The 42,973-nt window shown below is 33.8% G+C and carries 41 protein-coding genes and 1 tRNA gene (1 of these 42 only partly in view); 20 read left to right on the forward strand and 22 right to left on the reverse strand.

Annotation, left to right across the window (positions count from 1 at the left end; all coding sequences use genetic code 11):
• The 6 genes from rsmA to DNG35_RS05425 form a co-directional block, all read right to left on the reverse strand.
• A protein-coding gene (rsmA, locus tag DNG35_RS05400; protein WP_111126741.1) for a 16S rRNA (adenine(1518)-N(6)/adenine(1519)-N(6))-dimethyltransferase RsmA crosses the window boundary here: on the reverse strand, positions 1-235 show its start. It extends 608 nt beyond the left edge of the window; only the first 235 of its 843 coding nucleotides appear in the window; the start codon lies at positions 233-235; its stop codon lies beyond the left edge, outside the window.
• Entirely contained in the window at positions 232-543 is a 312-nt protein-coding gene (locus DNG35_RS05405) for a DUF4286 family protein (RefSeq protein ID WP_111126742.1), read from the reverse strand. Before DNG35_RS05405 ends, rsmA begins: the two co-directional genes overlap by 4 nt.
• Before the next feature lie 4 nt (positions 544-547).
• A complete protein-coding gene (locus DNG35_RS05410; RefSeq protein WP_111126743.1) occupies positions 548-2,332 on the reverse strand; it encodes a tetratricopeptide repeat protein in 1,785 nt (594 codons plus the stop codon).
• Between the two features lie 46 nt (positions 2,333-2,378).
• The gene (serS, locus tag DNG35_RS05415) at positions 2,379-3,650 is read right to left on the reverse strand and encodes a serine--tRNA ligase (protein WP_111126744.1); all 1,272 of its coding nucleotides are present in this window, start codon (positions 3,648-3,650) and stop codon (positions 2,379-2,381) included.
• A 72-nt stretch (positions 3,651-3,722) separates the two neighbouring features.
• Entirely contained in the window at positions 3,723-5,054 is a 1,332-nt protein-coding gene (locus tag DNG35_RS05420) for an HTTM domain-containing protein (protein ID WP_111126745.1), read from the reverse strand.
• Positions 5,047-5,961 (reverse strand): bifunctional riboflavin kinase/FAD synthetase, encoded by a 915-nt coding sequence (locus tag DNG35_RS05425; RefSeq protein WP_111126746.1) that lies wholly within the window; start codon positions 5,959-5,961, stop codon positions 5,047-5,049. The genes DNG35_RS05420 and DNG35_RS05425 overlap by 8 nt, the downstream gene beginning before the upstream one ends.
• 94 nt (positions 5,962-6,055) lie before the next feature.
• Between DNG35_RS05425 and DNG35_RS05430 the strand changes: the two genes are divergently transcribed.
• Entirely contained in the window at positions 6,056-9,331 is a 3,276-nt protein-coding gene (locus tag DNG35_RS05430) for a reprolysin-like metallopeptidase (RefSeq protein WP_111126747.1), read from the forward strand.
• Positions 9,332-9,376: 45 nt separating this feature from the next.
• Here DNG35_RS05430 and pth read toward each other — a convergent pair whose 3' ends face one another.
• The 3 genes from pth to DNG35_RS05445 all read right to left on the reverse strand — a co-directional run bounded on the left by pth (position 9,377) and on the right by DNG35_RS05445 (position 11,709).
• Entirely contained in the window at positions 9,377-10,009 is a 633-nt protein-coding gene (gene pth / locus DNG35_RS05435) for an aminoacyl-tRNA hydrolase (protein WP_111126748.1), read from the reverse strand.
• 76 nt (positions 10,010-10,085) lie between these two features.
• The gene (locus DNG35_RS05440; RefSeq protein WP_111126749.1) at positions 10,086-10,739 is read right to left on the reverse strand and encodes a 50S ribosomal protein L25/general stress protein Ctc; all 654 of its coding nucleotides are present in this window, start codon (positions 10,737-10,739) and stop codon (positions 10,086-10,088) included.
• 31 nt (positions 10,740-10,770) lie between these two features.
• Complete coding sequence (locus DNG35_RS05445; RefSeq protein WP_111126750.1) at positions 10,771-11,709, reverse strand: ribose-phosphate pyrophosphokinase; 939 nt, start codon at positions 11,707-11,709, stop codon at positions 10,771-10,773.
• A gap of 296 nt (positions 11,710-12,005) precedes the next feature.
• On the opposite strand from DNG35_RS05445, the gene DNG35_RS05450 reads away from it, so the two are divergent.
• Both DNG35_RS05450 and DNG35_RS05455 read left to right on the forward strand, forming a co-directional pair.
• A complete protein-coding gene (locus DNG35_RS05450) occupies positions 12,006-12,203 on the forward strand; it encodes a GIY-YIG nuclease family protein (protein WP_233494461.1) in 198 nt (65 codons plus the stop codon).
• 3 nt (positions 12,204-12,206) lie between these two features.
• Positions 12,207-12,288, forward strand: a tRNA-Leu gene (locus DNG35_RS05455).
• Between the two features lie 17 nt (positions 12,289-12,305).
• Here DNG35_RS05455 and DNG35_RS05460 read toward each other — a convergent pair.
• On the reverse strand, positions 12,306-13,433 hold the full coding sequence (locus tag DNG35_RS05460) for a PepSY domain-containing protein (protein WP_111126751.1): 1,128 nt from the start codon (positions 13,431-13,433) through the stop codon (positions 12,306-12,308).
• Between the two features lie 132 nt (positions 13,434-13,565).
• Here DNG35_RS05460 and DNG35_RS05465 point away from each other — a divergent pair, with 132 nt between their 5' ends.
• The 3 genes from DNG35_RS05465 to DNG35_RS05480 all read left to right on the forward strand — a co-directional run bounded on the left by DNG35_RS05465 (position 13,566) and on the right by DNG35_RS05480 (position 16,733).
• Positions 13,566-14,147 carry a HupE/UreJ family protein gene (locus tag DNG35_RS05465; protein ID WP_111126752.1) on the forward strand — a complete coding sequence of 194 codons (582 nt, stop codon included), beginning with the start codon at positions 13,566-13,568 and terminating at the stop codon, positions 14,145-14,147.
• Positions 14,148-14,705: 558 nt separating this feature from the next.
• Positions 14,706-15,140 (forward strand): dCMP deaminase family protein, encoded by a 435-nt coding sequence (locus DNG35_RS05475; protein ID WP_111126754.1) that lies wholly within the window; start codon positions 14,706-14,708, stop codon positions 15,138-15,140.
• A gap of 3 nt (positions 15,141-15,143) precedes the next feature.
• Positions 15,144-16,733, forward strand: a complete 1,590-nt coding sequence (locus DNG35_RS05480; protein ID WP_111126755.1) for a S41 family peptidase — start codon at positions 15,144-15,146, stop codon at positions 16,731-16,733.
• On the opposite strand, the gene DNG35_RS05485 is transcribed toward DNG35_RS05480, so the two are convergent.
• Both DNG35_RS05485 and DNG35_RS05490 read right to left on the reverse strand, forming a co-directional pair.
• Positions 16,730-16,933 (reverse strand): hypothetical protein, encoded by a 204-nt coding sequence (locus tag DNG35_RS05485; RefSeq protein ID WP_111126756.1) that lies wholly within the window; start codon positions 16,931-16,933, stop codon positions 16,730-16,732. The genes DNG35_RS05480 and DNG35_RS05485 overlap by 4 nt on opposite strands.
• A gap of 7 nt (positions 16,934-16,940) precedes the next feature.
• Complete coding sequence (locus DNG35_RS05490) at positions 16,941-17,516, reverse strand: MarC family protein (protein WP_111126757.1); 576 nt, start codon at positions 17,514-17,516, stop codon at positions 16,941-16,943.
• Between the two features lie 103 nt (positions 17,517-17,619).
• Here DNG35_RS05490 and DNG35_RS05495 point away from each other — a divergent pair, with 103 nt between their 5' ends.
• The 5 genes from DNG35_RS05495 (at position 17,620) to DNG35_RS05515 (ending at position 25,613) form a co-directional block, all read left to right on the forward strand.
• Entirely contained in the window at positions 17,620-18,201 is a 582-nt protein-coding gene (locus tag DNG35_RS05495) for a DUF3109 family protein (RefSeq protein WP_111126758.1), read from the forward strand.
• Between the two features lie 268 nt (positions 18,202-18,469).
• A complete protein-coding gene (locus DNG35_RS05500) occupies positions 18,470-19,747 on the forward strand; it encodes a ribonucleotide-diphosphate reductase subunit beta (protein WP_111126759.1) in 1,278 nt (425 codons plus the stop codon).
• 3 nt (positions 19,748-19,750) lie between these two features.
• Positions 19,751-21,538 carry a ribonucleoside-diphosphate reductase subunit alpha gene (locus tag DNG35_RS05505; protein WP_111126760.1) on the forward strand — a complete coding sequence of 596 codons (1,788 nt, stop codon included), beginning with the start codon at positions 19,751-19,753 and terminating at the stop codon, positions 21,536-21,538.
• Between the two features lie 65 nt (positions 21,539-21,603).
• Complete coding sequence (locus tag DNG35_RS05510; RefSeq protein WP_111126761.1) at positions 21,604-22,950, forward strand: deoxyguanosinetriphosphate triphosphohydrolase; 1,347 nt, start codon at positions 21,604-21,606, stop codon at positions 22,948-22,950.
• A 41-nt stretch (positions 22,951-22,991) separates the two neighbouring features.
• Positions 22,992-25,613, forward strand: a complete 2,622-nt coding sequence (locus tag DNG35_RS05515; RefSeq protein WP_111126762.1) for a T9SS-dependent M36 family metallopeptidase — start codon at positions 22,992-22,994, stop codon at positions 25,611-25,613.
• A 50-nt stretch (positions 25,614-25,663) separates the two neighbouring features.
• Here DNG35_RS05515 and DNG35_RS05520 read toward each other — a convergent pair whose 3' ends face one another.
• Positions 25,664-27,433, reverse strand: a complete 1,770-nt coding sequence (locus DNG35_RS05520) for a 1-deoxy-D-xylulose-5-phosphate synthase (protein ID WP_111126763.1) — start codon at positions 27,431-27,433, stop codon at positions 25,664-25,666.
• A gap of 40 nt (positions 27,434-27,473) precedes the next feature.
• Between DNG35_RS05520 and DNG35_RS05525 the strand changes: the two genes are divergently transcribed.
• Positions 27,474-27,920: a nucleoside deaminase gene (locus DNG35_RS05525; protein WP_111126764.1), complete on the forward strand. Its 447-nt coding sequence runs from the start codon at positions 27,474-27,476 to the stop codon at positions 27,918-27,920.
• 5 nt (positions 27,921-27,925) lie between these two features.
• Here the strand turns inward: DNG35_RS05525 and DNG35_RS05530 are convergent, their stop codons facing one another.
• The 4 genes from DNG35_RS05530 to DNG35_RS05545 form a co-directional block, all read right to left on the reverse strand.
• Entirely contained in the window at positions 27,926-29,425 is a 1,500-nt protein-coding gene (locus DNG35_RS05530; RefSeq protein WP_111126765.1) for a fused MFS/spermidine synthase, read from the reverse strand.
• Between the two features lie 213 nt (positions 29,426-29,638).
• Positions 29,639-30,103, reverse strand: coding sequence for a hypothetical protein (locus tag DNG35_RS05535; protein WP_111126766.1), 465 nt, complete (start codon positions 30,101-30,103; stop codon positions 29,639-29,641).
• Between the two features lie 78 nt (positions 30,104-30,181).
• Complete coding sequence (locus tag DNG35_RS05540) at positions 30,182-30,553, reverse strand: hypothetical protein (protein ID WP_146228834.1); 372 nt, start codon at positions 30,551-30,553, stop codon at positions 30,182-30,184.
• Between the two features lie 51 nt (positions 30,554-30,604).
• Complete coding sequence (locus DNG35_RS05545) at positions 30,605-31,546, reverse strand: TerC family protein (protein WP_111126768.1); 942 nt, start codon at positions 31,544-31,546, stop codon at positions 30,605-30,607.
• A 357-nt stretch (positions 31,547-31,903) separates the two neighbouring features.
• Here DNG35_RS05545 and DNG35_RS05550 point away from each other — a divergent pair, with 357 nt between their 5' ends.
• The 3 genes from DNG35_RS05550 (at position 31,904) to DNG35_RS05560 (ending at position 35,144) form a co-directional block, all read left to right on the forward strand.
• Positions 31,904-33,115 (forward strand): site-specific integrase, encoded by a 1,212-nt coding sequence (locus DNG35_RS05550; RefSeq protein ID WP_111126769.1) that lies wholly within the window; start codon positions 31,904-31,906, stop codon positions 33,113-33,115.
• Positions 33,116-33,271: 156 nt separating this feature from the next.
• A complete protein-coding gene (locus tag DNG35_RS05555) occupies positions 33,272-34,144 on the forward strand; it encodes an AAA family ATPase (RefSeq protein ID WP_111126770.1) in 873 nt (290 codons plus the stop codon).
• Entirely contained in the window at positions 34,116-35,144 is a 1,029-nt protein-coding gene (locus DNG35_RS05560; protein WP_111126771.1) for a DUF3871 family protein, read from the forward strand. Before DNG35_RS05555 ends, DNG35_RS05560 begins: the two co-directional genes overlap by 29 nt.
• 34 nt (positions 35,145-35,178) lie before the next feature.
• Here the strand turns inward: DNG35_RS05560 and DNG35_RS05565 are convergent, their stop codons facing one another.
• Genes DNG35_RS05565 through DNG35_RS05580 form a run of 4 tightly spaced genes read right to left on the reverse strand, consistent with a single transcriptional unit; the run spans position 35,179 to position 38,477 of the window.
• A complete protein-coding gene (locus tag DNG35_RS05565) occupies positions 35,179-35,508 on the reverse strand; it encodes a YegP family protein (RefSeq protein ID WP_111126772.1) in 330 nt (109 codons plus the stop codon).
• A 5-nt stretch (positions 35,509-35,513) separates the two neighbouring features.
• Positions 35,514-36,386 carry a GTP pyrophosphokinase family protein gene (locus tag DNG35_RS05570; protein WP_111126773.1) on the reverse strand — a complete coding sequence of 291 codons (873 nt, stop codon included), beginning with the start codon at positions 36,384-36,386 and terminating at the stop codon, positions 35,514-35,516.
• Between the two features lie 12 nt (positions 36,387-36,398).
• Positions 36,399-37,535, reverse strand: coding sequence for a hypothetical protein (locus DNG35_RS05575; RefSeq protein WP_111126774.1), 1,137 nt, complete (start codon positions 37,533-37,535; stop codon positions 36,399-36,401).
• A 3-nt stretch (positions 37,536-37,538) separates the two neighbouring features.
• Entirely contained in the window at positions 37,539-38,477 is a 939-nt protein-coding gene (locus tag DNG35_RS05580; protein ID WP_111126775.1) for a hypothetical protein, read from the reverse strand.
• A 484-nt stretch (positions 38,478-38,961) separates the two neighbouring features.
• On the opposite strand from DNG35_RS05580, the gene DNG35_RS05585 reads away from it, so the two are divergent.
• Positions 38,962-39,333: a hypothetical protein gene (locus DNG35_RS05585; protein ID WP_111126776.1), complete on the forward strand. Its 372-nt coding sequence runs from the start codon at positions 38,962-38,964 to the stop codon at positions 39,331-39,333.
• A 232-nt stretch (positions 39,334-39,565) separates the two neighbouring features.
• Positions 39,566-40,000: a RadC family protein gene (locus DNG35_RS05590; protein WP_111126777.1), complete on the forward strand. Its 435-nt coding sequence runs from the start codon at positions 39,566-39,568 to the stop codon at positions 39,998-40,000.
• A gap of 243 nt (positions 40,001-40,243) precedes the next feature.
• On the opposite strand, the gene DNG35_RS05595 is transcribed toward DNG35_RS05590, so the two are convergent.
• Positions 40,244-40,480, reverse strand: a complete 237-nt coding sequence (locus tag DNG35_RS05595; protein WP_111126778.1) for a helix-turn-helix domain-containing protein — start codon at positions 40,478-40,480, stop codon at positions 40,244-40,246.
• A 93-nt stretch (positions 40,481-40,573) separates the two neighbouring features.
• Between DNG35_RS05595 and DNG35_RS05600 the strand changes: the two genes are divergently transcribed.
• The 3 genes from DNG35_RS05600 (at position 40,574) to DNG35_RS05615 (ending at position 42,458) form a co-directional block, all read left to right on the forward strand.
• Entirely contained in the window at positions 40,574-41,104 is a 531-nt protein-coding gene (locus DNG35_RS05600; RefSeq protein WP_111126779.1) for a hypothetical protein, read from the forward strand.
• Between the two features lie 460 nt (positions 41,105-41,564).
• The gene (locus DNG35_RS05610; protein WP_111126781.1) at positions 41,565-42,023 is read left to right on the forward strand and encodes a M48 family metallopeptidase; all 459 of its coding nucleotides are present in this window, start codon (positions 41,565-41,567) and stop codon (positions 42,021-42,023) included.
• A 90-nt stretch (positions 42,024-42,113) separates the two neighbouring features.
• Entirely contained in the window at positions 42,114-42,458 is a 345-nt protein-coding gene (locus DNG35_RS05615) for a hypothetical protein (protein WP_146228835.1), read from the forward strand.
• Positions 42,459-42,973 lie beyond the last annotated feature (515 nt).

The following is a 42,973-nucleotide window of genomic DNA, read 5'->3' on the forward strand; positions in this document are numbered from 1 at the left end:
CAATAGATTCTTTGTCGAGGTCGATTACTTTTACATTTTTATCTTTTTGAAGTAAATATTTAGTTAAAACACCTGTTCCCGGACCAATTTCCAAGACGTTTACGTAGTTTTTCAGCGTAAGCGTATTACTTATTTTTTCGGCGGTATTTTCATCATGCAAAAAATGTTGCCCCAAATGTTTTTTGGCTCTTATCTGAGCTTGTTTGGGTTTTGGTGATGAAAATTTTTTGCTCATAATTCAAAAACTACTTCTAATTCAGTTCTGAATGCCACGAGTTGGTCTCCAAATTTTTTGACGGTTTCGTTTCTTAAAATCGCTGCGTTTTCTTTGTAATAGGTGTCCAAAGTCGCTTTGTCCTTAGCTGTATATTGTACCGAATAAGTCGTTCCGCCCATTTGTTCTTCTACCAATACTTTGGTCATCAGAGCTTTGGTAAATTTGCCTGTTTGCAACATTTTCGGAATATGTTCATTTTTCATCCAATCAAGCCAGCCTTGATGGATTTCATCATTTACATTGATGGTCACGTTATAAATATGCATAAGTTTATTGTATGTTGTCGCCGCGCAAAAGTCGGTATTTTTTCTGAGCTTCGGTGAAGTAAATACTATCTTGATGGTCAAAAATTATTCTTTCGTAGTTTTCTTTGGCCAATTCTGGTTTTTGTAAGTGGTTTTCATAAATTTTTCCGACAAAAAAGTAAACATCGTCTAAATAAATACTATTCTGTGTTACTGTTTTTATCTGTTCATAGGCTTGTATGGCAGCATCATATTTTTGCTGTGTTTCTAAAATTTTAGCTTTTTTAAACCACGCGTCGTCTTCGATTTGGTCACCTTTGTGATGTGTGAGCAAATCGTCTAAAACTGTTAGAGCTTGGTCATAATTTTCCTGGAATTGCAATAAATCTGCTTTCGCGAATTTCTTTAAAGCCGTTTGTAACGAATCTTCTGATGTGTTGGTAGAAATCAACACATTCAAATGCAGCGCATCGTTAGCAATCAGTTTTGAAGTCGCTGTTTTTAAGATTTTCAGTTGCATTTTTGCCCAATCGAAATCACCTGTATAAAAACTGGTTTTGGCAATTTTAAAAGTGGCTTCTTGAGCCAATTCGGTATTTTCTGCTATTTTCTGTACCTGACTATAAGCCAGTAATGCTTGATTGAATTTCTCCTGCTGTAGGTAAATATCGGCAATGGTCATTTTTACAGAAGCTTTAAAAAAAGCATCATTTTGCGTATTTTCGAAAATGTAATTGAGTTTCTCTAAGGCAGTGGTGGTTTCTTTCTTTTTAAAAGCAAGAAATTTGGCATATTCGTAATTCAGGTGATCCTGAAAAAAATTATCGTTAGGAAAATATTCAAATGCTTTTTGAAATGCTGCTTCTACTTCGTTCTCTTTTTTTGAATGTGCGATTGCTAACCTTAATTTTCGTACCAAGGGGTAAATTTTCTTTCCTGGAATTTCAGAAACTTCTATCACATAATCATAAATCTCTTTGGCTTCTTCTGTTTTATTCTCTTCAGCAGCCAAATCACCAATTTCTAACATTGGGTTAGTGTTTTGACTTTGCGACCTTAAATAGATCGCTTTTTCTTGTGTAAAAGCCTTTAAATATTCCTTTTGGTTAAGGTAAAGCCAGCTTAAAAACTCATTGTATAAAACATTTGGTGCTTGCTGGTTTCGGATGAGCAAAGTTTTTCTTAAGACTTCGTTGGCTTCGTTTTCTTTGTCTTCGGTAATGTAATCTGATATGATAAATTTTACATGATAACTCAACTTTGGGTCTTGCTCTAACACGTCTATAAACCGATCGAACATCTGTTGCAACTCGCCTTTCTCTCCATAAATATTGGCCAATTCCAAATTAAAGGTTTTGTTGTCTTGTTTTTCTAATGCCTTGGTGTATGTAGCAATGGCTTCATCAAGAAATCCATTCATTTGGAATTCTCGTCCAATAGAATAAGCGTAAGCGGGATTTTTATCGACAACATTTATTGCTTTATTAAAATAATTGGTCGCTTCCGCGGAATTATTCTGCATTTGGTAATTTAAACCCAAAGCCACCAAAAATTGCGGATGATTTTGAGCATTTTCTACCTGTTTTAACAAAACTTTTTCGGCAGTTGCATAATCTTCTATTGCTTGTAAAGCTTCGACATAAGCTTTTAAAAGCTGGATATTTCGTGGGTTTTTTTCGTAAGCTTTTTCGTAAATCGAAACTGCTTTTTCGAACTCTCCTTGTTCAAAATAGTTTTGTGCCAAAGCAATGTTTTGTGCTTGTAGCGAAAACGTAAGAAAAAATAATAGGGTTACTAATAAAAAACGCATCTTGCTAAGATAACAAAATGCGTTTGATATTATTGTTTTTTGAAAATTAATTGATGATATCAAAACCCGTATAAGGCACTAAAACTTCTGGTACTTTTATACCGTTTTCGGTTTGGTAGTTTTCTAAAATTCCAGCTAAAACTCTTGGTAAAGCCAACGAACTTCCATTTAAAGTGTGCACCAATTCTTTTTTACCTTCATTATTTTTGTAGCGAACTTTGAGTCGGTTACTTTGGAAAGTCTCAAAATTAGAAACCGAAGAAATTTCCAACCAACGGTCTTGAGCGGTTGAGAAAACTTCGAAATCATAAGTCAAAGCCGACGTAAATCCAAGATCGCCACCACAAAGACGTAAAATACGGTAAGGTAATTTCAATTCGTTCAGAATTTCCTTGACGTGCTCTACCATATTATCGAGCATTTGGTAGGATTCTTCAGGTTTTACCACATTTACGATTTCTACTTTATCAAATTGGTGTAAACGATTTAAACCACGTACATGCGCTCCGTAAGAACCTGCTTCACGACGAAAACAAGGGGTAAAAGCCGTACATTGAATCGGCAGTTGGCTCTCGTCTAACATTTCGTCTCTAAACATATTCGTAAGCGGCACTTCAGAAGTCGGAATGAGGTACAAATCGTCGTTTTGTATATGGTACATTTGCCCTTCTTTATCAGGCAGTTGCCCTGTACCAAAACCAGAATCTTCGTTCACGACCAACGGAACTTGATATTCGGTATAACCTGCCGCAATGTTTTTATCGAGAAAATAGGTAATTAAAGCCCGTTGTAATCTTGCTCCTTTTCCTTTATAGACCGGAAAACCAGCTCCTGTAACTTTGTTACCCAATTCAAAATCGATGAGATCGTATTTTTTTGCCAATTCCCAATGCGGTAAAGCATCGCCAGAAAGTTTTGGGATTTCGCCTTTACGGAAAACTTCTTCGTTATCGTCTTCACTTTTCCCTGCAGGAACCAAATCGTTTGGCACGTTAGGAATCGTGTACAATAACTCATTGAGTTCTTGTGAGACTCGGTTTAGCTCTTCTGAAAGGCTTTTTGAATTTTCTTTTAAATCACCCGTTTTGGCTTTAAGTTCGTTGGCTTTTTGTACTTCGCCCGATTTAAAAAGCTGCCCAATTTCTTTGGAAATTTTATTAGATTCTGCCAACACTTGGTCTAATTGTGTTTGCGTGTTTCTACGTTTTTCATCTAGTTCTAGCACTTGTTCAAAAACTTCTTGCGCTGCAAAGTTTCGCTTTGTCAAAGCTTTGATGTAGGCTTCTTTGTTTTCTCTAATGTGAGCAACTTGTAACATGGGAAAAGAAATAAGTATTTTATTTAAAACGCCAAAGTTACGTATTCTGGAAAATTAAAATGAATTGTAAGATTACTTTTTAACCTCTTTTTCTTCTTCAGGTAACAATACCCAATTGTTATGCCAGAAGTAGTTCCATTCCGCGGCAGCGAGATCTACCTTTGGGTCGATGAGTTGCTGATGGGGTTTTTGGTTGACACTTACCCGAGCGTTTACATAAACTTCAATAGCCTTTCCTTGCTCAGCATATTCTTTTTTGAGTCGCTGGGCAAACTGCCACATACAATCGGGCTTGGTACTCACCGTTCTAATTTGCTTATTGGTTAAGTAATCGTTGCGGTTGACGTAAGTTTCTTTACCGGTTTCTTTGTCTACAATTCTAAAAGAAGTGATTCCCGATTTAGAACGCAACATCATTCGCCAACTTAAACGATGGCCTTCTTCTGTCCATAAAACATCGCCTTTGATGAGCCAATGCCTTAACGGAAGCGTTACCTGAATGATAAACCAAGCCACTACAAAAGGTATAAAATAAGGTTTGTAATTGGGAATAATGATTTCATTCTTATCATAAAAAGGTTTACGTCTTAAAAAGTTTTTATGAATGGTTTTTACTGGAAAGAAGAATAAACAGAAAGCCAGTGACAAATAAGGAAAAATACCTATCTGAAATACAATACTATTAAACAGATGAAAAAAGATACCGAAAATAAAAATAGGCTTTCGAGTAGGTTTCCATAACAATAAAGGAACCACCAAAAGATCAAACAAAATCCCAAAATAGGTGATGATCACATGTGCCCAATGCTGTTGCAATAAATCGCCCACCAACCAATAATCTGCTCGCGATTGCATGAGCATTTTTGCTACCGAAAAATCTAGCCAATCGGGATACCATTTTGCTACGGAAGCATAGGTATAAACGATAAAAAGCTGTAAAATAATAAAAATATATATCCAATTTGGACAAGAAATAGCTTTGAGGCTCGGCTGTCTTTTAGCATCTAACGAAAAATAGCGATGTGCTGGAACAATTAACATAAAAATACAAATGAGAATGAGCAAATAATAGTGGTTATTGTAACTCGATTTTTGAAGTAAATACGTAATAGTCCACATTACGGTATACATTGCCATACTGAATTTATAACGATAACCCAACATGACAAATACCCCAAAAAGCCCAAGAACAGCATAAAAAATATACATTTGTGGACCGACAAAAATCTGTAAAAAATCAAACCCTATAAAGTTGAAGGTTTGCTGTGGTTCGACCAATGTTCTTCTAACCCAACCTGAAGCAATCGCACCCCAAGCTTCAAGTGTGATTAGAATTCCAAAAAAAATTCTAAAGACAATAAGCGCGCTATTGTCAACTTGTTTAAAAAACCATTTATCAATCATTATTGAGGTTTTGAATATAATTTTCGGTAAATTTTAAATCTTGCTGCATAGCTTCTACAAGTAATTCTACCGAGTGAAATTTTTTCTCGTCCCGTATTCGCGTAAGCACTTCTATTTGGATGCTTTTATCATATAGATTTCCATCGAAATGTAGGAAATAAACTTCGATGCTTGGTTTTCTATTTTCAAAAGTTGGGTTGTTGCCGATATTCATCATTCCGAAGAAGTTTTTACCTTCTATCTGTGATTGAACCACATAAACTCCCTTTTTAGGAATGATTTTATAGCTTTCAGAAATTTTGATATTTGCCGTTGGAAAGCCTAATTTTTTCCCTACACTTTCCCCTTTTTCTACTTTTCCGTTTATAACAAATGGCTTTCCTAGGTACTTATTTGCAGTATCAAAATCACCTTCTAAAATTGCTTTTCTAATCTTGGTAGAGCTTACTGCAACTTCATCGACATCCTGTTTGGAGATTTCTTCGACCGTAAAACGAAACTCTTTGCCTAGCTGTTTTAAGTCATTAATATCAGCAGCTCGATTTCTTCCAAAACGATGGTCGTAACCAATAATAACTTTTTTTGCCTTGAGCTTTTTCACCAAAATTTCTTCTACATATTCTCTTGCGGTAAGACGTGAAAACTCGTGACTAAATGGGTAAACTAAAATTTCATCCACCCCAAAACTCTTTAAAATGGCAATTCGCTCATCGATGGTATTGATGAGTTTGATCTCGACATCTTTCTGTAAAACCATTCGTGGATGCGGAAAAAAAGTAAGTACCACCGCATCTAAATTTTCTTTTTTTGCGGTTTTTATCAGACGTGACAATATTTTTTGATGCCCAATATGAACTCCATCGAATGTTCCTATGGTTACCACTGATTTATTAACTACTTCTATCAACTTTGAAAATTATTTATAAATTTTCTAAATAATTACTTTATAAACTTATAAAATATAATAAATTTAGCCCCCAATTTAATCATAACAAAATATTATGAAAACAAATTTACGTCATGTTTTAGGTTTAGTATTTATTTTCTGTAGTTTTTCAGCTATTAGTCAAAATAATTACTGGACTAGAACTTCTGAAGAACCCTTAAGTGAGCTTGAAAAAACAAGAAGGTCATCAACCCCAAATAATTATGAGCTTTACCATTTAGATTTAGAATCCCTAAAAGTTGCTTTGAAAAAAGCACCAGAAAGAGAAACTTTTACAGGAAAATCTCCTGTGATAGTTGAATTTCCTATGGGAAATGGAACTTTTGAAAAATTTCGTGTAAGTGCTTCTTCGATTATGGAAGAAGGGTTACAAGTAAAATTTCCAAATATTAGAACCTATAAAGCAATAGGTATTGATGATCCAACAGCAACCATGCGATTTAGTGTTACTCAATTTGGTTTACATACCATGAGTTTGTCCGGTAAAAGAAATGCCGTTTATATAGACCCTTACACAAAAGATACAGAAAATTATATTGTTTACAATAGAAAGGATTTACCTAGAAGTGCTTCCGATTTTATTTGTTCAACGCAAGAAGATATAGAGCTACCTTCGTTAGAAGGAAGAGGTGTGAATATGATGGATGCGGATGACAGCAAACATAGAACCTATAGACTTGCGCAATCTTGTAATGCAGAATATGGGAATTTATTTGCAAACCCAGGAACTGAAGTAGCTGATATTCAAGCACAGATGACCATTACCATTAACCGCGTAAATGAGATTTATGAAAGAGATTTGGCCATTACTTTAATTTTTGTAGCCAATAACGATCAGATTATTTACTACGGATCTACTACTAGTGATCCTTGGAATGGTGAATACAACAACACTACTCAAAATGTAATAGATAACATCATAGGAAATGCTAACTATGATATAGGTCATAATTTTAACACTTCTGGAGGTGGTAGTGCTGGTTGTATTGGTTGTGTTTGTACTACTGGTCAGAAAGGAAGTGGTTATACTGGAAGTTCAAATCCAACAGGTGATGCTTTTGATATAGATTATGTGGCTCACGAAATGGGGCACCAATTTGGCGCTTTTCACACTATGAACACATGTAATAGAAGTGGAAATGGACAAACAGAAGTAGAACCTGCTAGCGGCAGTTCTATCATGGGGTATGCAGGAATTTGTCCTGTTAATGTGCAGTTTAATAGTGATGCTCATTTTAACTATGTAAGTATTAAGAATATCACATCTAATACAAAAACAGGAGTAAGCAGTACTTGCGATGTAGAAACTGTCATTGCTAATCAGCCTCCTGTTGCCAATGCGGGTAATGATTACACTATTCCTAAATCTACTGCATTTGTATTAAGAGGTAGTGCAACAGACACTGATGGAACAAGCACCTTAACTTATAACTGGTCACAAAATGATCCTGAAGTAGCACCAGGAAATGGAACTCCTCAACCTACTTGGACGCAAGGGCCACTCTATAGATCAATTTTGCCTTTAACTACTCCTAACCGATATATGCCAAATCTATCAAGCGTAGTAAACGGAAATTTAACACCAACTTGGGAAGTAACACCATCTGTAGGAAGAACTATGAATTTCTCTTTTATCGTCAGGGATAACGGAAGTGGGTTTGCAAACGGTATAGGTCAAACCGATTCAGATTTGATGACCGTTACTGTAGATGCCTCTTCAGGACCATTTATAGTAACTTCCCAGAACAGTTCGGGTATTACATGGAGTGTCGGAACAACAGAAACTATCACTTGGGATGTAGCTAATACCAATAATGCTCCTGTAAATGCTTCTCATGTAAACATTTTAATGAGTACTGATGGTGGACAAACTTTTAATGTTACAGTAGCTAGTAATGTACCTAATTCTGGCTCTGCGAATATTATTGTTCCCTCTGTAGGAAATATCTCTAATGCAAGGATTATGGTAGAAGCAGCCAACAATATATTTTATGCCGTAAATCAACAGCCTATTACAATTCAAGAAGCTGAATTTATTTTAGCTTTTAATGATACTGATGTTTCTGTTTGTGAACCAAACAATGCTGTTTTCAACTTAACTTACAATACTTTTTTAGGTTTTAATGAAACAACTTCATTTTCTACAAATAATCTTCCTGCTGGTTTAACCGCAACTTTTAATCCAAGTACGGCAACAACAGACGGAACAAGTGTAACTTTAACTATTTCAGGAACAGATTTGGTCACACCAGGAACCTATAATTTTGAAGTCATTGGCACATCACCCTCCATCACAAAAACCTTTGAAGCAAATGTAGGAATTTTTAACACTAATATTCTAGTACCTACCTTAACTAGTCCTGCTAATCAAGCTACAGATATTATTAATCCAATCCTTACTTGGGTTGATTCTAATAATTCTGAAACTTATCAATTACAAATCGCAACAGATGTAAACTTTACAAATATTGTTATCGATACACAAGTGGGTCAAAACTCATACACCTTTTCGTCGGCTTCAGATAATACAACCTATTTCTGGAGAGTAAAAGCAATTAACAATTGTGCAGATTCTAATTTTTCTGCTCCATATGAGTTTAAGACAAAATCTTGTTCTGCATGTCCTTCAGAAGGTAATATGGACTTTCAAACAGGGACTACATTAGTTTTATTCAACACTATTAACAATGCAACCCCATCGGTTAAACCTTCACCTTATAGTGATTTTACTCATATTTCAACCAATGTTAATAAAGGAGACTCCTACGACTTAACCATAAATGTAAATACAGATGGGAACTATGCAGCTGGAACTATGGTTTGGATTGATTGGAACCAAAATTGTAACTTTGATGCTAATGAAGAATATAACTTAGGCTACGCTGTAAATACTCCTGATGGCCCTACAAATGGCTCTCCTCTTTCTATTACAGTTCCTACAAATGCGATGACAGGTACTACTACCATGAGAGTTTCAACTAGGTATAATAATTATCCTACGTCTTGTGGAACAGGTTACGATGGTGAAGTCGAAGACTATTCTATAAATGTGGGAACAGTTTCTACTGAAAATTTAGGCTTAAATGCTTCCGTAAATATCTGGCCAAACCCTAATCAAGGAGAGTTTACTATTCGTCTGAGTGCTAACAATCCGCTTCTTACCAATATCCATATTTATGATATAACGGGTAGATTAATATACCGTAAAGAAGTAGCTGCTCAAGAAAACACACAAGAAACGATCCGTTTGAATAAAGCTCAAACTGGTGTCTATTTTGTGAAACTATCTGACAAAAAAGGCTCAATTACTAAAAAAGTAATTATTGAGTAAAAGTTTTTATCATTATCAATAAAAAGGAAGCATTTTGCTTCCTTTTTATTTTCCATTAAAGGCATTCATCGTGTTATTAACACCAGCTGTACCAAAAGACCTAATAAGTTCAGCTGCTTTTTGTAATCGTTCTGGCAATTGTTTTTCTTCTTCATCTGTCCATTCGCCCAATACATAATCTACCTGTCGTCCTTTTGCAAACTCATCACTTATTCCAAATCTAAACCGAGCATATTGGTTCGTATTTAGCTGTTGCTGAATATCTTTTAAGCCGTTATGACCACCATCACTTCCTTTGGTTTTTAAACGAATGGTTCCGAAAGGTAAATTTAAATCATCGGTAATCACCAACAAATTCTCTATTGGTATTTTCTCTTTTTCTAACCAATACCTTACTGCTTTTCCGCTAAGGTTCATATAGGTGTTTGGTTTTAAAAAAATAAAAGTTCTTCCTTTATATTTATAGGTTGCGAGGTCACCTAACTTTTGAGTTTCAAAAGTTAATTCTTCTTTTCTTGAAATATAATCCAAGACTTTAAAACCTATATTATGCCTAGTATTTTCATATTTTTCACCAATATTTCCTAGACCCGCTATCAAAAATTTTTTCATAACGTCAACATCATTTTTTTGTTGAGGTTGCTTTTTTCCTAAAATTCTTCCAAAAAATGCAAGCATTCTTTTTTATTTGTAAAAATAAAAAAGCATTCCGTAAAAGGAATGCTTTTTAAATATAATAAATAGGTTGAAGCTATTAAGCGTCGTTTGAAGCTGCTGCTGCACCTTCGTCACTAACCTCTGTTGCTGGAACATCTCCTGCTGCAACTTCTGCTCCTTCTTCTTCCTCTTCTTCATCAGCAATAATGTTACGAGAAGTTTTCACTTGGCAGATAACTGTGTTATCTGGGTGTAAAATCGTATAATCTTCACTTTCAACTGCTGTTACGTATAATTTGTTACCTATTTTAAGCGGAGTAACATCTGCGATGATATAATCTGGTAATTTGCTAGCAAGACCTCTTACTTTCATTCTACGTAAGTTAAAACGTAAAACACCACCATTTTTCACACCTCTTGCAACACCTTCTGCGTGTACAGGGATTTCCATGGTGATTTCTTGTTCTTCTGTAAACTCATAGAAATCCATATGCAAGATAGCATCGGTTACAGGGTGAAACTGAATGTCTTGCAAAACAGCGTTGTAGCTTTTACCGTCTAAGTCTATCACTACCGTATGTACGTCTGGAGTGTAAACCAAGCTGTTGAATGACACTTCTGGTGCCGAAAAATGAACTGGTGTGTCTCCTCCGTATAATACGCAAGGAACCTCTCCAGCATTACGTAAGGCTTTTGTTGATTTCTTGCCTACGCTTTCTCTTTTAGATCCGTTGATCGTAATTGACTTCATTGTTTAAAATTTATAGTTATTGAAATATAATTTACATTAAAAATTTCTCGCTTATCGATTGGTTTTGATGCACAGCATTCATCGCATATGCAAACAAATCTGCACAAGAAACCACTTTTATTTTATCAGATTGTTGCTTTAGTGGAATAGAATCGGTTACAATAAGTGATTCTAATTTAGACTTTTCTAATCTTTCGTATGCATTTCCTGATAAAATGGCGTGGGTACAAATCGCTCTTACACTTTTTGCTCCTCTTTCCATCATCAAATCGGCTGCTTTCGTAAGTGTACCTGCGGTATCAACCATATCATCTACCAAAACAACATTTCTATCGGTTACATCACCGATAAGTTCCATATGCTCGATCACATTGGCTTTAGCTCTTTGTTTGTAACAAATTACCACATCGCTTTCTAAGAATTTAGAATAAGCGTAAGCTCTTTTAGAACCTCCCATGTCTGGCGAAGCAATGGTTAAATTTTCTAGTTTTAAACTTTCTAAGTAAGGTAAGAACACGGTTGATGCAAACAAGTGATCTACTGGCTTTTCGAAAAAACCTTGTATCTGATCGGCGTGTAAATCCATTGTGATGATTCTAGTAGCGCCTGCTGTTTCCAGCATTTTTGCTACCAATTTTGCCGCAATTGGTACTCTAGGCTTGTCTTTACGATCTTGTCTTGCCCAACCAAAATAAGGCATCACTGCGGTAATGTGTCTTGCCGATGCTCTTTTTGCCGCATCTAACATCAACAACATTTCCATTAGATTTCTGGTACTCGGGTTGGTAGAACCGATAATAAAAACTCTCGAGCCACGAACAGATTCTTCGAAAGAGGGCTGAAACTCACCGTCACTATAGGTTGAGGTAATTACGTTACCTAAAGGTAAACCGTAAGCCTTTGCAATTTTTTCTGCAAGTTCGACACTCTGAGTACATGCAAAAAGTTTGGCATCAACTGCTTGTGACATAATTTGTTATCTGTTTTTACCGATTAGAAAATTCTTCCCTAAAATTGAGTTTGCAAATTTAGCAATTAATTTGAACTACTAAAGTATTATTCTTTATTTATTTTGCTTAGAATCAAAAATATTTTATAATTTTGCCCCCTACTTGCTCAAGTGCCTACCTTGGGTAGGTAAAGCGGATTTATCTACCGAAGGTAGAATTGGTAGACCTGTCTGCCGACAGGCAGGCGCTCTAAGTGATAGTTATGATTTATGTATATGCAATATCCAGTCAAAAGAGAAATTACATATATGTAGGAATGACAAGTAGTTTGGAAGAACGGGTTAACAGGCATAATTTAGGAAGAGAAAGGACAACTAAACCCTATCTTCCTTTTATGTTGTTTTATTTTGAAGTCTGTGAAAATAGAAAAGAAGCTCGTATTAGAGAAAAATACTGGAAATCTGGCATAGGAAAAGAAAAATTACGAGTTTTACGAGATAAAAAAACACCATAAATTGCTCAAGTGGCGGAATTGGTAGACGCGCTGGATTCAAAATCCAGTTTCTTCGGAAGTGTGGGTTCGATTCCCACCTTGAGTACAAAAAAAGAGGCTTTTTTAGCCTCTTTTTTTATTCTTCTTTTTCATTTTGTTTATCCAAATAATAGTCCCTGTAACCGGCAAACTTGTTGCGATAAGACAAGCTAAAAAATAGATGGTTTTTGAAAAACTTCCGTAAATATAACCCATATGCAAGGGTTTGATCAAACTAACGATTTGTTGGTTAATCGGTTTTTCGCTAAAAATTTCTTTATCAAGTATTTTTCCGTCTCGGTCGATAGTGATATTGTCTGAAATGATAGGTGAAAATCTTTCTGAGCTATATTTTCTAACTTTGTAAACATCTGTGCCTTCTTGTAAAAAATTGATAGAAACATCTCCTTCATACGGAAACTCTTTGTCTATAACCTTTAAGGCATCATCAATAGTAATCATTTCGCCTTGAGCTTGAGAAACAATAGCTGGCTGATTTCTGCCTCCAAAAATTTGTGCGCCCAAGACTTTGGTGCCAAAATCACGATACCACTCAAAAGACCAACATAAGCCAGTAAGTGCCATGATAACGATAAAAATACAAGCATAAAAACCAAGGGTATTATGCAAATCGTGGTTAATGCGTTTCCAATTGGCTGAAAATTTGATTTTGAAGCCTGGTTTGAAGTTTTTCCACTTTGTTTTTTTGGGAAACCAAAGCACCAAACCCGTCACCGAAATAACTAAAAAGATAAGTGTCGCAATACCAACTATAGGTCTGCCAATCTTAGAATCGAGCAATAACCAACGATGCAATCGAAACATACTTGAAAAAAAACCATCTAAGTCTGATTTTAGATGTTGCTGATATTCACCCGTGTACGGATTGATGTAAAAAGTGGTCCCTCGCCTATCTTCTTTACTGGTTTTTACTCGAAATTCGTAAGCTTTTTCTTCGTTTGCTATGAGGGTAACAGCAGTTACCTTTCCTTCCTTTTGTAGGATTTTCTGGAGTTCTGTAATCGATTTTTTTGATGTTGCTGTTTTTTCAACGTTTAGTTCTTCTGAAGTAAAAGATTTTATTTCGTCTTCGAAAGTTAGGATTGTTCCGCTCAAGCAGACTAAAAACAATATAATTCCACTTGCTAAACCCAACCATAAATGCACATCGTTGATGAACTTTCTAAAAGTGTATTTTTTCTTTTTCTTCATTTCAAAATATTGATTTCGGTTGCAAAATTAAAAATTTATTTAGATTTATTTAAAATAATATTTTAAATATGAAATAGTACTTCTTTTTTAGATTTCATGTAAGTTTGACAAACCAACTCATTTATAGAACTCATGGATGAATTTTTAATTTATTTGAAATTAGGTTTAACCCACGTTTTAGACTGGAACGCATACGATCATGTGCTTTTTCTTTCGGTCTTGGTTGCTGCCTATACTTTTTATGACTGGAAAAAAGTGTTGGGTCTTGTCACTGTTTTTACCGTCGGGCATACAATTTCACTGCTTTTAGCTTCTTACAATATTGTAAGCGTAAATAGCAGTTGGGTAGAGTTCTTGATTCCTGTGACGATTATTTTTACAGCGCTCTATAACCTTTTTACGGTGAAACGGAATAAAAACGAAAAAATGGGTGCTTTTATGTTGGTGACTCTTTTTTTTGGAATCATTCACGGCTTAGGTTTTTCTAATTTCTTTGGAAGTACTTTAGGTAACGATGGCGTTGAAATCGCAAGATTACTTTCTTTTGCGGTCGGTATAGAATTAGCTCAACTTATTGTGGTAGTAGTGGTTTTATTATTGGCTTTTGTGTTTCAGAGTGTTTTTAAATATTCTAAAAGAGATTGGGTTTTGGTTATCTGCTCGTTAATTATAGGTTTAACGATTCCTATGTTACGCGAAAATTGGATTTTGTAAAAATTTGAAATAAGCTAAGTTGCTACATCGAAAAAACATTCTGAAGAAACTTGAGCTCAACTCCGCCAAAGAGCTTATTGCTTTTGCGTATAAAAACAACTTATGAAATCTTTCACAGATAGAAGGAAGTATGACAATTTAGTTATTTTATAAAAACTAAAAATATCATCAAGTATAAGCATCCTACATAAATAAGTTCTTGCTTAGATTCTTTTAATCTATAATATTGAAAATAAAACCAAACACTACTAGCTATAAAAACAGGTAAAATGAGGAAGAAAAAAATCCAATCAATTTTCTTGTAATAAACTAATAGAGCCAATGAAGCTCCTGTTAAGTTTTGTAATAAATATATCACTTTCCCAAATTTTATCTTCTCAATAACTTTTCTGTTTTCCATGTAAAACTTCAAGGAGTATAAAATTCCTATTGCAATAAGTATTGTAAGAAAATATATGTTACTCATTTTTAATAATAATGTAAAAATCAACTCAAAAGTAATAGATTTGCTTTTACTTTTTACAAATTGTAGATTTAAATCTGGAAAAAATCATTTTAATGAAACCCGCAAAACAACTCAAATTCGATAAAGCTTACCTTCGTATGGCTCTAGAATGGGGAAAACTCTCACATTGTCATCGCAGAAAAGTTGGGGCAATTATTGTAAAAGACCGGATGATTATTTCAGATGGTTACAATGGCACACCCACAGGTTTTGAGAATCCTTGCGAAGACGAAGAAGGTTATACCAAATGGTATGTTTTGCATGCCGAAGCCAACGCTATTCTTAAAGTTGCAGCCTCTACACAAACATGTAAAGATGCTACTTTGTACATCACCTTGAGTCCTTGTAAAGAATGTAGTAAACTCATTCACCAAGCTGGCATAAAACGAGTAGTGTATCTAGAAGCCTACAAAGATGATTCTGGACTAAAATTTTTAGAAAAAGCTGGCGTTATCTTAGAGCACATTACAGATTTAAAGCACGAATAAGACTTGAAAAAATACCCGCAAAAATACCTTCCGTTGATTATAGGAACAGCCGTCGCTGCCGGAATTTTTTTGGGCACTTTTTTTCAACGCGATAACATCAATGCGAGTTATTCTTCCAACAGTAAAAAAGAAAAACTTAACCGGCTTATCGACTATATCGATTACGAATACGTCGATAAAGTGAATACAGACAGCATTGTAGATGTTACCGTAAATTCTATTCTCAAAGACCTCGATCCGCATTCTACTTATATTCCGCAGAGCGAATATGCTGATGTATCACGAAATATGAAAGGTGATTTTGTGGGAATCGGGATTCAGTTTTATCGCCTTAATGATACTATTGCTGTGATAAAAGCATTAGAAAATAGCCCAAGCGAAAAAGCCGGCATCAAAGCAGGAGATCGTATTTTATATGCCGATAACATTGCGCTTTTTAGCCAAGAAATCACAGACGACTCGCTTAAAAATATCCTGCAAGGTAGAGAAAACACTTACGTGGATTTAAAAGTGCTTCGTAATAACAGCAAAAACTTACTTGACATTTCTGTAAAACGTAGTCATATTCCAATAAAAAGTGTAGTGGCTTCTTATATGCTCAACGAAAATTTGGGTTATATCAAAATCAATCGATTTGCAGAAACGACCTACGAAGAGTTCCAAAAATCCGCGAAAGCGCTAAAAAGCAAAAACGCTAAAAATATTGTTTTAGACTTGCGTGATAACGGCGGTGGATATCTCGACCAAGCGACACAAATAGCTGACGATTTCTTAAAAGAAGACCAGCTTATTTTATTTACCAAAAACAAAGACAATCAGATAAAAAAAACCTTCTCTACCGATGACGGAATGTTTGAAAACTCAAAGGTGTATGTCTTAATCAACGAAAATACCGCTTCTGCGAGCGAAGTCATTGCCGGAGCTTTACAAGACAACGATGTCGGCACCATTATTGGGCGTCGTTCTTACGGAAAAGGTTTGGTACAACGCGAGATGGATTTAGGTGATGGCAGCGCGGTAAGGCTCACGGTGGCTCGTTATTATACGCCTACAGGAAGATCGATACAACGCCCCTACGAAAACGGTGACAAAAGTTATTTTAACGAATACGAAAAGCGTTATAAAAATGGCGAATTACAACATAAAGACAGCATTTCGGTAAATGATAGCTTGAGCTATCAAACTCCAAAAGGCAAGATTGTGTATGGCGGTGGCGGAATTATCCCCGATATTTTTGTTCCTAAAGATCTCAACTACGAGAAAGAGAGTCTCATTTACATGCTTCGCATTGGCGTCATTGATCGTTTTATTTTTGAAGAACTGGAACGCGACAGAAGTTATTACAACGCCATGACTTTAGAAGATTTTGATGAGAATTTTGATGTCACTGACAATATCGTAGTCGATTTTATCGATTACTTGAAAGATGCCGAAGTAGATTTTAGTTTTAGAAACTATAAACCTTTACTAAAAAAGTACCTAAAAGCAAGTATTGCCGAGCAATTGTTTGGTACCAATGTCAAAGAAAAAATCATCAATGACGACGATAAGATGATTCAGAAGGTGTTATCTTTAGAAGAAAAAAACAATTAATTTAAATCGTCATATTTCTGTTTTATGGTTCTCGAAACCAACAAAATAAACATCAAAACAATCACGCACAAACAAGCCAATACACAAGCTAAAGCTACACTGCTTTCTTCCCCAAAAAGGTTAGAAAAGTCGAGTAAAGTTGCGTTGTAGATAAGCAAGGCTGCTGCAGAAATAATCAAAAAGTAAATCAGATATTTCATTATTTTATTAATTAAAAAGCGATTGTATATTGGTGGCAAAAAGTTTTACTGCTATCGCCAATAAAACCACTCCAAAAATCTTCCTGATAACATTAATCCCTTGAGAGCCGAGCACTCTTTCTATTTTTCCTGAAGATTTAAGCACCAAATAAACAAACACCACATTTATCACAATGGCGATAATAATATTTACGATTTCAAATTCCGCTCTAAGCGAAAGTAAGGTCGTTAAGGTTCCTGCTCCAGCTACCAAAGGAAACGCCAATGGCACGATTGAAGCTGTTTCTGGGGCATCGTCTTTATACAGTTGAATACCCAATATCATTTCTAAAGCCAAGAAAAATAGGATAAAAGAACCTGCCACCGCAAAAGAGTTGACATCTATACCTATTAATCCCAAAATTTCTTCTCCTATAAATAAGAAAACCGTCATTAGAATTCCCGCGACAATAGAAGCTTTTTCGCTTTGTATGTGTCCTACTTTTTGTCGTAAACCCACAATAATCGGTATACTGCCAATAATATCTATGACAGCAAACAAAATAAGACTGGCGGTAACGATTTGTTTAAGATCCAATTCCATGAGTTTTCACTTTAAAAACCGTGCAAAGTTATTTTAACAAAATAGAGTGATAAAAATTACAAAGCCAAACTTTTCTTAAAATTATATAATTACCTTTGTCGCTATGTTTCAGTTAGGTAAAACCATAGTTTCCGAAGACATCCTCGAAAAAGATTTTGTCTGTAACCTCACCGCTTGCAAAGGCGCATGTTGTGTAGAGGGCGAAGCCGGAGCTCCGCTCGAAGCAGAAGAAACACAACTATTAAAAGACATCTTTCCCATTATAAAACCTTACTTGAGAAAAGAAGGCATTGCAGCGATCGAACAACAAGGAACACACGTAGAAAATGAGTTGGGCGAACTCGAAACGCCACTTGTTGACGGAAAAGAATGTGCTTACGTGACTTTTAACAAAGAAAACATCGCTCTCTGTGGGATTGAGGCTGCTTACCGTGATCAAAAAATAGACTGGAAAAAACCTATTTCCTGTGAACTATACCCTGTTAGGGTAAGTAAATACTCTCAATTTTCGGCGGTAAATTACCATCGTTGGCCTATTTGTGATGACGCATGTACGCTAGGCAAAGAATTACAAACCCCCATTTACAAATTTGTAAAAGAAGCACTCATTAAAAAATTTGGAAAAGAGTGGTATGAAGAGGTGGAAGAAATCGCTGAATCAAGATTAAAACCTTCAAAAAAATAGTTAAAAACTTTTTCTTCAAAAAGAATTTTGACAACCTAAAAATCACTAAAATTTTGCAGCTCACAAGTGATAATTCTTCACTTTAGCTATAAAATCAGCATTGTTAGGTTTAATCTTTAAGTCTTTTAAAGTCAGTAAGTTAAAATCATGTTAATAAGATTGTTAAGAACAAAAACGGCTCAATCTGAAAACCTTGGGTATAAATTACCATCTTTACATACATTCTTTTTTATCAAAAATAATTCTAGTAGATTTTTAAGTGAACCGCATGATGATAACCCATATTACAAAGAGAGATTTTAGCCGAAAAACTTTTGAACTCAGCAAAATTACACAGGCTATTTTTAAAGCGATGAAAGCTGTGGGCAATGGAAAAATTGAAGATGCTCAACTTATTGCCAATAACGTTCATGACGCATTACTTCAACGAAAAAACGAAGATCAAGATTATACGCCAACAGTAGAAGAAGTACAAGACATTGTAGAGGAAAGGTTGATGATGAGCGAATTTCCTGATGTGGCAAAAGCTTATATTTTATACCGAAACAAACAAGCGCAAAGTAGAAAAAGCAACATTTTCGAAAAACGTATCAATCTTAAGCCTTATGAGTACCCGCAACTATATGAATATGTAGCAGCGATAAGACATTCGTATTGGATTCACACCGAATTTAATTTCACTAGCGATATTCAAGATTTCAAATCTAATTTAAACGATGTTGAAAGAAGTGCCATCAAAAATACGATGCTTGCTATTTCACAAATCGAAGTAGCGGTAAAATCATTCTGGGGTGATATTTACCATCGTATGCCCAAGCCAGAAATTGGTTCGGTTGGCTCTACTTTCGCAGAAAGTGAGGTGAGACACCACGATGCATATTCACATTTATTAGAAATCTTAGGCCTTAACAAAGAGTTTGAAGAACTCAAGAGAAAACCTGTGATTATGAAGCGTGTGCAGTATTTAGAAACTGCACTTAAAAACGCTAAAAGCGAAAACGACCAAGAATATGCAGAGTCTATTTTGTTATTCTCGCTGTTTATCGAACATGTGTCGTTGTTCTCTCAGTTTTTGATCATTATGGCTTTCAATAAATACAAAAACCAACTCAAAGGAATTTCCAATGTCGTAGAAGCAACTTCAAAAGAAGAGCAAATTCATGGTGATTTTGGTATTGATATCATTAAAATTATTCAAGACGAACATCCAGAATGGTTTGACGACAACTACACCTATATGATCCAACAAATGTGTGAAGATGCCTTTACGGCAGAGAGTAGAATTATCGACTGGATTTTTGAAGAAGGTGAATTAGATTTCCTTCCTAAAGCAGTAGTAAATGAGTTTATCAAAAACCGTTTCAACAAATCTTTAGAAAGTATTGGTATTGCTAAAGTATTTGAAATTGATGAAAAATTATTAGCTCAAACCGAGTGGTTTGACGACGAAATTATAGGGACCAAACACGGAGACTTCTTCGTGAAGCGATCTATCAATTATAGCAAAAGAACACAAAGTATAACTAGCGACGATTTATTTGACTAACCTATGGAGAACAAAACATTAAACCAGCAAGCAGATCTACAAAAAGTAGACAGCACACAAGAATTTGTAAAAGCAAGAAAAGAAGTATTAACCCACAAACCTCACCAAGAAGAAGGCGGTTTTGAATGGTTAAACGAATTTAGTCAGAAATTTTTATCTGCAGGTTACCTTACCGAAGGTGTAACTCCTAAAGCTCGCATTCGCGAAATTGCAGAAAGAGCAGAACAAATTTTGCAAATACCCGGTTATGCTGACAAGTTTTATAACTACATGTCGCAAGGTTTTTTCTCATTAGCATCACCTGTTTGGTCTAACTTTGGGAAACAACGTGGTTTACCCATTAGCTGTTTTGGTTCGCATGTAGATGATGATATGGGTAATATTTTGTACACCCAATCAGAAGTAGGGATGATGTCTAAACTCGGTGGCGGGACTTCAGGTTATTTCGGGAAAATTCGCCATAGAGGAGCTCCTGTAAAAAACAACGGGCAAGCTTCTGGAGCTGTGCATATTATGCAATTATTTGAATCTATGGTTGATGTCGTAAGTCAAGGTTCTGTTCGTCGTGGTCGTTTTTCTCCATACCTGCCTATCGAGCATCCAGATGTAAAAGAATTTTTAGAGATAGGTACCGAAGGAAATCCTATTCAAGGCTTAACCCATGGTGTCACTGTCACTAGCCAATGGATGCAAGAAATGATTGCTGGCGACGAAGATAAGCGTTCGCTTTGGGCAAAAGTATTACAAAGTCGTGCTGAAATGGGTTATCCGTATATTTTCTTTACCGATAATGCCAACAATGGGAAACCAGAAGTCTACAAAGAAAAAGATTTACCTATTTACGCCAGTAATCTTTGCACCGAGATTATGTTACCTTCCAATGATAACTGGTCATTTGTTTGTGTGCTTTCTAGTATAAATGTGTTGCACTATGACAAATGGAAAGATACCGATGCGGTAGAAACCATGATTTATTTCTTAGATGCCGTGATTACGGAATTTATTGAAAAACTGGAAGCTTATCGTGATTCGGCAAATAGAGACGATCGCCAAACTTTCTTGTTTATGGAAAGAGCTTATAATTTTGCGAAAGAAAACCGCGCCTTAGGTTTAGGTGTTTTAGGTTGGCACTCATTATTGCAGTCTAAAATGATTGCTTTTGAAAGCCAAGATGCTTTTAACTTAAACCACGAAATTTTCAAAGCTATTCAGGATAGATCATATAAAGCTTCAAAAGAATTGGCAGAGAAATTTGGCGAACCAAAAGTTTTAAAAGGTTACGGAAGAAGAAACACCACCTTAAATGCTGTGGCGCCAACAACCTCATCGGCATTTATTTTAGGACAGGTTTCTCAAGGCATCGAGCCTATTTGGTCTAACATTTACGTAAAAGATATTGCAAAAATAAAGACCACTATCAAAAACCCTTATTTAGAAGCTTTACTGCAAGACAAAGGACAAAATACTTTAGAAGTTTGGCGAAGCATTAGGGATATGGATGGATCGGTACAGCACTTAGACTTTTTAACTGATGAAGAAAAAGATGTATTTAAAACCTATTCAGAAATCGATCAGTTAAACATCATTTATCAAGCAGCAGGAAGACAACCTTATATCGACCAAGGTCAGTCGCTTAATATTATTGTACACCCAGAAATGCCCGTAAAAGAAATCAATAAGATACATATTACTGCATGGAAAATGGGCTTAAAATCTTTATATTATCAACACAGTATGAATGCAGCTCAGAAATTCAAACAAAAGAAAGAGTGTACGAGTTGTGAAGCTTAACTAATCAATTCTTTATATGGAAGGTCGGTTTTTAAGCCGACCTTTTTAATTAAATAACAATAGTTATGAATTGGGAAAATTTACTTTCGCTTAAAAAATACGGAGATCAGAAAAAACGCTTGCGTAGCGAAGAAAACAAAACACGACTTGGTTTTGAAGTAGATTACGATCGTATCATTTTTTCTTCGGCTTTTCGGTCGTTGCAAGACAAAACACAAGTGGTTCCGCTGTCTAACGAAGATTTTGTACACACGAGACTAACACACAGTCTCGAAGTTTCGGTCGTGGGAAGGTCACTCGGAAGAATTGTAGGAGAAAAAATTTTACAAAAACATCCGCAATTAGAAACTTCTTACGGGTATCAGTTTAGTGATTTTGGTGCCATTGTCGCTGCTGCCTGCTTGGCGCATGACATCGGAAATCCGCCCTTTGGGCATTCAGGTGAAAAAGCAATTGGTGAGTTTTTTTTAAACGGAAAAGGAAAACGTTTTAAAGAACAACTGACCGAAAAAGAATATACCGATTTAACCAAGTTTGAAGGAAACGCCAATGGTTTTAGACTGCTCACAGAAAACCTAAATTCCAGTGAAAACGGGCTGCGGATCACCTATGCAACTTTAGGTGCGTTTATGAAGTATCCCAAAGAATCGCTTCCGCATAAACCTACCAAAGATATCAATGATAAAAAGTATGGATTTTTTCAGTCGGAAAAGAATATTTTTAAGGATGTCGCCGAAGAATTGGGCTTGATAAAGATTGGTGATGAAAAAGATCTTCGTTACAAAAGACATCCGTTAAGTTTTTTGGTAGAAGCAGCAGACGATATTTGTTATACCATTATCGATTTTGAAGATGGGATAAATCTTGGGCTCATTGAAGAAGAAAAAGCCTTAGAATTTTTAATCAAATTGGTAAAAGAAAAAATCAACACCCAAAAATACCAAGAACTCAAAACTAAAGCAGCAAGATTAAGCTATTTGCGTGCACTTTCCATCAACACTTTAATACAAGAGGCTTCAGCTATTTTTATTGAAAACGAAGAGAAAATTCTAGCGGGAAAGTTCAACACCAGTTTATTAGACAGTTCTTCTTATAAGGCTCAAATAGAAGACATCATCAAGATTTCTGTCGATAATATTTACTTTAGTCAAGAAGTGATGCAAAAAGAAATTACGGGCTACCAGGTGATTCATACTTTACTGGATAATTTTTGTAGAATTATTGAAAAAAATTATTCCAATGAAAGTTTACTAAGTATTGACCGACTTATTTACAAAAGCTATATCGAGGAAAAAGTAAAATTTCACGAAAGTTTTACAACCTACCAATGGTTACTTTGCGTAAGTAGTTACGTAGCCTCTTTAAGTGATAGCAAGGCAATTGAGATTTATAAACAACTGCAAGGGGTATAAGTCAATAAAAATCACTATTTTGCAACTTCAAAAAAATTAAAATGAAACATTTTCCTTTAAAATGTCTACTTATTTTTTTCTTTTTTAGTGCATTTCAAGCTGTAGCACAAAAAGAAAGCCTACTTCCAATTATTAAAAATTATTTACAAGAAAATCATCCGGAATTTTCTTCTGATGATTTAAAAAATATTGAAATAGTTAATTATAATTATTCAAAAAGTACAGAAGCATTTCATGTCTATGTCAATCAAAAAATAGAACAAATACCTATTTTCAAAAGCCTTGGCAACTTTACTATCAAAAATAACCGTGTTGTTTTTTCGAACAATAATTTCTTTAAAGGGGTAGACTTAGCTTCGGTAACAACGCAACCCTTTTTAAATGCTAAAGAAGCTATTAGAAGTGCCGCAGAACAACTTCAGATCAATGTGAACGAATTAATATATAAAAGTCAAGAAGGAGATGTTCTAATTTTTGATAAAGGTAATTTTGCATCTAGAGATATCAAAGCTAAGTTAGTTTACTTTCCAACAGAAGAGAAAGTCGCCCTATCGTGGAATATTAATTATTTCAACAAAGACGATTCACATTGGTGGGATATTGTAATAGACGCACAAACAGGAAAAATCATTTTCCTTAATGATTGGATGCATACCTGCAATTTTGGTGAAGAAAAAAGTGAGCATGCTTCTTACCATAATAAAAATCAAACTGATTATTCTTTTGGATTTAAAAACCTAACTACAATTGTTGACAATGCGAGTTATAATGTATTTCCCTTACCATTAGAGTCTCCAGACGATGGAGCAAGACAACTAATTTCTAACCCTGCAAATATAGTTGCCTCTCCTTTTGGCTGGCATGATGAAGACGGAATAACAGATCATGATTATACAACAACACAAGGAAATAATGTTCATGCATTTGAAAATAGAGATGCTGAAGATTTTGGTTTTACATATATAGATGGTGGTTCAACACTTACTTTTGATTTCCCTTTTGACGCAAACCAGAACCCTATTGGCTATATCGATACTTCTGTAACCAATCTTTTTTATTGGAACAATATTATGCATGATGTATTATTTTTATATGGTTTTGATGAAGCTTCAGGTAATTTTCAAACAAAAAACTATACTGGTGTAAGCGGTAACCTTGACCATGTCTATGCCAGAGGGCAATATGCTGCAGATTATGGTCCATTTGATAATGCTTCTTTTGGAACTCCTCCAGACGGAGAAAACCCAAGTATGCAAATGTTTACTTGGTCTACAAATTCTGTATCGCACGTATTAGAGATTAATGATAATAGCTCTATCGATGGAAATTATAATGGTGAACAATCTTCATTTGGGCCTAATATTCCTACTACTGGCATTATTGCACAAATATCAATTGTAATAGATAACAATTCTAGTGGTTCATCTACAGATGCTTATGATGCATGTGATAACATAATTAATGGAAGTGTATTAAACGGAAAAATTGCCATTATAAGAAGAGGTGAATGCAATTTTACCAATAAAGTATATAAAGCCCAAGAAGAAGGCGCAGTTGCGGTTGTTATGGTTAACAATGTAAACGGAACTCCTTTTTCTATGCAAGGAAACCCTACAAACCCGATAACAATTCCATCGGTAATGATAAACAAAACTCAAGGTGAAAATATTATTAGTGCTTTAGAAAGTGGTGAAAACATTCAAGTTAAACTCGTAAACCCTGGACCTACTGTAAAAGACGGGTCGCTAGATGCGACGGTTATAGCTCACGAATATGGACACGGCTTGTCTACAAGGCTAGTTGGCGGTGCTTCTAATACTTCTTGTCTATTTTCTGATGAGCAAATGGGTGAAGGTTGGAGTGATTTCTTATCGCTTATCCTCACCATGAAAGCCAGTGATTTAGCAACAGATGCTAGAGGTATTGGCACCTATGCAAAAAACCAAGGTTTAAACGGAGTAGGAATTAGACCAGCTCCTTACTCTACTGATTTTTCTATTAACGGTTTTACTTATGATGACACTAATAACCCCAACCTTTCTATGCCACATGGTATTGGCTTTGTTTGGGCTACTATATTATGGGACCTAACCTGGAAGTATATTGATAAATATGGTTATGATCCAGATATTTATAATGGAAATGGAGGAAATAATAAAGTCTTACAATTAGTTATAGATGGATTGAAAATGACCCCATGTGACCCTGGTTTTGTAGATGGTAGAGACGCTCTTTTAGCGGCAGATATGGCTTCTACTGGAGGAGCAAACCAATGTATTATTTGGCAAGCATTTGCCAATAGAGGTGTTGGATACAACGCAAATCAAGGTAATGGTTCAAATCGATTTGATCAAGTAGAAAATTTTGATATGCCGCCAGCATCTGTTTTAAATTGTAGTGTGGGTACTTCTTCAACTATACAAGAAGAATTATTCCAAGTTTACCCTAACCCAGCAAAAGGTTTTGTGCAAATAAAAACAAATCAAGCACTAGGAAGTTCTTCTGTTGCTATTTTTGATATGAACGGAAGACAAGTGGTGAACACAACTTTACAACCTACTATGGTAAATACCATCGACATTTCTAAGTTGAATACAGGTGTTTATGTGATAAAAATCGCAAACGAAAATGGAAACCAAACTACTAAACTTATGGTAGAATAAAGTGTCCCTTTTTAAAAACAAAAAGCTCGGATAAACCGAGCTTTTTGTTTTTATAACAATTCTTTTAAAATAATTTTAATTTTTTCTTTAGAGATACCAACTAACTCTTTGAGTTCTTCAATACTTCCGTGGGAAACAAATTCGTCGGGTACTCCTAAGTTTTTGATGTTTCCTTCATATAGATGCTGAAGAGCAAATGTATTGAATTCGTCTGCAAAACCACCTTTTATACAACCGTCTTCCAGAGTAATAATCTTCGTATGTTCTTTGATGACTTCCTTCATTAACACAACATCCAAAGGCTTGACAAAACCTACATCTACTATGCTTATTTTGCCCTTTATTTCTAATTCTAAAATAGCGTTCTTGGCATCTTCAACACAATTCCCTACAGCAAGAATCGCAATTGTGCTTCCTCTTACAATATATTTTGATTTTCCGAGCTCTACTTTTTCAAAAGGTATTTGCCAACTTTTAATCCTTCCATAACCTCGCGGATATCGGATAGCAATGGGCTTATCGATTCCTAAAGAAGCGGTGTAAAGCAAATTTCTTAAATCGACCTCGTTACTTGGGCAAGCAATGATCATATTTGGAATACAACGTAAGTAAGCAATATCAAAAGTCCCGTGATGTGTCGAGCCGTCTTCACCAACCAAACCTGCTCTATCGACACAAAAAATCACAGGTAAATTCTGTAGTGCTACATCGTGAATGAGTTGGTCGTAGGCACGTTGTAAAAACGTAGAATAAATGGTACAGAAAACCGTAAATCCTTGGGTTGCCATCCCTGCGGAAAATGTAACGGCGTGCTGCTCGGCAATTCCAACGTCAAAAGCCCTTTCGGGAATTGCTTGCATCATATATTTAAGCGAACTTCCTGTTGGCATGGCGGGAGTAATCCCGATGATTTTATCATTTTTTTGTGCTAATTCGAGTAAAGTCAAACCAAAAACGTCTTGAAACTTGGTATATACTGATTTCTCTTTCTTAAGAAGTTCTCCAGTAAGTTTATCAAATTTTCCTGGTGCGTGGTAAGTGACTTGATCTTTTTCGGCTTGTTTTAAACCTTTTCCTTTTTTGGTAACCACGTGTAAAAACTTAGGTCCCTCGACTTGCTCTAAATTTGCAAAAGCCTTAAAAAGTGCTTCAAAATCATGCCCGTCTATTGGTCCGGAATAATGAAAATTTAAAGACTCAAAAATATTATCTTGGTGGAGCTTTTTTCCTACAGAAGATTTCAGCAAATACTCTTTTAACGCGCCCACACTTGGGTCTATACCAATCGCATTATCGTTGAGGATGACCAATAAATTGGCTTTGGTTACGCCCGCATGATTCAAACCTTCAAAAGCCATTCCGCTGGCAATAGAAGCATCTCCAATCACCGCAATATGATTTCGTTTCAGCTTTCCTTGGAGTTGGGAAGCAATCGCCATTCCTAGGGCCGCAGAAATAGAAGTTGAGCTATGCCCAACCCCAAAAGTATCGTATTCGCTCTCATCTCTTTTGGGAAATCCGCTAATCCCGCTGAGCTTCCTATTGGTGTGAAAATTGGCTCTTCTCCCCGTTAAAATTTTATGACCATAGCCTTGATGACCAACATCCCAAACCAATAAATCTTCGGGAGTATGATAATAATAATGCAAAGCTATTGTGAGCTCAACTACACCCAAACTCGCTCCTAGATGACCTTCTTTAGTCGCTACAATATCGATAATAAAATTGCGTAACTCTTTAGCCAATTGCGGCAGTTGTTCACGAGAGAGTTTTCGCAAATCTTTTGGCGAGTTAATCAGGTTTAATAACAGAGTTTGCATATCTTGCAAAGGTAAAACTACATTTTTATATAAGCTAATGATGTTACAGCCTTTTGATGATGAATATTTTATGAAAAAAGCCTTAATCGAAGCCGAAAATGCTTTTGAAAGAGGTGAGATTCCCGTAGGTTGTGTAATTGTAAGTAAGAATAAAATTATTGCCAAAGGCCATAACCTTACCGAGGTTTTACAAGATGTCACGGCTCATGCCGAAATGCAAGCTATTACTGCTGCGGCAAATTACCTTGGCGGAAAGTACCTCATCGACTGTACGATGTATGTTACGTTAGAACCATGCCAAATGTGCGCTGGTGCTTTGTACTGGAGCCAAATAAATCGATTGGTTTTCGCTGCTGCAGATTTAAAACGTGGTTATCGAACGATGGGAACCAATTTACACCCCAAAACCGAAGTAACAAAAGGTATTTTAGAAACAGAAGCTGAAGTTTTGTTAAAAAAGTTTTTCTTGGATTTGAGGAAGAATTAAAAGATTCAATTCCTACTTTTTTCTCTGGTATTCATATAATGCGATTTTAACAATAAATCTGTTTTGTTTTTATCATCGGTAAGTAATGGCGTCTCTAAAGAAGTATCAAAATCTGACAAGAAAATTTCATAATCAGTAATTGGGCCTTCGCTAAGCAACATATCACCAGCAACAAAAATATTATTCTTATCTAGCTCTCTTTTAGTTGCTACAAATGTGACATCACCATAATTATATTTATTCGAATGAACTGGGTTGAACATAGAGATAGTAAACCCAGCTTCAGACAAAGTCTTATGTACCGATGGAGCAAATCTATTTTTAGAAAAATCATTTATACCGCCGTGTTCCATAATTAGGGTACCTTTTTCCGAAAGCAAATTGTAAAGTCTTTCAAAACTTTCTAAAGAAATGAGTTGTTCTGCCACATTTTCACCAACAATGACATCTAATAAAATAATGTCATATTTCTTATTTGTTGTATTAATAAAATACCGTCCGTCTGTGATATGACTTTTTTCAGGATGAGGTTCCATATCAAAGTATTTTACACCATAATCGTAAATGCGCTGATCGATTTCTACTGTTTCTACATCAATTCCATATAATTTCATATCTGAATAGACATTACCTGCTCCCAAACCAATTATCAACGCCGTTTTTTTTTGTGGTAACTGCCCCACCAAGTTTCTTATAAAATTTACATAATAGACTAAACTCGCTTTTGGATACCTCGAAGCTGCCTGACTTTGCATTACGCCATTCACCTTTAGCATTAAACCTTTAAAAAAATTTCCTTCTGGACTTTTCATTTTTTGTTCTGTAATGGCAAGTTCTCCTAATATACCTTCTGAATATTCAATTAGACGTTCATTTATTTGGGTTGAAGGCGAATAGTTTTGGTAGTTTTGAAAAGCATTCCAAACTTGTGAAAGGAGTATTATTGATAAAATGATTCCAACGGGTTTAATGATCTTATCATTCAATAAGAAGAGAAGTGAAAGAAAAGCAACCAAACTTCCCAATATAATTACAGGTAGGGAAATACCGTAATTTGGTATGATTACAAACCCAAAAACTAATGTAAATAATATACCGCCAAAGGTAGAGATGGCATAAATGTTACCAGCCGATTTTCCTGCTTGTTTTGGCGATTTGTTAATTTGGTATATAATCATCGGGCTCATCATTCCCATTAAAAAAATGGGCGGAAAGAGAAAGATAAGTTGTGATATGATAATACCAGTAAAAAAGGAAAGTTGTATAGCTTCTCCCATCACAGCTCTTCCTAAAGAAGGTAAAAATAAAACCAACAAACCACTTAGTAAGAAAACTAAAAATATCGCTTTTTTTGAAGATAGTTTTTCTTTTGTAGTAGCATAGCCCCCAAAATAATAACCACACATTAAAGCCAATAAAGTAATAGATAAAGTAGATGCCCAACTATATAAAGAAGATCCGAAAAAAGGAGCTAAAATTCTAGCTCCGGCTAATTCGGTGACCATTACGACACCACCTTCTATAAAGGAAATGACATAGAGATAGTTTAATTTATATGTTTTTGTATGTTTTTGTATGTTTTTGTATGCTTTTGTTCATCTTAAAATTTAAATAATGTGTTTGGTTAATTTTTTAATAGAACAATTTAAACATAAAAACTCCTACCCTTTATTTTCAACAAAAACTAAAAAGCCTTACATTTCCGTAAGGCTTTTTTGTTATTTTAAACAAGTGTAAATGATCTGATGCCATTTTTTTACCGAGGCTAATTCTCCGTTTAGATGAGTGTTGACATTCATATCATAAAACACCCAATGAATTGGCGTTTGTTTTTTGTCTTTCGGGAAAAAGCTTAGCCCCAATTGCTCAATCACCTCTTTTTTTGATGTTTTTTGATGAATAAGTTGGCAATGGTCTATCTGTGAAAGCTCTATTTTCTCTTGTTTACTATCTTCTTCTGTTTTTTGGTAGAAAAATAAACTGTTCTTAGTTTTATCTATACCAATAGCATAATTTCCGCAAACTTCTTGTTCGCTTAGTTCTGCTTGACCTTGTGTTACCATACTTTGTAGATTTTGTAACATTTGTTGTTCTTTCTTTTTTCTGCTTATCATCATAAGCATAAACGGAGCAATACATATCAAAACCATGATGACCCCAATAAGGATACTTCCTAAATCCATTTTTTAAAATTTTAAGTTATTGAAATTGTTTCGGTTGGGCTTAACTTAGCTCAACCCAGATAAAATGTCACCAACAACTTACCAGAAGTAATGAAAAGGATAAATAAGGTCTTTTTTGCGCGACTCAATTAAGAAGTTATGAGTCTTTTGTCGATATTGCTTATCGATCGCTGCAAGTAAAATTTCCTTGTTATAAAAAGATAAAATATTTCCGTTAAACGGGATTTTATAATCTGCTGTTTCTGAAGTTTTATGTTCACCAGAAGTATAGCTTTCTGTGGTATGTGCAAATAAGGATACAGAACCAGTGTTAAAATATGCTTTTTGCTCACTATTTTCGTTATAAACGCCATGAGAAACACGATATAGGTTTTGCGTAGCTAGGCCAATCGCAAAAGCATATAAGCTAATAAGCAGTGAAGCGTAAAGTAGATTGAAAAACTTTTTCACGGAACAAAAATACAAGTTCATGACATCCCTCGTATTTATTTAAATAAATATTTAACCTTCTTCTTTTGCTCTATTTAACGAAACCAATATTCCTCCTAGTAGAGCTATCAAAATAAAACCTAAAGAGAGCCATTCTGGAAACTTATAATGATGAACAAGAATCAGTTTTATCCCCACAAATATTAAGATGGCGACCAAACTGTACTTTAAATAGCTGAATTTATTGAGCATGTTGGCCAAGAAAAAGTACATCGAACGCAAGCCTAAAATGGCAAAAATATTAGAACTAAACACCAAAAACGGATCGGAAGTAATGGCTAAAATAGCAGGAACACTATCGAGTGCAAAAAGAATATCGGTAAACTCGATCACAACCAATGCAATAAATAAGGGTGTTGCTGCTTTAATATGGCGTAACTGCACAAAAAACTTTTGTCCCTCGATATGAGAAGTTATAGGAATCACCTTCCTGAGGTTTCTATAAACAAAAGATTTTTTAGGGTTAAATTTTTCTTCCTTCGAAAAGAGCATTTTTAAAGCAGTAAATATTAAAAATGCACCAAATATATAGGTTGTAAAACTAAACTTTTTGATGAGCACAATCCCGAAGAAGATCATGAGTGCCCTAAAAACGATCGCACCCAAAATTCCCCAAAACAAAACACGGTGTTGGTATTTTTGCGGGATATGAAAAGAACTAAAAATAACAGCGATTACAAAGATATTGTCGATGCTTAAAGAAAGTTCTATCAAATAACCCGTAATGTATTTCATAACGGCTTCTGTAGGCTGTAGGTTATCGACATTGTCTATTTTACCTGTGCTGTATAACCAATAGACGACCCCAGAAAATAAAAAGGAAAGTCCTACCCAAATGCTTGTCCAAACAGAAGCTTCTTTTACACTAATGACGTGTGGGTTTCGATTGAAAACCCCTAAATCAAGCGCCAAGAAAATTAAAATACATAAAATAAATACTCCCCAAACAAGCATAAAAATTCAACTATTTTATAGAACTCGACAAAATTATAAAAAGTTGATTGCATATAAATTTTATGAGTGATAAAAGAGTGTTAAGAGTGAGAGGAAATAAGCTCTTTAGTATTATTCAATTATAAAACAAAAAAGCCTTACATTTCTGTAAGGCTTTTTGCTCCTCAGACTGGGCTCGAACCAGTGACCCTCTGATTAACAGTCAGAGAAAACAATTTTATATATGTTTTCATTTGTTTTCTTAAGTTTTGATAATCAAATTTTTATGTTGTTATAGCTAAATTATTTTTTCCTTTTATTTCTTATTTTACATAAATTTGTTGTACCTATGTTGTACCCAAGTCAAATACTCACAGAATGGCATCAATCAAAATTATTCAAAGATCAAAACCCTTAACTGATGGCTCCTACCCTATATTTTTAAGGGCAACTAAAGATAGAAAATCTAAATTTATTTCCTTAAACCTTTCTTCAGAGCTCTCACAATGGAATACAGCCAAGTCCGAATTTAGAAAAAACTACCCAAATTATCAACAATTTAATTCTACTCTAACAGATATTAAAACTCGAGCTGAAAAAATTTTTACTGATGCCCTAGCTGAAGGTGATGATATTTCATTAAACGAATTTTATGATAGGTTTTTTGAATACAAGCTTGATAAGAAACTTACTTTTTTAGAGGCTTTTCAGGAATATATTAATGAATTGCAATCCTCTAATAGAATTGGAAATGCTAGATATTTTAACGACTCTAAGAGAAGTTTTAGTAAATTTTTGAATGGATCTGATATGTCATTTAAAGAAGTTACGCCTAAACTTTTAAAAAAATATGAGGTCTGGTTAAGAGGAAATGGAAATTCTGATAGTGGTATAGCTGCTAAAATGAGAGCGATTCGAGCTGTATTTAATGATGGAATCAAAAAGAACTATACCAAGCAGGACAGTTACCCTTTTTCTGTTTATAAAATATCTAAATTTAAAAAGACCAATAATAAAAGGGCAATACCTTCGGAAGCAGTAAAAAAAATTGTCAATTTAGATATTGACAAATATCCCCATTTAGTTAATAGTAGAAACTATTTTGTGTTTAGTTATTATACACGTGGTATGAATTTTTATGATATGATGATGCTGAAGTGGAGTAATATCAAAGATGATAAAATCCATTATGTAAGGAAAAAAACCAAGACGGCTTTTACCATTCAAATTTTAGAGCCAGTTCAGGAAATATTGGATTATTATAAATTACATAACAATTTGACTTCATATATTTTCCCCATACTTCTTAATGAAGATATGACTCCCAACCAAATTGAAAATAGAAAAGCAAAAACCCTTCGTCGATACAACAAACAACTAAAGGAGATTGCCAAATTATGCGGAATAAATGAGCAATTGACAAGTTATGTAGCTAGACATAGTTTTGCTACAAACCTCAAGCAAAAAGGAGTTTCCACGGATATTATCTCGGAAGCAATGGGCCATCAGAATTTAGCCATTACACAAACCTATTTGAAGGAATTAGAAAATTCAGTTATAGATGAAGCAATGAAAGAACTTTTAAACTAGAAAGTGACAAAGTGACCTTTTATTACGAAACTAATTTTTTCAGTTTTGTCATCACTTAAATTCAATACACTTAAATCATTTACCAGCACCTTATTCTAACCGGATAAGGTGTTTTCATTTTATATAATCAATTATTCATTTTAAAACTTAAAAATTATGCAATTAAGACAATCAGAACGTAAAAAAGCCAAGATTAAACTAGCTCTTCAAGGAAGTGCAGGTTCAGGCAAAACTTACAGTAGTTTGCTTTTAGCTCAAGGACTTACCAATAAGGATTTGACTAAAGTAGCTATTGTAGACACAGAGAATGGTTCAGCAGACTTATACGCCCATATAGGCAACTATAATGTGCTGACATTGGAACCTCCATATACACCAGAAAAGTATATTCAAGCTATTGAGAATTGTCTCACAGCGGGAATGGAAGTTATCATTTTGGATAGTATTTCCCATTGCTGGGATGAACTCTTGGATTTCCATTCTAAACTCGCTGGGAATTCATTTGCGAATTGGAGCAAGGTGACGCCTCGTCTCAATGCTTTTATCAATAAAATACTTCAGGCAGAAGCTCATATCATTGCCACTATGAGGACTAAACAAGATTATGTACTTCAACAAAAGGATGGAAAGTACGTTCCTGAAAAAGTTGGATTAAAGAGTGTTATGCGTGATGGAACAGATTATGAATTCACTTTGGTATTTGATATTGATATTAAGCATTTTGCAACTTCGTCAAAAGATAGAACTGGCTTGTTTATGGGTAAACCAGAATTTATCATCAATTCTGCTACAGGAAAGAAAATTCTTGATTGGTGTAATTCAGGAACAAACCTAGAAGAGGCTAGAACTAATATCAAAAATTGTAATGATATAGAAAAGCTCAGACAGCTTTATATCCATTATAAGGATTGGCGTGAATTATTGGAGTATGACTTTAAACAGCAAAAGGATAAAATCCTTTCTAAAGACACATTGTTAAACCCTAAAAATTTCAGTAAAAATGGAAGCACAACTCATACCAGTTCGTAGAAATAAACCTTCTGAAAATTCTACTACCATAATAGAGAATAAGTCAGTTGCAGATAGGAGTAACATCAGTAATCCAAAATATGAAAGAAAACCATTTATAGAGGCTAACACATCTGAGGTTAGCCTTTCTCATTTAAAGTCAGATTGTATCATTCCCGTTTTCAGTAAGGATAATGAGCGTACAATTGCCCATACTGAGTTTATTGAAATAGCTCAAGAATGTGCAAATAAGGTTTTTCCTCATCATCATTTTACTACTCCAGAAATAAGGGTATCACACCAAATAAAGGGTAGGGTTCCATCTGCTATACATAAAACTGCAAAGGAACTTCTAGACCACGAAAAGACTATTTATTACGAGAGAATGGCTTTTATGGTTCAAATACCTAGTATTACAGAAACTATTAATGGAAATGAAGTTGCTTTGACTTTTGGAGGTGTAAGAGCTTATAACCAAGAAAACCTTTATTCCAGAAAAACCTTTGAAAAATTCAAGTTTTTTATTGGCTTTCAAAATTTGGTATGCTGTAATATGTGTGTGTCAAGTGATGGGTTTGCTGGTGAGTTAAAAGTAGATGGTTATGAGACCTTAAGGTTAAAAATGAACCAAATACTCAAAAGTTATCACCCTGAAAACCATATTCAGTCTATGCAGTATTTATCTGAATACTTTCTTTCGGAACACCAATTTGCTCAATTAATTGGCAGGGCTAGGTTATATAATTATTTGTCTAAAAAAGAAAAGAAACATATACCAGAATTACAGCTTAATGATGGACAGATTTCAACGGTAGCTAGGGATTATTACCAAGATGAATCATTTTGTAGAAATGATAATGGTGATATTAACCTTTGGAGTGTGTATAATCTATTCACACAAGCAAATAAAAGCAGTTATATTGACACATTTCTAGAGAGAAATGTCAATGCTTTTGATTTCTCAAATAGTCTTGTGAAGGCTCTCAATGGTAGTGAAAATTATCATTGGTTTTTGAGTTGAAGGATGCCCAACCTGTAATTGGGTTGGGCTATTTTTAAGTTAAATCTTCTACTTCTGCTTTTGGCGCATTTGATTTTACAGACTCAATACCATTATCTCTTCCTGAAGTACTTTCATACATTTCACTAGTTCCAATAATTTGACCATTAGCAGCTTTTAGGTTGAAATAATATTTACCATTTGAAGATTCTTTTTTATCATATCTAGAATCTTCTTGAGAGTTTTTTCTAACAGATTCAATACCATTCTCACAAGCAGATTTTGTTGAATAGCCTTCACTAGTTAAAATAATCTGACCATTGTTCGCTTTCAGGTTAAACTGAAATTCTCCGTTAGTTCTTTTTTTAATTACAAATTTTCCCATATTAATTATCTTTTAATTATTTTAAATAAAAATTCTTTCAAATTTTCAATATTTTTACCTTCAAAAAACTTATACTTTTTCTGAAGAATATCATTTAGAAGTCTTACCTGTTGGATGTCAAAATCTTTTTCTATTTTTCTATTTAATAACTTAAAATCTTTTTCTGACATTTTTTTGACTATATCTGGAAAGTACTTTAATAATACTCTCCTTAAGGTAAAAGGGTTCAAATCTAATATCAATAAATCATTATAGTTGATCTTTTCTATTGTTTCAACATAACTCGTAACTTTCTCTTTAAGCCCTTGAATTTTTTCATCTACAATTTCCAATACAGCGGATAATCTATATAAATCCCTACTTATATCTTTTGGTATATTTTCCTCTCCTTTATAAAACAAGCTATGTGACGTCTCAGCCCAAATATGTTCTGATAAAGTTCTTACTTGAGCTTCAAAAACTTTTTCTTTATGAATCTGCAACTGAGGGATATTCCAATCTTCAGATAATTTCAAAATCAAATGAGTTGATGAGTAAGAAAACCTATCAACTCCTATATCAAATTCTTTTTCTTTTATACAATTGAAAGTTGACTTTAGTAAGTTAATAATTTTAGATTTGCTTTCTTGAAATAATACTACAATTCTAATTCCAACAAGATCATTAAGCTCTGTAATAGAAGATTTTATTCTGTATCTTCCACTTTCATTTTTTTCAAAAATTGAATCTAATTCTTTTACTCTATTTGAAATAGGAAAAGCTAATTTAATATTTTCTTTTTCAATTAAATATTCGCAAGTTCTAACAACCTCTTTTAGATAACTAGAATATTCATATTTGACTTCTTCATATTCTCCTTTCAATTCCAATAAATCCATTTTAGAGTATTGTTATTTTTTTAATGAATTATAATGATGTGTTTTGGTTTCATCAATGACTTCAAAAATAGATTTTTCTATTTTTGTTTTTTTTGCATATGCTCTATAATTTCTATCAACTGTTATTTTTCCAATGAAGAATTGAAATTCTGCTAATTCTCTTTCTACAATTCTAAAATCAGGAAAAGCATACTCAAGCTCACATATTCCTTCACCTTCAGAATGCAAAAACTTATATTGAACAGTTACTGCTATAAGCCAAATAGCCTCTCTATATTTTTGTTTAGATAAGAGTATATGTTTTCGTAGTGACTTACCCTTTAGATTAAGGTTCTCAATATCTTTTAAAAACTCTTTACCATCATCTGGAATTTCTTTATCTGGGTCTGGTGAAACATTTATATCAACTATTTTTTTGAATTTTAGAAAACCAATATCATCCATAAATTTCATAAAAAACAAAAATCTGTTCGAGTTCCAGAAGTGATCAAACATTATCCTTTCGTAAGTTTCCTGCTTTTTAACAGCTCCTATTTCTTTAAAATGGTTTTCCAGTTTAGATTCTAAAGTGTTTACAATATCTTGTGTCCCCTTTGAAGTGTATGTCTTTGTAGTATGGAGATGAAGGTTTCCATCTTCCTTTAACTCAATTACAATACTTCCTTTATACTCTTTTTTTCTGTTATGAATTGTTGCAATATCAGAACTTTCTTCAATTTTAAAATTAAGTTTGACTTTGTCTACCCTGTCATCAACTGGCACAAAAGCAGGAACTCCAATTAATTCAAAACCAGGGTCATATTTATACTTTTCACTTATGAGCTTATGCAAATCTATTTTAGGTAAACTTGTTAAAATATTCTTGCTCCCTTGCCATGGAATTTGTGTGGTCCGATACTTGAGCTTTTCAACTTTAAATTTTTGTAAATCTCTTACTTCTTCATACTCCTTTGGGCTTAAGAGACTCCTCATTAACGGTGGAATTGTATCTTCTTTGGAATATTTTGGGAGAAAAATACCTTTTGATTTTACCACAGATTTTAAATTGCTTTCACTTAGTTCAGTCTTTACCAAAATTGTTCTAAGTATTTCCCCATGTGGCAGATGAAACTCAAACTTATTTTTCTCATTATTTTCTAGCTGTTCCATAACTTATATATTTCTGAAGTCTGAATATTGCCCAGATATTTTTATTTGATTTGTAAATTCTTGATCATCGAAATAAGATTTTACTTTAGAGATTATATCTTGATGGTCTTGTGAATTATAATTAGGAAATGTAATTGTAATTTTTTTTGTAGCTTGAAGTTTATCAAAATTCTTTGCTAAGCTAATTATTTGTACTAATGTTTCTTCAGAAAATCCTTCACCACACGCTAGATGGAAAATTGTCTCTCCATCCTTTGTATATCTAAAAGGCAAAACGCCATATGCAAAAAACTCCATTGGCATTTGTAAGCCAAAATTCTCATTAGAATCAGCTTTAAAATTCAATCCAGTAGAAGGGTAAACGAATTGGTAATTATTTCCACTTAATAATTTAATTCTTTCCAAACTATTAACTATAAATTGCAGTCTTGCATTATCTACTATAATAATTTCATCAAATGGAATTTGTAGAGATTCAAGTTGAGATTTTGACAATTCTTCTAGCAAATCTTGATTTTTTGATTCCTCATTGTTAGAAAGCCAAAAGAGTACTCCTATCACTCGGGTTTTCTTTACCCTTTTTGCAATGCTTTGAACCTCGCTTAATATTGTTGAGTATTTAAAACATTCTAACCCTGTTGCTAAGTCAATAAAATGTTTTTTAAATGTACTTCGAGGGTATTTTGGATAAGGGTTTCCTGAGTGTTTGACTGAAATAAAACCTATCTCTAGTACATTTTCATCTAGTGGAGTTCTGTAATGTACTAGCCCGTCTATACCATGTGTGGGTGATTTATTATTTCTTAACTCCGCATGCTCAGATTGGTTGTGGCAAGATATACTTAAATTTTCTCTATAATCTGGATACCCAATATATTCTTTGAATAAAGCTTCTATAATGGCTTCCCCATTCTTTCCAATTTTATTTGAAAGTTCTCCCATACTATCAATTTAATTCTCTAAAGTTCTGAATTTTATTTTATTATTAGCTTATTTTAAAAAAAAATATAAAATTTTTGAGAGTGTATCATACCATCAAAAGTACCCCCACCTTTTTTTAAATTGGGAAATACCCCACCCCTTTTTATACAGGAATTTTTTTTTTCAAGGCATATATAAAAAAGTAAATTTATAAGAAACTTTCTTCTGAGTCCAATTTATGCATTTCTTATTTTCTTGATTTTATAAACATATTAAAGTTTTAAAAATGTTATTGAGATAACTCTACTGTCTTAACTTAAACTTTCTACTCCTTTTTCTCCCCCTCACTCTCCCGCACTAATTACCCCTACTTATTCTTGGCAGGAAATGACTTCTTGCTGTCTATTGTTTTATTATAGTCTGTGATGTTTCAAGGTGATAGCTGAATCTGATTTTAGGACTAGGTAGATAAATAGGCATTTATACAACTCAAAATTTATTACCAATGGTACGTATTATTAACTACAAACAAAGACAAGCTGAAGATGGCAGGGAATTCTTTGTCCTTGAAGTTGCAGGTGGTATTGAAATGGTTCAGAGCAAGGAATCGGGACAATTTTATGCTACTTCCAAAAAAGCAAACATCCCATCTACATTTGATGAAGAAACCTGTAAGGCACTTATAGGAACAGAGCTCCCAGGGCATATTTTTAAACAGGAAGTAGAACCTTATCCTTACATAGTGAAAGAAACTGGTGAGGAGATTATTCTCTCGCATAAGTGGATATATGAGCCAGAAGAACCTAAGAGAGCAATCCAAGAAACAAAATTCAGTAAAAATGGTTCTCTCGAAGAACTGATGGAACAAGCTGTGTAATACTTATTATAAATGTCCATTAGCCGTATATATAATATATATAAATACGGGAAGTGGACATTTTTTTAATCAAAGTGCTAAAGTGACAATTTATCTAGAAACTTATATTTTAAATGTTCTTGCCAATATAGTTTTAACCCATTCTTACCCTAGGTTGAATTATATAAACATTATCAGAATAAAGAGTTTTGTAATTAAACGTCACTCTAGCACTTTCCAATTTTTTTTAAAAATGAAAGTAGCTGAAATAAGTGTTTCCTATTCTAATGGAAATAAAGACAAAGCAAAAATAACCCAAAGTAGAGATGCATTTCAATTAGCACTGGAGCATTGGAATAAAGATACTATTGAACTTCAGGAGGAAGTAAAAGTGCTATTGTTAAATAGAGCTAATGTTGTCATTGGAATATTTGATGTTTCGAAGGGTGGAATTAGTTCTTGTATTATAGACATAAAGCTTATTTTGAGTGTAGCTCTAAAGAGTATAGCTAGTGCCATTATTATAATGCACAACCATCCTAGTGGGAATTTAAAACCTAGTCAACAGGATGTAGATATGACCAGAAAGCTGAGTTCAGCTTGTAATACTGTAGAGTTAAAATTATTAGACCATCTTATAATAACTAAAGAAGACTACTATAGCCTAGCTGATAATGGACTGGTGTGATATAAATAGATTAATACTCTATTATGGTAGTAGTTTTTTAAAATTTGAATAGATACGAACCAGTGCAAAAAAGCTATAATTTGAGTATTCCTATAAATTTAGGAAATTCATAGATATTTTATTATAGCGAAAAGTTTACTATTTTAATCTAATACTATATAGGATATTTTTTATGTTTATAAGAGGCTTTCCAATTATTTGATTTAGAGAAACATCAGATAATATTTGATAAATAGCCAAATTTTAATCTTCAGGGATTTCAATTTTCATTATATCCTCCAGCTTAACATCTAGAGCTTGAGCAATTCTATATAAGGTAAAAATAGTTGGATTGGTTCTTCCAGATTCAATTCTAGATACATTTGTAGTGTCAAAATCACCTTCAATTTTCGCAGCTAAATCTAATTGAGTTAAGTTCTTTTCTTCTCTTAATTCTAATATTCTTTTACCAATAATTCGAAGTAATTCAGACTTATCCATACTTGACATTTTTGACAAGTCAAGAAATGGGTTATATTTGTTTAACTAGATGCCATATATGGCAATATTTTAATTTCTAACGAATGTTTAATTATGATTTGGGCAATAATAATTTTAGTGATTGTAGTACTTTTTATATACAATGGATACAAGGGAAATAAGGACATAAAAAATGTAGAAAGGTATGGTGGACTTGAATTTAAGTATGGTGTCTTGATTCAAAAGATTATGTCAAATGAAAAGCTTAAGCTAAGAAAAATAAACTCAAATAATTTAGAAATTGGATATAGTTTCGCTGGAGGTGGATATGTTATGTTTAAATTGATTGAAATGTCTGGTCATTTAACAGTAAGATATGAATCAAAAGATATGGTAGATGGAGTTCAAAAACTGGCTTGGAAGTTCAGAGAGTTTGATAATCAAGTTGATATGTTTGATATCATTACAAAGGATTTGACCATTCATAATCTAAAGTTAGGAGGTCTTTCTGAGCAAGAGGCAAGCAGAGTTTATCAGGATATGGTTGAAGAAGATGCAACTTCAGATAAAAATTCTAAAGAAGTAAATAAACAGACTTATGTGAAAAAACACAATTTAGATGATTTGGATGATTTACCTTGGTAATTCTTTGATAAGACAATGTTATTCATAGATTCAATCCCATATAAGCTAGGCTCTACCTTTGAGGCTATAAGTATAGATTTACAATTAGTAAAACACTTTACTGAAAATTTAAGTTTATACCGCAGTTATAGATCCTCAGAAATATACTTGTTCGGGAAAATGTTTGAGTCAGTTTGTTATTTATGGTTCCATAATAACACATTAGATATAGTGGATTATGTGTTTCACAAAAGCCATTATGTATTTATTAAAGACTCTATTAATGAAGAGTTACCTTTAGAATATAACCTGAGACAAGACCCAAATATTAATGAAGTGCGTCCGTACACATATTTCAATAAAACAGCAATTAGTCTGGTGGAATTAAAAAGGGAATACTTCAAATTACAGGTATCCAGTATTCCAAGTATGCCCTTAATCAAAACAGACTAGATTTATTAATTTAAAACAATTTCAAAAAATGGGAATAATAATAACAGTAGTTTTTTCAGCAATCATTCTTTTTCTTGGCTATAGGATTATAAACACACTTAATGTGAGAGTTTATAAAAATAATATTGATTGGAAAATCTCTAATGATACAGCTAATCGAGAGGAAACTCTTGCAATACTAAATTACGCTACGAATAAAAAGATTGATTTGGACAAGGGCAAAAAATATATCAATTATGCTGAGCAAAAATTTCCTGATGACAAGGAAGTATTGCTAATTATTGGAAAGTATTATCTAGAATTGGAACAACCTAAGTTAGCCTATGAATATATAGAAAAAGCAAACAGAGTTTATCCAAATCAAGCAGATGTACTTTGCAATATGGGTTTATACTATTACAGGATAGGAGAGCTTAAAAACGCTCAAGAATTTAAGGATAAAGCCATCGAGATAGACAATGATTATACTAATTTTAAATTTAATTAATTTATGAAGCTCATATCATTTACAATATTTTTATTTATTTGTTCACTTTCTTTTTCTCAGTCAATTAGTGCTACTAAAATCATTTCCTTTTTGGGAAGTCAAGATTGTGAAGAAATATCACAAGAACTTGAGTTTTTAGGTTTTGAATATGATGGAGAAAATAAAATATCTGAAGCTTTTATTGCTCAAACATATTTTATAAATACTACCTATGGATTAGAAACATTCAACTTTGCTAAAAATGATGAGTTATTTGCAATTGTTTATAATATAGCAAACAATGACTTTTTAGAAATTATTAAAAGTAAATTAGTTACAAATGAATTCTCATTCGCATACTCCTTTAAGGATGTAAAATTTTATGAAAACAATAAAATGAGGATTGGTATAAATGAAAAATCAAACATTCTATCATTTTTTGTAGCATTAAAATAATTAATTAAAAAACCAACACTTTACCACCTATTATTAGGTGGTTTTTTTATGTCTAGAAGGTATGACTTTAAATGATTTACCCTTTGAATTAGGGATGCAATATGAGAACTGGGAGTTTGACCTAGAACCTATCAAATCTACTCTATACTTTGATAAGTACAGATATATTAAGAATGATATTAAAGAAATTTCAGGTTTAAATGTAAAATCTATCAACTTATATTTTAAGCTAGATATTTTGTTTAAAATTGAAATTGATTGTTTTAAAGCAGCTCATTCAAATAATCTCACGGTTTTTATAGTTGACACTCCAAGTATTTAATAAATAATTTTTTAACACACAATTAACTTTTTTAACATATTTTTTATTATTATTGCCTGTAAACATAAATTATTCGCAGTTAATCGATAATTAACTAACCTTTAAATCATGAAAAGACTCCTTTTGTTGGGTGTAATGACCATCATTACATCATTATCCATCTATGCACAAACTTACCCTGGTGGTGTTACGG

This window comes from Mesonia sp. K7, assembly GCF_003233725.1.
GTDB lineage: Bacteria > Bacteroidota > Bacteroidia > Flavobacteriales > Flavobacteriaceae > Mesonia.

Bases quoted from the DNA above. Each gene is read 5' to 3' on its own strand.
- DNG35_RS05610 (WP_111126781.1), top strand. From the start codon at position 41,565: ATGGGAATAATAATAACAGTAGTTTTTTCAGCAATCATTCTTTTTCTT.
- DNG35_RS05535 (WP_111126766.1), bottom strand. From the start codon at position 30,103: ATGGATTTAGGAAGTATCCTTATTGGGGTCATCATGGTTTTGATATGT.
- DNG35_RS05445 (WP_111126750.1), bottom strand. From the start codon at position 11,709: ATGTCACAAGCAGTTGATGCCAAACTTTTTGCATGTACTCAGAGTGTC.
- DNG35_RS05440 (WP_111126749.1), bottom strand. From the start codon at position 10,739: ATGAAGTCAATTACGATCAACGGATCTAAAAGAGAAAGCGTAGGCAAG.
- DNG35_RS05450 (WP_233494461.1), top strand. From the start codon at position 12,006: ATGACAAGTAGTTTGGAAGAACGGGTTAACAGGCATAATTTAGGAAGA.
- DNG35_RS05460 (WP_111126751.1), bottom strand. From the start codon at position 13,433: ATGAAGAAAAAGAAAAAATACACTTTTAGAAAGTTCATCAACGATGTG.
- DNG35_RS05420 (WP_111126745.1), bottom strand. From the start codon at position 5,054: ATGATTGATAAATGGTTTTTTAAACAAGTTGACAATAGCGCGCTTATT.
- DNG35_RS05560 (WP_111126771.1), top strand. From the start codon at position 34,116: ATGGAAGCACAACTCATACCAGTTCGTAGAAATAAACCTTCTGAAAAT.
- DNG35_RS05495 (WP_111126758.1), top strand. From the start codon at position 17,620: ATGTTTCAGTTAGGTAAAACCATAGTTTCCGAAGACATCCTCGAAAAA.
- DNG35_RS05530 (WP_111126765.1), bottom strand. From the start codon at position 29,425: ATGGTCACCGAATTAGCCGGAGCTAGAATTTTAGCTCCTTTTTTCGGA.
- DNG35_RS05580 (WP_111126775.1), bottom strand. From the start codon at position 38,477: ATGGGAGAACTTTCAAATAAAATTGGAAAGAATGGGGAAGCCATTATA.
- DNG35_RS05405 (WP_111126742.1), bottom strand. From the start codon at position 543: ATGCATATTTATAACGTGACCATCAATGTAAATGATGAAATCCATCAA.
- DNG35_RS05475 (WP_111126754.1), top strand. From the start codon at position 14,706: ATGAAACCCGCAAAACAACTCAAATTCGATAAAGCTTACCTTCGTATG.
- DNG35_RS05485 (WP_111126756.1), bottom strand. From the start codon at position 16,933: ATGAAATATCTGATTTACTTTTTGATTATTTCTGCAGCAGCCTTGCTT.
- DNG35_RS05465 (WP_111126752.1), top strand. From the start codon at position 13,566: ATGGATGAATTTTTAATTTATTTGAAATTAGGTTTAACCCACGTTTTA.
- DNG35_RS05430 (WP_111126747.1), top strand. From the start codon at position 6,056: ATGAAAACAAATTTACGTCATGTTTTAGGTTTAGTATTTATTTTCTGT.
- DNG35_RS05590 (WP_111126777.1), top strand. From the start codon at position 39,566: ATGAAAGTAGCTGAAATAAGTGTTTCCTATTCTAATGGAAATAAAGAC.
- DNG35_RS05410 (WP_111126743.1), bottom strand. From the start codon at position 2,332: ATGCGTTTTTTATTAGTAACCCTATTATTTTTTCTTACGTTTTCGCTA.
- DNG35_RS05515 (WP_111126762.1), top strand. From the start codon at position 22,992: ATGAAACATTTTCCTTTAAAATGTCTACTTATTTTTTTCTTTTTTAGT.
- DNG35_RS05525 (WP_111126764.1), top strand. From the start codon at position 27,474: ATGTTACAGCCTTTTGATGATGAATATTTTATGAAAAAAGCCTTAATC.
- DNG35_RS05595 (WP_111126778.1), bottom strand. From the start codon at position 40,480: ATGGATAAGTCTGAATTACTTCGAATTATTGGTAAAAGAATATTAGAA.
- DNG35_RS05575 (WP_111126774.1), bottom strand. From the start codon at position 37,535: ATGGAACAGCTAGAAAATAATGAGAAAAATAAGTTTGAGTTTCATCTG.
- DNG35_RS05545 (WP_111126768.1), bottom strand. From the start codon at position 31,546: ATGCTTGTTTGGGGAGTATTTATTTTATGTATTTTAATTTTCTTGGCG.
- DNG35_RS05600 (WP_111126779.1), top strand. From the start codon at position 40,574: ATGATTTGGGCAATAATAATTTTAGTGATTGTAGTACTTTTTATATAC.
- DNG35_RS05510 (WP_111126761.1), top strand. From the start codon at position 21,604: ATGAATTGGGAAAATTTACTTTCGCTTAAAAAATACGGAGATCAGAAA.
- DNG35_RS05505 (WP_111126760.1), top strand. From the start codon at position 19,751: ATGGAGAACAAAACATTAAACCAGCAAGCAGATCTACAAAAAGTAGAC.
- serS (WP_111126744.1), bottom strand. From the start codon at position 3,650: ATGTTACAAGTTGCTCACATTAGAGAAAACAAAGAAGCCTACATCAAA.
- DNG35_RS05490 (WP_111126757.1), bottom strand. From the start codon at position 17,516: ATGGAATTGGATCTTAAACAAATCGTTACCGCCAGTCTTATTTTGTTT.
- pth (WP_111126748.1), bottom strand. From the start codon at position 10,009: ATGCTTGCATTTTTTGGAAGAATTTTAGGAAAAAAGCAACCTCAACAA.
- DNG35_RS05500 (WP_111126759.1), top strand. From the start codon at position 18,470: ATGATGATAACCCATATTACAAAGAGAGATTTTAGCCGAAAAACTTTT.
- DNG35_RS05585 (WP_111126776.1), top strand. From the start codon at position 38,962: ATGGTACGTATTATTAACTACAAACAAAGACAAGCTGAAGATGGCAGG.
- DNG35_RS05550 (WP_111126769.1), top strand. From the start codon at position 31,904: ATGGCATCAATCAAAATTATTCAAAGATCAAAACCCTTAACTGATGGC.
- DNG35_RS05520 (WP_111126763.1), bottom strand. From the start codon at position 27,433: ATGCAAACTCTGTTATTAAACCTGATTAACTCGCCAAAAGATTTGCGA.
- DNG35_RS05565 (WP_111126772.1), bottom strand. From the start codon at position 35,508: ATGGGAAAATTTGTAATTAAAAAAAGAACTAACGGAGAATTTCAGTTT.
- DNG35_RS05555 (WP_111126770.1), top strand. From the start codon at position 33,272: ATGCAATTAAGACAATCAGAACGTAAAAAAGCCAAGATTAAACTAGCT.
- DNG35_RS05570 (WP_111126773.1), bottom strand. From the start codon at position 36,386: ATGGATTTATTGGAATTGAAAGGAGAATATGAAGAAGTCAAATATGAA.